The organism is Vibrio sp. ECSMB14106 (assembly GCF_000972265.1).
Taxonomy (GTDB): domain Bacteria; phylum Pseudomonadota; class Gammaproteobacteria; order Enterobacterales; family Vibrionaceae; genus Vibrio; species Vibrio kanaloae.
Genome location: NZ_LAUM01000006.1, coordinates 173,014 through 218,486, shown reverse-complemented (window position 1 = coordinate 218,486; position 45,473 = coordinate 173,014). Strand labels below are relative to the sequence as shown.

40 protein-coding genes and 3 tRNA genes (1 of these 43 running past the window's edge) are annotated in these 45,473 nt (G+C 42.6%); 16 read left to right on the top strand and 27 right to left on the bottom strand.

Annotated elements, in window-relative coordinates:
• Nucleotides 1-80: 80 nt before the first annotated feature.
• From WR49_RS06825 to orn, 4 genes are all read right to left on the bottom strand, one after another.
• Nucleotides 81-156, bottom strand: a tRNA-Gly gene (locus WR49_RS06825).
• A gap of 59 nt (nt 157-215) precedes the next feature.
• A tRNA-Met gene (locus WR49_RS06820) sits at nt 216-292 on the bottom strand.
• A gap of 67 nt (nt 293-359) precedes the next feature.
• A tRNA-Gly gene (locus WR49_RS06815) sits at nt 360-435 on the bottom strand.
• Nucleotides 436-614: 179 nt separating this feature from the next.
• Nucleotides 615-1,160, bottom strand: a complete 546-nt coding sequence (gene orn / locus WR49_RS06810; protein ID WP_017055371.1) for an oligoribonuclease — start codon at nt 1,158-1,160, stop codon at nt 615-617.
• 150 nt (nt 1,161-1,310) lie between these two features.
• On the opposite strand from orn, the gene rsgA reads away from it, so the two are divergent.
• The 5 genes from rsgA to WR49_RS06785 all read left to right on the top strand — a co-directional run bounded on the left by rsgA (nt 1,311) and on the right by WR49_RS06785 (nt 8,311).
• Nucleotides 1,311-2,366 (top strand): small ribosomal subunit biogenesis GTPase RsgA, encoded by a 1,056-nt coding sequence (gene rsgA, locus WR49_RS06805; protein ID WP_046223501.1) that lies wholly within the window; start codon nt 1,311-1,313, stop codon nt 2,364-2,366.
• A gap of 176 nt (nt 2,367-2,542) precedes the next feature.
• Nucleotides 2,543-3,454, top strand: a complete 912-nt coding sequence (gene asd / locus WR49_RS06800; protein WP_046223500.1) for an archaetidylserine decarboxylase — start codon at nt 2,543-2,545, stop codon at nt 3,452-3,454.
• 264 nt (nt 3,455-3,718) lie between these two features.
• A complete protein-coding gene (locus WR49_RS06795; RefSeq protein ID WP_046223499.1) occupies nt 3,719-5,134 on the top strand; it encodes an SLC13 family permease in 1,416 nt (471 codons plus the stop codon).
• 259 nt (nt 5,135-5,393) lie between these two features.
• Nucleotides 5,394-7,274 (top strand): methyl-accepting chemotaxis protein, encoded by a 1,881-nt coding sequence (locus WR49_RS06790; RefSeq protein WP_046223498.1) that lies wholly within the window; start codon nt 5,394-5,396, stop codon nt 7,272-7,274.
• A gap of 149 nt (nt 7,275-7,423) precedes the next feature.
• Nucleotides 7,424-8,311, top strand: a complete 888-nt coding sequence (locus tag WR49_RS06785) for a DMT family transporter (protein WP_046223497.1) — start codon at nt 7,424-7,426, stop codon at nt 8,309-8,311.
• A gap of 89 nt (nt 8,312-8,400) precedes the next feature.
• Here WR49_RS06785 and epmA read toward each other — a convergent pair whose 3' ends face one another.
• On the bottom strand, nt 8,401-9,372 hold the full coding sequence (gene epmA / locus WR49_RS06780) for an elongation factor P--(R)-beta-lysine ligase (RefSeq protein WP_046223496.1): 972 nt from the start codon (nt 9,370-9,372) through the stop codon (nt 8,401-8,403).
• A gap of 500 nt (nt 9,373-9,872) precedes the next feature.
• Here epmA and frdA point away from each other — a divergent pair, with 500 nt between their 5' ends.
• From frdA to frdD, 4 genes are read left to right on the top strand one after another with little or no spacing between them, the layout of a single operon-like run.
• On the top strand, nt 9,873-11,693 hold the full coding sequence (gene frdA, locus WR49_RS06775) for a fumarate reductase (quinol) flavoprotein subunit (RefSeq protein WP_046223495.1): 1,821 nt from the start codon (nt 9,873-9,875) through the stop codon (nt 11,691-11,693).
• Nucleotides 11,693-12,472 (top strand): succinate dehydrogenase/fumarate reductase iron-sulfur subunit, encoded by a 780-nt coding sequence (locus tag WR49_RS06770; protein ID WP_017055379.1) that lies wholly within the window; start codon nt 11,693-11,695, stop codon nt 12,470-12,472. The genes frdA and WR49_RS06770 overlap by 1 nt, the downstream gene beginning before the upstream one ends.
• A 1-nt stretch (nt 12,473) precedes the next feature.
• Entirely contained in the window at nt 12,474-12,857 is a 384-nt protein-coding gene (frdC, locus tag WR49_RS06765; protein ID WP_017055380.1) for a fumarate reductase subunit FrdC, read from the top strand.
• 12 nt (nt 12,858-12,869) lie between these two features.
• Nucleotides 12,870-13,247, top strand: a complete 378-nt coding sequence (gene frdD, locus WR49_RS06760; protein ID WP_017055381.1) for a fumarate reductase subunit FrdD — start codon at nt 12,870-12,872, stop codon at nt 13,245-13,247.
• A 180-nt stretch (nt 13,248-13,427) separates the two neighbouring features.
• On the opposite strand, the gene efp is transcribed toward frdD, so the two are convergent.
• Nucleotides 13,428-13,994 carry an elongation factor P gene (efp, locus tag WR49_RS06755; protein WP_017055382.1) on the bottom strand — a complete coding sequence of 189 codons (567 nt, stop codon included), beginning with the start codon at nt 13,992-13,994 and terminating at the stop codon, nt 13,428-13,430.
• A gap of 33 nt (nt 13,995-14,027) precedes the next feature.
• On the opposite strand from efp, the gene epmB reads away from it, so the two are divergent.
• Complete coding sequence (gene epmB, locus WR49_RS06750; protein ID WP_046223494.1) at nt 14,028-15,050, top strand: EF-P beta-lysylation protein EpmB; 1,023 nt, start codon at nt 14,028-14,030, stop codon at nt 15,048-15,050.
• A 195-nt stretch (nt 15,051-15,245) separates the two neighbouring features.
• Here epmB and WR49_RS06745 read toward each other — a convergent pair whose 3' ends face one another.
• Nucleotides 15,246-15,803 carry a VC2662 family protein gene (locus WR49_RS06745; RefSeq protein WP_017055384.1) on the bottom strand — a complete coding sequence of 186 codons (558 nt, stop codon included), beginning with the start codon at nt 15,801-15,803 and terminating at the stop codon, nt 15,246-15,248.
• An 874-nt stretch (nt 15,804-16,677) separates the two neighbouring features.
• On the opposite strand from WR49_RS06745, the gene rnk reads away from it, so the two are divergent.
• Nucleotides 16,678-17,088, top strand: coding sequence for a nucleoside diphosphate kinase regulator (gene rnk, locus WR49_RS06740; RefSeq protein ID WP_017055385.1), 411 nt, complete (start codon nt 16,678-16,680; stop codon nt 17,086-17,088).
• A gap of 62 nt (nt 17,089-17,150) precedes the next feature.
• Here the strand turns inward: rnk and WR49_RS06735 are convergent, their stop codons facing one another.
• A complete protein-coding gene (locus tag WR49_RS06735; protein WP_046223493.1) occupies nt 17,151-18,719 on the bottom strand; it encodes a sensor domain-containing diguanylate cyclase in 1,569 nt (522 codons plus the stop codon).
• Nucleotides 18,720-18,964: 245 nt separating this feature from the next.
• Entirely contained in the window at nt 18,965-19,981 is a 1,017-nt protein-coding gene (locus WR49_RS06730; protein ID WP_046223492.1) for a sensor domain-containing diguanylate cyclase, read from the bottom strand.
• Nucleotides 19,982-20,291: 310 nt separating this feature from the next.
• On the opposite strand from WR49_RS06730, the gene WR49_RS06725 reads away from it, so the two are divergent.
• Nucleotides 20,292-21,587, top strand: coding sequence for a methyl-accepting chemotaxis protein (locus WR49_RS06725; protein ID WP_046223510.1), 1,296 nt, complete (start codon nt 20,292-20,294; stop codon nt 21,585-21,587).
• A 144-nt stretch (nt 21,588-21,731) separates the two neighbouring features.
• Here the strand turns inward: WR49_RS06725 and gdhA are convergent, their stop codons facing one another.
• The 3 genes from gdhA to WR49_RS06710 all read right to left on the bottom strand — a co-directional run bounded on the left by gdhA (nt 21,732) and on the right by WR49_RS06710 (nt 25,575).
• Nucleotides 21,732-23,084 carry an NADP-specific glutamate dehydrogenase gene (gene gdhA, locus WR49_RS06720; protein ID WP_046223491.1) on the bottom strand — a complete coding sequence of 451 codons (1,353 nt, stop codon included), beginning with the start codon at nt 23,082-23,084 and terminating at the stop codon, nt 21,732-21,734.
• Nucleotides 23,085-23,586: 502 nt separating this feature from the next.
• Complete coding sequence (gene groL / locus WR49_RS06715) at nt 23,587-25,233, bottom strand: chaperonin GroEL (protein WP_046223490.1); 1,647 nt, start codon at nt 25,231-25,233, stop codon at nt 23,587-23,589.
• Between the two features lie 51 nt (nt 25,234-25,284).
• Nucleotides 25,285-25,575 (bottom strand): co-chaperone GroES, encoded by a 291-nt coding sequence (locus WR49_RS06710; RefSeq protein ID WP_010433998.1) that lies wholly within the window; start codon nt 25,573-25,575, stop codon nt 25,285-25,287.
• A gap of 261 nt (nt 25,576-25,836) precedes the next feature.
• Between WR49_RS06710 and WR49_RS06705 the strand changes: the two genes are divergently transcribed.
• Nucleotides 25,837-27,174 carry an MATE family efflux transporter gene (locus WR49_RS06705; RefSeq protein ID WP_046223489.1) on the top strand — a complete coding sequence of 446 codons (1,338 nt, stop codon included), beginning with the start codon at nt 25,837-25,839 and terminating at the stop codon, nt 27,172-27,174.
• A gap of 124 nt (nt 27,175-27,298) precedes the next feature.
• On the opposite strand, the gene gpmM is transcribed toward WR49_RS06705, so the two are convergent.
• Entirely contained in the window at nt 27,299-28,831 is a 1,533-nt protein-coding gene (gene gpmM / locus WR49_RS06700) for a 2,3-bisphosphoglycerate-independent phosphoglycerate mutase (RefSeq protein ID WP_046223488.1), read from the bottom strand.
• Between the two features lie 352 nt (nt 28,832-29,183).
• Between gpmM and wecA the strand changes: the two genes are divergently transcribed.
• Entirely contained in the window at nt 29,184-30,248 is a 1,065-nt protein-coding gene (gene wecA, locus WR49_RS06695) for a UDP-N-acetylglucosamine--undecaprenyl-phosphate N-acetylglucosaminephosphotransferase (RefSeq protein WP_046223487.1), read from the top strand.
• Between the two features lie 365 nt (nt 30,249-30,613).
• Here the strand turns inward: wecA and WR49_RS06690 are convergent, their stop codons facing one another.
• The 3 genes from WR49_RS06690 to WR49_RS06680 all read right to left on the bottom strand — a co-directional run bounded on the left by WR49_RS06690 (nt 30,614) and on the right by WR49_RS06680 (nt 34,685).
• The gene (locus WR49_RS06690; protein WP_046223486.1) at nt 30,614-32,155 is read right to left on the bottom strand and encodes a bifunctional GNAT family N-acetyltransferase/carbon-nitrogen hydrolase family protein; all 1,542 of its coding nucleotides are present in this window, start codon (nt 32,153-32,155) and stop codon (nt 30,614-30,616) included.
• Nucleotides 32,156-32,503: 348 nt separating this feature from the next.
• The gene (locus WR49_RS06685) at nt 32,504-33,508 is read right to left on the bottom strand and encodes an NAD-dependent epimerase (RefSeq protein ID WP_046223485.1); all 1,005 of its coding nucleotides are present in this window, start codon (nt 33,506-33,508) and stop codon (nt 32,504-32,506) included.
• A gap of 10 nt (nt 33,509-33,518) precedes the next feature.
• On the bottom strand, nt 33,519-34,685 hold the full coding sequence (locus WR49_RS06680; RefSeq protein WP_046223484.1) for a nucleotide sugar dehydrogenase: 1,167 nt from the start codon (nt 34,683-34,685) through the stop codon (nt 33,519-33,521).
• 278 nt (nt 34,686-34,963) lie between these two features.
• Between WR49_RS06680 and WR49_RS06675 the strand changes: the two genes are divergently transcribed.
• Both WR49_RS06675 and WR49_RS06670 read left to right on the top strand, forming a co-directional pair.
• Nucleotides 34,964-35,194 carry a TA system antitoxin ParD family protein gene (locus tag WR49_RS06675; RefSeq protein ID WP_021024601.1) on the top strand — a complete coding sequence of 77 codons (231 nt, stop codon included), beginning with the start codon at nt 34,964-34,966 and terminating at the stop codon, nt 35,192-35,194.
• A complete protein-coding gene (locus tag WR49_RS06670; RefSeq protein WP_021024600.1) occupies nt 35,169-35,495 on the top strand; it encodes a type II toxin-antitoxin system RelE/ParE family toxin in 327 nt (108 codons plus the stop codon). Before WR49_RS06675 ends, WR49_RS06670 begins: the two co-directional genes overlap by 26 nt.
• Here the strand turns inward: WR49_RS06670 and WR49_RS06665 are convergent.
• The 11 genes from WR49_RS06665 to WR49_RS06615 all read right to left on the bottom strand — a co-directional run.
• Entirely contained in the window at nt 35,492-36,520 is a 1,029-nt protein-coding gene (locus WR49_RS06665; protein WP_046223483.1) for a transposase, read from the bottom strand. The genes WR49_RS06670 and WR49_RS06665 overlap by 4 nt on opposite strands.
• A gap of 62 nt (nt 36,521-36,582) precedes the next feature.
• Entirely contained in the window at nt 36,583-36,858 is a 276-nt protein-coding gene (tnpA, locus tag WR49_RS06660; RefSeq protein ID WP_046223482.1) for an IS66 family insertion sequence element accessory protein TnpA, read from the bottom strand.
• A gap of 514 nt (nt 36,859-37,372) precedes the next feature.
• The gene (locus WR49_RS06655) at nt 37,373-38,143 is read right to left on the bottom strand and encodes a glycosyltransferase family 2 protein (protein WP_046223481.1); all 771 of its coding nucleotides are present in this window, start codon (nt 38,141-38,143) and stop codon (nt 37,373-37,375) included.
• Between the two features lie 3 nt (nt 38,144-38,146).
• A complete protein-coding gene (locus tag WR49_RS06650; RefSeq protein WP_156155664.1) occupies nt 38,147-39,229 on the bottom strand; it encodes a hypothetical protein in 1,083 nt (360 codons plus the stop codon).
• Nucleotides 39,222-40,253: a glycosyltransferase family 4 protein gene (locus tag WR49_RS06645; protein ID WP_046223479.1), complete on the bottom strand. Its 1,032-nt coding sequence runs from the start codon at nt 40,251-40,253 to the stop codon at nt 39,222-39,224. Before WR49_RS06645 ends, WR49_RS06650 begins: the two co-directional genes overlap by 8 nt.
• The gene (locus WR49_RS06640; RefSeq protein WP_046223478.1) at nt 40,247-41,074 is read right to left on the bottom strand and encodes a glycosyltransferase family 2 protein; all 828 of its coding nucleotides are present in this window, start codon (nt 41,072-41,074) and stop codon (nt 40,247-40,249) included. The genes WR49_RS06645 and WR49_RS06640 overlap by 7 nt, the downstream gene beginning before the upstream one ends.
• Nucleotides 41,064-42,143 carry a glycosyltransferase gene (locus tag WR49_RS06635; protein ID WP_046223477.1) on the bottom strand — a complete coding sequence of 360 codons (1,080 nt, stop codon included), beginning with the start codon at nt 42,141-42,143 and terminating at the stop codon, nt 41,064-41,066. The genes WR49_RS06640 and WR49_RS06635 overlap by 11 nt, the downstream gene beginning before the upstream one ends.
• 171 nt (nt 42,144-42,314) lie before the next feature.
• Complete coding sequence (locus tag WR49_RS06630; RefSeq protein WP_197078524.1) at nt 42,315-42,815, bottom strand: acyltransferase; 501 nt, start codon at nt 42,813-42,815, stop codon at nt 42,315-42,317.
• Nucleotides 42,816-42,958: 143 nt separating this feature from the next.
• Nucleotides 42,959-43,861: a glycosyltransferase gene (locus WR49_RS06625; protein ID WP_052715023.1), complete on the bottom strand. Its 903-nt coding sequence runs from the start codon at nt 43,859-43,861 to the stop codon at nt 42,959-42,961.
• 12 nt (nt 43,862-43,873) lie between these two features.
• On the bottom strand, nt 43,874-44,497 hold the full coding sequence (locus WR49_RS06620; RefSeq protein WP_052715022.1) for an acetyltransferase: 624 nt from the start codon (nt 44,495-44,497) through the stop codon (nt 43,874-43,876).
• Nucleotides 44,494-45,473 carry the 3' portion of a DegT/DnrJ/EryC1/StrS family aminotransferase gene (locus tag WR49_RS06615; protein WP_046223476.1) on the bottom strand. 97 nt of this gene lie beyond the right edge of the window, so 980 of the gene's 1,077 nt are visible here — the last part of the coding sequence; its start codon lies beyond the right edge, outside the window — the gene reads right to left on this strand; it ends in the stop codon at nt 44,494-44,496. The genes WR49_RS06620 and WR49_RS06615 overlap by 4 nt, the downstream gene beginning before the upstream one ends.

The window sequence follows — 45,473 nt, the reverse complement described above, 5'->3', positions numbered from 1 at the left end:
CAAACTGCTCCATCCCGCGTCCGGATGCATCATTTAAGTTGATGACTCTATATTTCCAATATCAATTCTTAGAAAGAAATTGGAGCGATACATCGGGTTCGAACCGATGACCTCAACCTTGGCAAGGTTGCGCTCTACCAACTGAGCTAGTATCGCATAAGCTAACCGTTAATCTTCTCTGCTTACACGCAGCAAATCAACGTCTAACTGTAATGTGGTTGCGGGAGCCGGATTTGAACCGACGACCTTCGGGTTATGAGCCCGACGAGCTACCAAACTGCTCCATCCCGCGTCCGGATGCATTGTTAAGTACAATGGAACTTGACCATCTTCTTCAGTGCAAAGCACAAGAGAGAATTTGGAGCGATACATCGGGTTCGAACCGATGACCTCAACCTTGGCAAGGTTGCGCTCTACCAACTGAGCTAGTATCGCAATCTGAAACGTCTTTCGTCGTTCAGGGCTGCGAATTATAAGAGCATTTTTTTGTGATGCAAGTCCTTAATGCAAAATTACGCAAGTTTTTACTCAACTGCTGTAAAAGCACACAGATTTTCAAAAAAATCAGCTCTTAGGTCCCTGAAAAGTTAGATAAACGTGATCGTTTGATCTGATTAGATATTAATAATCGTTTTTCGATAGTACTGCAACTCAGCGATCGACTCACGAATATCATCTAATGCCAGGTGACTCCCCGACTTAGAAAACCCATCTAACACTTCAGGCTTCCAACGACGAGCAAGTTCTTTCAAGGTACTGACATCAACATAGCGGTAGTGGAAGTACTCTTCCAATTCAGGCATGTGCTTGTATAGGAAACGGCGATCTTGGCCAATGCTGTTGCCACAAATTGGTGACTTACCTTTTGGTACCCACTTCTCAAGAAATTCAATCGTTTGTTGGATTGCATCTTGTTCTGAAACCGTACTTTCTTGAATTCGCTTCACTAGGCCGCTGCCGGTATGAGTCGTTGTGCACCACTCGTCCATCTTGTCCAATTCACTCTGAGGTTGGTGAATAGCCAAAACAGGTCCTTCAGCCAGGATGTTAAGCTCACTATCAGTAACGATAGTCGCAATTTCAATGATTTTATGAGTTTCAGGATCAAGTCCTGTCATCTCTAGATCAACCCAAATAAGGTTCTGATCGCTAAAGGACATAAGGCGTCGCCTATTTGTTTATGTGTAAAAGAGGTACTATACCCAAATAACTATACTCAAACTAGCTTTAGGGCCATCGAAATCATATGGCACCAGCAACACCTTGTTTGAGTCCCCAATCATCAAGTTAGATGTGTTAAGTGAAAAATTGTGGCTAAAAAAAAGAAATTAACCAAAGGTCAAGTACGTCGTGTACGTAGCAACCAGAACAAGCGACTCAAGAAAGAAGATTCTATCCAGTGGGATGAAAACATGCTTGGCGGTACAAAGAGTGGATTAGTTATTACACGCTTTGGTCAGCATGCTGATATCGAAGATCTTGAAACTAACGAAGTTCATCGTTGTAACTTACGCCGTAGTATTGAGACTTTAGTTTCTGGTGACCGAGTTATCTGGCGCGCAGGCTTAGAATCAATGGCCGGAATTTCTGGCGTTGTGGAAGCGGTTGAACCGAGAACTTCAATGCTGACTCGCCCTGATTACTACGATGGCCTAAAGCCGGTTGCTGCCAACGTTGACCAAATGGTTATTGTTTCAGCCGTGCTACCGGAGCTTTCACTTAATATCATTGACCGCTATTTGATTGCTTCAGAAACGGTAAACATTGCCCCGCTTGTGGTTCTCAATAAGGTCGACTTACTCACTGAACAGCAAATTACGGAATACAGTGAAACACTGACAATATATGAGAAAATTGGCTATAAAGTGATGTTTGTAAGTAAAGAGTCTGGCTACGGCATCAAAGAGCTGGAAGCTGAACTAAAAGATCGCATCAACATCTTTGTTGGCCAATCGGGTGTGGGTAAATCAAGCCTAGTAAATGCATTGATGCCAACGCTCGACATTGAAGAAGGCGAAGTCTCTGAGAACTCAGGTCTTGGTCAGCATACCACCACGGCAGCTCGTTTATACCACTTCCCTTCTGGCGGCGACCTAATCGACTCTCCAGGCGTACGTGAATTCGGCCTATGGCACTTAGAACCGGATGAGATCACTGACGCTTTCATTGAATTCAAGCCATACTTAGGCGGTTGTAAGTTCCGTGACTGCAAACACAATGACGACCCTGGATGTATTCTGCGTGAAGCCGTTGAAGATGGCAGAATTAGTCGCTTACGTTTCGCTAGTTACCATCGCATTATTGAAACAATGGCTGACAACAAAGATAACCGTCAGTACTCGCGAAGTAAGAAAGCGGATCTCTAACCGCACTCTGGTGAACAAGCATGTGCTTTTACTGACGATGACAGTGATTACTGACAATGGCCGCGATTTTAAGTAACATCTCGCGCCCTAAACCGTCATAACCTCGTTTGCACTAAAAGCGACTAGCATTGAAAGCGATTAGCATCAAAAACAAACAGCATTGGAAAATTAATACAATGGATAAGATTAAAGTTGGATTGCAGTACTGGATTCCACAACATGGACTGACTCGACTAGTCGGTAAATTAGCGTCGGCTAAAGCGGGCGGCTTAACGACAGCGGTTATCAACTGGTTCATCAAACAATACAAAGTGAACATGGATGAAGCGCTGCATAGCGATCCAAAACACTTTAAAACATTCAATGAATTCTTCGTACGTGAATTAAAAGAAGACATGCGCCCTATTGCCGAAGGTGACTCTGTTATTGTTCACCCTGCCGACGCTTGCGTCAGCCAATTTGGCCCCATTACTGACGGTCAACTGATTCAAGCGAAAGGCCACAACTACTCAGCGCGCGAGCTATTGGGTGGCGATGCAGCGCTGGCGGATGAGTTTAAAGACGGTGAATTCGCAACGCTTTACCTATCACCAAGTGATTACCACCGCGTGCACATGCCATGCGACGGTACATTGCGCCAGATGATCTACGTTCCAGGTGATCTTTTCTCAGTAAATCCGCTAACAGCAGAGAACGTTCCAAATCTATTCGCACGTAACGAGCGTGTGGTTTGTATCTTTGATACCGAGTTTGGCCCAATGGCACAAGTGCTTGTTGGTGCGACCATTGTCGGCAGCATCGAGCAAGTATGGGCTGGCACCATCACACCACCTCGCGGTAACTCTGTCTACAAATGGGATTACCCAGCACAAGGTGACACATCCGTCATCTTGAAGAAAGGCGAAGAGATGGGTCGCTTTAAGCTTGGTTCAACGGTCATCAACCTATTTGCTAAAGACGCCATCAAGTTTGATGAAACGATGCAGAATGGCGTGAAAACCGTTCTGGGCACACCTTTCGCGCACATTGCGGGTCAGGAAGTAGAGGCTGAAACGGCTGATTCAACTGAGAACACAGACCAATCCTAACCTTGTGCATTGACATGTAAATTAAATACAAGTTAACTGCTCAATCTTTTAAAGGCGCGTTATTTCTAGTCAATAACGCGCCTTTTTCATTGCTGTCGATCCTGCTCGTAACAAACCTAGAACTCCCCCGTAAAAGTTTGACCAAAAACAAAACAGTCGTTGAAATCTTGAACAACTTTTCGTTTTTACAACCCACCTCCAAGTACAAAAAAAACAGATAACTTATTCTATTTGAAGATATTTTATTAATAGGGTCTTTGTGTCATGCCTAAACTCAATGTTGGCGTCTTGGTCAAGCTGTTGATTTGTTTTGCGATTCCCTTAGGCGTGTTACTCATGCCGATCGATTCAATCCCAATCGATGACCTCACTCTCATTCAGCATCGCTTGCTGGCAATATTCCTGTTAGCGGCACTGCTTTGGGTTCTAGAACCGGTGCCAGTATTTGCCACTTCGATTTTGATCATTGCACTAGAATTAGTGATGATATCCGACAAAGGCCTACACTTATTTAGAAACCCACCATCAGGACACGATCTCGGTGATTTAATCAAATATACCGACATATTCGGTGCATTTTCATCGCCTATCATTATTCTCTTTATGGGTGGTTTTGCGCTTGCAATCTCTGCCTCAAAATACGAATTAGATAACAACCTAGCTCGGGTTTTACTCAAGCCCTTCGGTACAGAACCGCGCTTCATTATGCTCGGTTTAATGCTGATTACTGCTGTGTTCTCGATGTTTATGTCGAATACTGCAACAACGGTAATGATGCTTGCGCTGCTCGGTCCTATCGTGGCATCTGCACCAAAAGGCGATATGGGTATCAAAGCGCTCGTGTTGTGTATTCCAATTGCTGCTAACACCGGTGGTATCGCGACACCAATCGGTACACCGCCCAATGCCATAGCACTGCAATACCTGACGGGTGAGAACAGTATCGACTTCCTCAGCTGGATGATGATGGGCTTACCCTTTGTGATCATCCAACTCACCATCGCTTGGTTTCTTCTACAAAAACTCTTCCCTTCTAAAGAAAGAAACATGGTGCTCAAGCTCGATGGACAATTTAGAAAGAGCTGGCGAGCGATTGTGGTTTACATCACCTTCGCTGCGACAATCTTATTGTGGATGACCACCAAACTGCACGGCATGAACACTTATGTCGTGTCTATTATTCCACTGGCTGTGTTTACTCTCACTGGCATCATGGGCAAAGAAGAACTCAAGCTAATTAACTGGGATGTGTTGTGGTTGGTTGCAGGTGGTATTGCTATTGGTATCGGCTTAGATAAAACAGGCTTAGCAGCAGCATTAGCGCACGCGATTGATTATGAATCCTTGTCGCCTACAGCAGTGGTGCTCACTCTATCGATTGTGTGTTGGTTAATGGCCAACTTCATGTCAAACACCGCGACGGCCAACTTGCTGATGCCGATAGCCGCTGCAATTGGTGCTTCCATGGAAAGCCTAGTTGCGATTGGTGGCCTACAAGGCTTGCTGGTTGTGGTCGCTTTCTCAGCATCACTGGGGATGATTCTTCCAGTATCGACACCACCAAACTCATTGGCCTACTCCACTGGGCTTATCGAAAGTAAAGACATGGCGAAGATGGGGGTCATCTTAGGGGTCATCGGCTTGCTGCTCGTCTACCTCGCGCTATTTATTATCACCTAGCGCGTTAACTTCTTATCACCGCCCTCCAGATAGCCATCGTTATTTCGTATCTGGAGGGCTTATCAAGTTCTAATCGATAGATAATTGTGATTTCACTTCACTGTTTATTAAAAAAATCACAATTATTTTTAAATTTTTGATTTTAAACACATTTATAACGCTTCATATAACGACACTATACACGTACCAGTAACACATCATTGCAATATCAAGTACGTCACTTTAATTCGCGTTTTGTCTAAAAAGGGAGGAATAGACCTTGAGACATACTATTAAATTTAAAATTCAGATCGCAATCGCGGTTATTATCGCCGTCGTAAGTGGCGCTCAAGCTTGGATATCAGTGAATCAGCTTAATCAAGAGACTGAAATTGCGATCAACCAAGAAATGAAAAATGTGAGTGTCGGCACCACGAATTACATTGCCGATTGGCTCTCCATTCGCAGTGATATGATGCTGGCCAATGAAGCTACTGTTTCCAACAGTAATAACTCTGACCGCGAGTTGTTAATCACCAAACAAGCCGGACAGTTCCTGTCTGTTTATGCAGGATTCAGCGACGGCACTATTGCTTATGGCGACAAAGGGGAAGATTGGCCAGCAGGCTACGATCCTCGCACTCGCCCTTGGTATCAAGATGCCAACGCAACGTCCGATCTCATCATTACCGAACCCTATCAAGATTTCGATGGCAGCATCGTCATCAGTTTTGCTAAAGCATTCAACGGTGAAAAACAGGGTGTCCTTGCGGCAGATTTAACCGTCACTAGCATCATTGATACGGTGCTTAATGTAAAACTCGAGAACGATGGCTTTGCATTTTTAGTCGATGGCAACAACAACATCGTTGCGTACAGTGATGAAGCGCTCAGCCAAAAACCCTTGACCAGTTTGAACCCAGAGTTAACAGCAAACCGAGTTTCGCAACTGATTAAAAACCAAATGATCACCACGCTTACTTGGCCAGGCCAAGGGGATAAAATGGTCTACATTGCTAACGTTCCAAATACCAACTGGTCACTCGGCATTGTTATCGATAAAGCCATGGCATTTTCTGCGGTATCCGATGCCATTCAATTTATCACGCTGACTTCTTTCATTTTGTACATCGTCATTTCAATTGCGAGCACCATAGTCATCAACCGCTTACTCTACCCATTGCAAACATTGTCTGAAGCGCTGACCCAACTCGCTCAAGGCAGAGGCGATCTCACTCAGCGAATTGACATCAAACGCATGGACGAAATTGGCAAACTTGCCGAGCTCGTCAACCAGTTCTTAAGCCAAATGCAAAGCATGCTTAAGGGGGTCATTGAGCACAGCCACGATTTAAACAATCATTCAGAAAAAGCCAATCAACTGGCGACCCAATCTTCAATTCGCGTTGAAAATCAACAAAATGACATCACCCAGATTGCGACCGCGATTCATGAAATGTCGGCCACCGCCGCAGAAGTGGCCAGCCATGCTGAACTAACCGCATCCGCTTCTCAAGCGTCAGCTACCGCTTGTGATGAAGGCCAAGAGGTTATTCAGCAAAACCGTGATGCCATTACTGGCTTGGCAACGCAAGTTGAAGACGCCGCCAATGTTATTCGTGAATTGGAGAGCAACGCTCAGAGCATCAACCAGATCCTATCGACCATTCAAGGCATTGCCGAGCAAACCAACCTGCTGGCATTGAATGCCGCCATTGAAGCCGCCCGTGCGGGTGAACAAGGCCGTGGGTTTGCCGTTGTGGCCGATGAAGTTCGCGTGCTAAGTCAAAGAACGCATGGCTCAACGGAAGAGATCCGCGAGATGATTGATACGCTGCAGAAGAATACCGAACATGCCGTTGACAGCATGACCACCAGCACTCAGTTGGCGGAAAATAGTGTTGGATTCGCAGAGCAAGCCCATGGCAGCCTCACTAAAATCACCCAAGCGATCACTGAAATCAACGACATGGCGCTACAAATTGCCAGTGCCGCAGAAGAACAGCGCGCCGTAAGCGAAGACATCAGCCGCAATACACAAGGGATCAAAGATGCCTCTGACGATCTTGCACAGCAAGCAGAAAGCAGTCGCAATAGCTCAAACGAAATGAGCCATGCTGCACAGTCGATGCGCCAAGATGTGGAGCGCTTTAAAGTGTAAAGCGTAATTGATCACATCAAGCTAAGCCGAACCAAGTTAGGCCGAACTGTAAACGTTCATGGTTCTTTTATTAAGAATCACTTTGTTCTCCGTTCGGTTTGATGCATATTGATGAGCTAATTTATCCCAGACACAAGGATGTTAATGACATGGGATTTGAATGGTTAGCTCTAGCGGCCGCTTTTCTCTGGGCGATTGCGAGCTTAATGTCAGTAAAACCGGCTCAACATTTAGGTTCTTTCGCCTATAGCCGCTGGCGCATGGGTTGCACTGCGGTCATCTTATCGAGCATGGCTTGGTTTACCGGTGGCTGGGCAAGTGTCGAGGCCGACCTAGTGACACCTATGATGCTTTCTGGCCTGATTGGTATCTTCATTGGCGATACCGCCCTATTTGCCTGTTTAAACCGAATGGGGCCACGCCAAGCGGGTTTGCTGTTCTCGTGCCACGCCGTATTCTCCGCCATTCTTGGTTACTTCCTGTTTAGTGAAAGCATGACTTCGATGGAGCTGATTGGCTCGGCGTTGGTGTTTAGTGGTGTGTTAACGGCCATCTTCTTTGGTCGACGAGGTCAATCTCAAAACCAACTCGAAACCATCAAGGGCACAGTGTGGGTTGGTGTCGCTCTAGGCATTACCGCCGCGATTTGCCAAGCGCTGGGTGGCATCATTGCAAAACCTATCATGCAAACAGAGATTGACCCAGTTGCCGCTTCAGCGATTCGAATGATCACCGCCTTTATTGCTCACTCACTATTTCGCTTAACCGGAGCCAAGCATTCGCGAGCACTGAATCCGATGAATGGACAAATATTCGCCATCACCGCGGTTAACGGTTTTTTAGCGATGGCGCTGGGAATGACACTGATCTTGTATGCACTGCAGGAAGGTAATGTTGGCATGGTCGCTCTACTGTCATCAACCACCCCCATCATGTTGTTACCAATACTGTGGCTTTACAGCAAACGGAGGCCGAATGCTTACGCTTGGATCGGTGCCATTGTTGCCGTACTTGGTACTGGTATCCTGGTTAGCTAGTGGCTCAGGAACCCTAGTCAGCTAGTGAAGCGAATTCGAAGCTGAGAGTTAATAGCGAATGACGATTAACTCTCAGTAAAAACCGAAAGCTAAGAACGCGGGAAAGGGAAAGCGGTCACATCATCGATATGGTCATAACCCAAAGCCAGCATGATGAGCCTATCGATACCTAACGCCACACCCGCACAATCGGGTAAGCCCGCTGTTAATGCCTCAATCAAGTGATGATCAATCGGTTGAGGCGCTAAACCCATCTCGATACGCTTGTCATTGTCATCTTCAAAACGTTGCAGTTGTTCTTGTGGTTTGTCTAACTCATGGAAGCCATTGGCTAACTCGATGCCTTTGAAATACACCTCAAAGCGATCCGCCACTCGTGAATCATCAGGGTTGATCTTAGCTAACGCTGCTTGCGATGCCGGGAAATCATAAACAAACGCAGGCACTGTTTGACCAATCTCTTCTTCAACACCCACGCTGAACAGCAATTGCAGTAAGGTATCGCGATCTCCTTCAGGGTCCGCAATATCACTAAGACCCAGTTTCGCTGCGGCTTGCTTTAAAGTCGCCATCGAGTCTTCCAGCGGACACACACCGAGCACATCAATAAAGGCTTGCTGGTAGGTCATTCGATCGGCTGTGCCCGACTTGAGGATTTGCTGCAATAGCAGGTCCATTTCGTCCATCAAATCGTGGTGATCAAACCCCACTCGATACCACTCCAGCATCGTAAATTCAGGGTTGTGGTAACGGCCGTTCTCTTCATTACGAAAAGACTTACAAATTTGGTAAATACAGCCACTGCCCGCCGCTAACAGTCGTTTCATATGAAACTCTGGGCTTGTCATAAAGAACAGTGGCTGACCCTGCGCATAACCTGGCCCTACGAACTCTGTTTTAAAAGTATGTAAATGCACATCCGTCACCGTGGCGTGGCTCATCGCAGGCGTATCCACCTCCATCACATCTCGCTCTGCAAAAAATTGACGGATTTGATTAAGGATATCAGCACGTTGCTTTAACTGCTTAATAGTGGCGGCTGGTTGCCATGTGGAGTGCATTATCGAGTTCCATATTACTGAATGATAGGCAACGAAAATTACCACTTTTCGCCTCTTTTGTAAGCTTCTATCTTTGCCTTATCAAACCAGCACCTTGTTTTGATGAAGCAAGAAAATCACGTACTACAACACATTTATCGATGTTGGCACGATGAGAATATTGATAACGAAAACCATACTCAACAAGCTGTTAACACACGCCTTGTAGGAGGAACGCTATCAATAGTTCATTGCCGTGATTGCAGTCACATAACCTATAAATTCTATGCTTCCATATGCATTACCGACCTAAAAACCCAAATACATCAACTTTTCAAAGACCATCCTCTCTTACACTGAACCTACCACTTAAGGCTTAGGGGTGATAAACGGTTGATGCCGTTTACGTGCTATCGATTAGTAAGAGCTACCAATTAGTAAGAGCTACCAATTAGTCAGTACGATCAATAAGCTTTTTATAATAACAAGCGGAATACTCCGCATCACACTGGAGAATAACTGTGAAGACAATTACCACAGATATCGCAGTCATCGGCGCAGGCGGCGCTGGTCTTCGTACAGCGATTGCTGCGGCTGAAGCTAATCCTGAATTGGAAGTAGCACTGATTTCTAAAGTTTACCCAATGCGTTCGCACACGGTGGCAGCAGAAGGCGGTTCAGCAGCAGTAATTAAAGACGAAGATAGCCTAGATAACCACTTCAACGATACGGTTGGCGGTGGCGACTGGCTATGTGAACAGGATGTTGTTGAATACTTTGTTGAAAACTCGACTCGCGAAATGATCCAAATGGAGCAGTGGGGCTGCCCATGGAGTCGTAAAGAAAACGGTGAAGTAAACGTGCGCCGATTCGGCGGTATGAAGGTAGAGAGAACGTGGTTCGCGGCGGATAAAACCGGCTTCCATATGCTTCATACTCTGTTCCAGACTTCGATGAAGTACGACACAATCAAACGATTTGATGAGTACTTTGTGGTGGATTTGATCGTAGAGGAAGGCGAAATTCAAGGCCTAATCGCGATTCATATGTCTGAAGGTGAGCTTGTTACCATCAAAGCGAAATCCGTTGTTCTTGCAACCGGTGGCGCAGGTCGTGTTTACCACTGCAATACCAACGGCGGCATCGTAACGGGCGACGGTATGGCAATGGCTTATCGCCACGGTGTGCCACTGCGTGATATGGAGTTCGTTCAATACCACCCAACAGGCCTACCTGGCACTGGCATCTTGATGACCGAAGGTTGCCGTGGTGAAGGCGGTATCATCGTCAACAAGAACGGCTACCGTTACCTGCAAGATTACGGCATGGGCCCTGAAACTCCAGTGGGCGAGCCGAAAAACAAATACATGGAACTGGGTCCTCGTGACAAAGTTTCTCAAGCATTCTGGCACGAGCAGCAGAAAGGCAACACCATCAAGCACCCACTTGGTGATGTGGTACACCTTGACCTTCGCCACCTTGGTGAAGAGTACCTACAAGAACGCCTACCGTTTATCTGTGAGCTAGCAAAAGCGTACGTCAACGTTGATCCTGCAAAAGAGCCAATCCCTATTCGCCCGACGGTTCACTACACCATGGGGGGTATTGAAACCAACGGCACTTGTGAAACTCGCATCAAAGGCCTATTCGCCGTGGGTGAATGTGCGTCAGTTGGCCTACACGGTGCAAACCGCCTAGGTTCTAACTCTCTGGCTGAGTTCGTGGTATTTGGCCGCGTTGCCGGTGAACACGCCGTGAAACGCGCTGCGGAATTCAAAGGTTGGAATGAAGAATCTATCGCTAAGCAGGTGAAAGCGGTTGAAGATCGCATCGCTGGTATCTTAAATCAAGAAGGCGATGAGAACTGGGCTGATATCCGTACTGAAATGGGTCACACCATGGAAGCGGGTTGTGGTATCTACCGTCAAGAAGACTTGATGCAAGAAACCATCGACAAAATCACTGAACTGAAAGCGCGCTACAAGAAGATCAGCATTAAAGACAAAGGCAAAGTGTTCAACACGGACCTACTTTACGCTATCGAAGTGGGTTACGGCCTTGAAGTGGCAGAAGCGATGGTTCACTCAGCGATTCTTCGTAAAGAGTCTCGTGGTGCACACCAGCGTTTAGATGACAACTGCACTGAGCGTGACGACGTGAACTTCCTCAAACACACGCTTTCTTTCTACCAAGAAGACTCAGCACCAACCATCGACTACAGCGATGTGAAGATTACTAAGTCTCAACCGAAAGCGCGTTTGTACGGTGAAGCCGCAGAGAAAGCCGCAGCAGCAGAAAAAGCCGCTGAGGCAAACGACAAGCGTGAAGAGGAGCAAGCATAATGTCAGCGAACCGTATCCAAAAAGTAAACATCCTGCGCTACGATCCAGAGAAAGATGCAGAACCTCATATGCAGACTTTCGAAGTGCCTTTTGATGACACTATGTCAGTACTTGATGCGATTGGTTACATCAAAGACTACCAAGATAAAGACCTCTCTTACCGCTGGTCTTGTCGTATGGCGATTTGTGGCTCTTGCGGCATCATGGTTGATGGTGTGCCAAAACTCGCGTGTAAGAGCTTCTTACGTGACTACCCGAACGGCCTAACGATCGAACCACTTGCGAACTTCCCAATCGAGAAAGATTTGATTGTCGACATGACGCCGTTTATCGAGCGCCTTGAAGCGATCAAACCTTACATCATTGGTAACGATCGTAAGCCTGAAGACGGCACTAACATTCAAACGCCAGAACAAATGGCGAAATACAAACAGTTCGCTGGTTGTATCAACTGTGGTCTTTGTTACGCAGCGTGTCCTCAGTTTGGTCTAAACCCTGAGTTCATCGGCCCTGCGGCACTGACTCTTGCTCACCGTTACAACCTCGATAGCCGTGACAATGGTAAAGCTGAACGTATGCAGCTTATCAACGGTGAAAACGGCGCTTGGGGCTGTACGTTCGTCGGCTACTGCTCTGAAGTGTGTCCGAAGAAAGTAGACCCAGCAGCAGCGGTAAACCAAGGCAAAGTTGAGTCTTCAATGGACTTCGTTATCTCGATGTTCAAACCAGACGGCACTTCAGTTAGCAAGAACCAAGTAAAAACAACAGAGGAGGCATAAGATGAGCAATCGTAAGCCTTATGTTCGTGAGATGAAGAGAACGTGGTGGAGCAACCATCCGTTCTACCGCTTCTACATGCTACGTGAAGCAACTGTACTGCCTTTGATTCTGTTCACTCTGTTCCTAACCTTCGGTTTGGGTGCACTAGTGAAAGGCCCTGAAGCGTGGGCTGGTTGGTTGAGCTTTATGGCGAACCCTATCGTTGTCGGTATTAATATCGTGGCACTGCTAGGTAGCTTGATGCACGCTCAAACCTTCTTCAGCATGATGCCTCAAGTAATGCCGATCCGCCTGAAAGGTAAATTGGTGGACAAAAGAATCATCGTACTGACTCAGTGGGCAGCGGTGGCTTTTATTTCTTTAATCGTTCTTGTTGTGGTGTAAGGAGCTTTCGTTATGAACACAAACTACAAAGTAAATCGTGCTCCTAAACGTTCTGACGAGCCAATCTGGTGGGGCTTATTCGGCGCTGGCGGTACGTGGTTCGCGATGATCACACCCATCACGATCTTAGTGCTTGGTATCTTAGTGCCAATGGGCATTATTGACGCTAACGCGATGAGCTACGAACGTGTCTCTGAATTTGCCACCAGCATTATCGGTGCGCTATTCATCATCGGCACGTTAGCACTGCCAATGTGGCACGCCATGCACCGTCTTCATCACGGTATGCACGACCTTAAGTTCCACGTCGGCGTTGCGGGTAAAGTGGGTTGCTACTTCTTCGCAGGCCTAATTAGCGCATTGTCTGTTATTTTCATTTTTATGATTTAAAAGCAGATTCGAAATTCGAGTAAACGAGCCTCGAAGCTCTAAAACTAAAAGCAGAACAAGATTATCTTGTTCTGCTTTTTTGCTATTGGTTACACCTCATATCTCTCTGGCTCGGTTCTCCCCGATCTCCAGATACAAAAAAGGCCGCCTAAGCGACCTTTTTCAGATACTTGAAGTCAATTACTTCACACGACCAACGTATTCGCCAGTACGAGTATCAACTTTAACAACTTCACCGATTGCGATGAATAGAGGTACGCGAACTACCGCGCCAGTTGCTAGAGTTGCAGGCTTACCGCCAGTACCTTGTGTGTCGCCTTTCAGGCCAGGATCGGTTTCAGTTACTGCGATCTCAACAAAGTTTGGTGGAGTTACTGTGATAGGGTTATCATTCCACAACGTTAGAGTACAAACGTCATTTTCAACTAACCATTTTGCTGTCTCGCCCACTGCTTTTACATCAGCCGCGATTTGCTCGAATGTTTCGTTGTTCATGAAGTGGTAGAATTCGCCGTCGCTGTATAGGTAGCCTAGTTCAACGTCGATAACGTCGGCTAGTTCTACGGTATCGCCTGACTTAAATGTTTTCTCTAACACTTTGCCTGACAGCAGTTTACGAAGTTTTACACGGTTAAACGCTTGGCCTTTACCCGGCTTAACGTATTCATTTTCGATAATTGAGCAAGGCTCGTTATCCATCATGAATTTTAAACCGCCTTTGAATTCATTGGTGCTTACTGACGCCATGATTTCCTCTTACACATCTTTGAGTTGATTTCAATGCCGCATATCATAACCCGAAAAGTCGAATCTGTTGAGCAAAACTGGCTCAAACAGCTATCGAATGCGATCTCTGACCCGACAAAACTGCTCGAAGTATTAGAAATAGACCCTGCACCGTGGCAAAAAGGATTCGCGGCGCGTGAGCTGTTTTCGCTTCGAGTGCCCATAAGCTTTGTTGAGCGAATGGAAAAAGGCAACCCACATGATCCTTTACTGCGACAGGTTTTACCGCTCAGCGAAGAGTTTGAGGTTCATCCCGGCTACTCCGCCGATCCATTAGAAGAACAAGACAACGCCATTCCCGGGCTACTGCACAAATACAAAAACCGCGCCCTCATGATTGTAAAAGGTGGCTGTGCGATTAACTGCCGCTACTGCTTTCGCCGTCACTTCCCTTACCAAGATAACAAGGGATCAAAGTCAGCGTGGCAAACCAGCCTCGACTATGTCGCAGAGCACCCAGAGATCAACGAAGTGATCTTATCGGGTGGAGACCCACTGATGGCAAAAGACAGCGAACTCGAATGGCTAGTGCAAGCCATTGAGGCCATTCCACATGTCAAAACGTTGCGTATCCACAGTCGCTTACCTGTGGTGATTCCTGCTCGAATAACTGATGAGTTGTGTCTGCTACTCAAACAAACGCCGCTCAATATCGTCATGGTTAGCCATATTAACCATGCCAATGAGATCAATGCAGAGCTCAAGCAAGCCTTTCACAAACTAAAACAAACTGGTGCGACTCTACTTAATCAAGGTGTGATGTTGAAAGGGGTCAACAACAGTGCTGACTCATTGAAAGCATTAAGCGAAAAGCTATTCGATGCCGGTGTATTGCCTTACTACATGCATGTGCTTGATAAAGTACAGGGCGCGGCGCATTTCCATATCTCGGATGAAGAAGCAAAGCATCACTTTAAAGGCTTAATCTCTGAGGTTTCTGGCTACCTGGTGCCCAAATTGACTCGCGAGATCGGCGGGCGCAGCAGCAAAACCCTACTCGACCTACACATTGAATAGAGTCTTCGTACCTATTCAGATCGTATCGACTCAGAGTCACCGCCCCTATTCGAGCCTTTCGACTCAATGAACTAGAAGGTAGCGAAAACTAAACCTTGGTGACATGAGCTATAAACCGTTATTAAAACAACGCCTAAACCATAGGTTTAGGCGTTAGTCATTAGTTCGATTTTTCAATAACAAACGAAAACTCAATTATTTAGCGAAGTTAATAATTGGGAAACATGGGAAGAAACCGTTGTCAGCACAGTTGATCAAACCAACTTGTACGCCTTCAATCTTGTTTGTTTTATTGAAAATACCCACCTGAACGGTTGATACTTCAGATAAGTTCGCGGCACCTACATCAACCAAAGTGTTACCTTCAGAGTAGTTGACGAAACTTACGTTGGCACCTTTAACATCGTTAGTAATGTTCACGGCACCTAGGTTTACACCTGTTGTGTTACCCGTATTCCAGTTGAAGAAGCCAAGTGAAGCACCTGTCATCTCTTGGTTCACTTTTGATGCGCCGAAAATACCCAGGTTGACACCGGTTGTGGTTTGCGTTTCAGACATACCAACAACGGCAAGATCAAGGCCTTTTAGATCGCTCACTTGTCCGTGAAGAAGCGCAACACGTACACCGCCAACCGCATCGGCGTCTGGTGCGTTAAAACCGTTGATCGTTGAGAACATAACAGGCGAAGAAGCAAATGCTGCTGGTGCCATCACTGCTGCAGAAACAGCAAGTATCGAAAGTAGTTTTTTCATTGGGGAGTCTCCACTGACTTATTATTGCCTAGATTTATTGTTGCTTTGATTTATTGTTGCTTGGATTTATTATTAACCTGATTTATACATTCTAAATCAAGCGTCTATTGTCCTTTATTATACAGTCACCCATGTTAAAACAATGTCATGACTATACTGTTGAATATAGCTTTAAACTCATAAAGCGCAATGAAGCCCCCTATCCCCAGACAACCATACAACCATACAACCGGAAGGTTCTGGTTAACCAGGTCATCATTCTTTGCCACTGTGGACGCTTAATACCCTATAAATTGAGAATCCGATGAGAACCAAACACCATGTTTTTGATTGATATCTCTTATTCTCAACAATTGATTATCTGACCCATGAAGTATCGCACTTCGAGCTTGATTTCAGGGGTATCTAGAGTAGAGTCATCTCCATGGGGAAAGTGTTGACCAAAAAGCTTATCGTGACGGCACTTCTACTTCGAGCCGAATGGTCAGTGATAATTCTCACTTAATACAAAACCGTACAAACACCGATAAGCTCACCACCCAAATACGTTTCAGATAGAGAGTTGTGTCTAAAAACACGACCAACTTTAGGCTACCTTGCGAAAGTGTTTATTTCACAACACACCGACTCAATCTATCGTTACTCAAACATTGGATTAACACTCACTTACTAGACCACAACACGGATGGATTAGAGCAACAACACTGTCATCAAAAAACACTGTCATCCAAAACACGGTCATCCAAGTTGTGGTTTTATCTGTCTAACCTCCTATTTACTTTAATGTTGACTGAGTAATAAGACGTTAGATCAAATACTTAGTTTAATGCTTAGCGCTGTCTAACACGTCAGCGCTATTATTTATGAGGAAAATATGAATACGAAACCGGATATCACACTCTCATCCTTAGATGTCGATAGAATCTATGACCTGATTGAGTCTTTACCACGCAACAGCCCGTCTACAGAGCAACTCGAACAAGAATTGGAGCGTGGGACCATTCTTGAGCCCGATCAACTGCCTGACAACATAGTCACGATGAATTCAACAGTGACATTTTCAATCGATGCAACAAAGAAAGAGTTTTCTTTGACTTTGGTTTACCCAAAAGACGTGGACAGTAGCGGCACAAAAATCTCAATTTTAGCGCCGATAGGGAGTGCTTTGATTGGCCTATCCACCGGCCATTCCATTCAATGGACGAAGCCAGATGGGTCTCAAGTTGATGTCACCATCCTAGATATTACATACCAACCAGAAAGGGCTGGCGAATACCGCCTGTAGCGAAAAAAAATGCTCAAATGAATCCACTTGAGCATTTTAAGAACACCAGTACTCCCTGTCGCTCACGACCCCGGCCGAGAGAAAATCTCAGAGCGGTTTCTGCCATTGTTTTTTACACGATATAAGGCCGTATCCGCTTCTTTTAACGTCGAGCGAATGGATTGTTGCTCGTTGCCCCAAAAAGCAACACCAATAGAAACCGTAACGCTTCCTATACCCGCAAAGTCGTATAGCCCCACCTTTCTACGTAACCGTTCTGCAGATTTAAAAGCATCTTGAACATCGGAATTGAGTAAAAAAATAATAAACTCTTCTCCACCAGTTCGAAACAACAAGTCTTGTTCTCGAGATTGCTCTTTCATCAATTGCGCAAAACGTCTTAATAAATCATCACCAGCATCATGGCCAAAGTTATCATTAACTGATTTAAAAAAGTCGATGTCCAATGCGAGAATAGAAAATGGGATAGCTTGAGATTGTAATCTCTCAATCGCTTTATCTAAGCCTCTTCTGTTTAATAAACCGGTCATCGAATCCGTTAAACTTGCGGTATGAAGCGTGTCAATCGTCTCAAACGCGACCCCAAAGGCTTTGATAAAGCTACTCTTAAGTTGTGATGCTTCAAAATACCAAGAGTGGATTTGCTTTACGTTGTTCACCGTACGTGAATGGCTACCCGCCTCTTTTACGGCCATGGCTAATTGTTTTAACGGTTTGGATATAAAGCTAGAAAAAAACCAAATAAACATTAATGTCAGCCCCCCAACAGGAAGCGTTGTGATGAACACTTCTTTCATTTGTTGATTCACTGTCAGTATCGTACTTTGCTTCGATCTCTGAGCAACCATGCCCCAGCTGGACTGAGAGACAGGAGCAAATCCTGCCAACATTTGAATACCCAAAGAGTTCACAATATCTAGACTGCCACTTTCTCCCTTTGCCACAGTATTGATTGCGCGATTGCTTGTGATGACTTGACCGATCCTTGATTTATTTGGGTGATAAATCAACGTGCCATGTCGGTCCACAACGTAAAGGTACGAGCCATCCGCATAACTATGCTCATTCAACAACTTTCCTAGTATATTCGCCGTTTCTAGATAAATGCTCCCACTGATATACCCGAGATATGTCCCTTGACTCGAAAAAATAGGGTATGACAGACTAATAAGATAATTACCGGCAGGAGATACAAAAGGGTCCGTCACCATAGGTGCTTTAGCTTCTAATGATTGAAGTGCGCTTTCACTCTTCAACTTGCTCCCTTGCACTTTAATGGTTTCAGGAGAAACTGCCGTTATCACACCATCAGAGTTTACAACGACAACGGAGTTAAACATATTTGTTTGATTTTTGAGTCGTTTCGTTTCCTCTACCAACACACCCTTATCATTGGTGAGGTCAGATAAGGCTTTTGCACTGTATTCAAGTTGTGTCATCGCGGAATCAAGAAAAACATCCGTCATTTCTGCCATCTTCTTAGCATAAACTCGATTCGACTCAAGCGTCGTATTAATGATGATATCTCGCTGCACTTGATAAAGTGAGTAAAACGCATTCAACAAAGTAACCATTGCGGAAAATACACACAAGACTAGAATTAACTTTCTTAAATTAACCTTTTCTAACATTGTTTTTATCCATTTCTTGCCACTATATTTTTAGCCACATTAACATTTAAAGTTAATATTCTCAGTCAATTCCTCGCAGAAGTAGAAATATAGATACTAAGCTGCACTTACCACCAATAAGTGTCCGAGCTCATATGTATATATTTTTTTATCATCTCAGAAAAGGAAAATATAAAACCAGTACGCACCTATCACAACAAGACATCATGTTCAAAAACGGGGCTCAGAATGCAGTGTCCTTTTCATCAAAGGTGCAGGATTTTCACTCCATTTTTACCGTTCTTCTTAATTTGATACATAGCCAAATCAGATTGCTGGTAAACGTCATCAAAGTGATGATCACCTTGGTTAAAGAAACACACACCGATACTCATTCCAATGGCGACACCCGTCAGCATTTGATTGCTTTCAGGTACCGCCTTTTGCAACAACTCTTCACAAAAGTGAGTGACTTGATCTGGTTCCATATCGGGAAACAAAATGACAAACTCATCCCCACCAATTCGTCCGATTTGCGCCGGTTCAGAGTATGGTTTAGCTAAATCAGAAGTTAGAGAAGCGACGTCAGAGGCTAGCGTACCTAAACGCTGAGCAATAAAACTCAACACCTGGTCGCCCGCCTGGTGTCCTAATGTGTCATTGACCGCTTTAAAGTTGTCGATATCAATAAAGATCATCGCCGCTTTAACTAACGTATCCGCGCTTTTCATCTCACGAAAACGTTGTTCGATGGCTTGTCTATTGAATAACCCCGTCAACCTATCGATAGAGGCCAAAGTCGCTAACTGTTGTTCAAAGCGTTTTTCTTTGGTGATATCGATGTGCGTACCCATAATTCTAAGCGGTACTCCATTGGTATCAAACTCGACAACACGACCTCTGTCGTACACGTAGCTATCACCACCATCTTTGTGGGTCATTCGGTAAACAACTTCATACAAATCACACCTTCCCGCTAGATGCTCTTCAAAAGCTTTCATCGCCTGCTGATAATCATCAGGGTGTAAGTTATTTTTCCAAGTTTCAAATGTCGCTGTCAGCTCATGCGGTTGGTAGCCGAGCATTTTTCCCCAATCCATATTAAAGATAGTGAGTTGTCCTGAAGAGACATGGTGCTCCCACAAACACAAGCCATTACTGTCGAGTGCGGCATTCAACTTTTCTTGCAGGCGAGCATTATGTCGTTTGAGATCAACATTCTCTTTTTCGAGTTCTGCAATTTTTTTTTCAAATTCGGCAATGATGTTCAAATCGGCTTGCATGATCTTGACAAAATTTGTGGAAGTGGTGTCTTAATATAAAGAAAAAAATCGCGGGGTTCTATGCCTTAGTAACACATTTAATTTTAATGTCTTTTTCTTTCTTGGTCAGACATCACGTTATTGAAGGGGCAACTTTCAAATACGTATGAATGATCTTAGTGCTTTCATTTACCTCGCTCAAACCAAAATCAAAATCAAAATCAAAACCACTCAAGCACACCGATACGCCCCCTTAAACATTCGTTGCAACTGTGTATAATCGCATCAATTTCATTTGATTCGTATATTTCCTATTTAAGTAAGGTCAGTGGTGTTTTTTACTAAGAAGCAAAAGCCAGAGATAAAACCTAGCCATTCCGACAATGTTTATCAGTCTTTAAAAAAGCATGTTGCATGGATCGAGTTTACCCCTGAAGGCGTCATCCAAAATGCCAGTGCGCCCTTTTTAACGCTTGTCGGGTACTCATTAGATGAGGTAAAAGGGCAGCACCACAAAATGCTCTGTACGGATAGCTATATTCGCTCTTCGCTTTATCAAAGCTTTTGGCGAGATCTTGCCAATGGTGTCTCAAAAGAAGGCACGTTCGAGAGAGTAAATAAGCAAGGTGACACGGTTGTTCTAGAAGCGACCTATTTACCGATCAAAAATTCAGATGGTCGTGTCACTGGCGTAGCAAAACTGGCTTCTGATATCACAGAGATCAACGAGCAAAACAAAAAAAATGATGCGTTGTTTTCTGCCTTAGACAAGTCACAAGCGATTATTGAATTTGATCCTGAAGGGACAATACTGACCGCCAACTCAAACTTTTTAAATACGTTGGGTTACAGAGAAAACCAGGTGGTAGGTAAACATCATCGCATGTTCTGTTTTGAGGAATTCTATAATAATCACCCTCACTTCTGGCAAGAATTACAAAAAGGACAGGTAAAGTCGGGGCTTTTTCAACGTCGCAACTCTAACGGAGCAAGCATCTGGATTGAGGCCAGCTACAACCCCATCATGAATGAAGCTGGTCATGTGGTGAAAATAGTCAAACTTGCCAGTAATATCACTGATCGTATTGAACGAAGCCATGCGATTGCTGAAGCTTCAGAGGTGGCCTACTCAACATCACTAGAAACAGCGCAAATAGCACTGGAAGGATCGAAACTGCTTGCCGATTCGGTCGAGGTCTCTTTGACGGTATCCCAAAAAGCGGCCAGTACCTCTCAAAAGGTGCATTCACTCAATGACAGCTCGAAAAGCATTCAAAATATTGTCGCTACAATTCAAGAGATCGCAGCGAGAACGAATTTATTGGCACTCAACGCCGCCATCGAAGCCGCAAGAGCTGGTGAATACGGGAGAGGCTTTGCCGTTGTCGCTGACGAAGTAAGACAACTCGCGTCTCGAACTTCAGACTCGACAAACGAAATAATCAAAGTCGTCGAAGAAAATCAGCAACTCATCAACGAGGTGACCAATATGATGACCGAAATGTCATCCATTACGGAAGAAGGCAATGCCAAGATTACCGAAGTCTCGACCGTCATGGATGAGATCCATAAAGGTGCAGAGAATGTTTCGAGCACGGTGATGAATCTTTCTAATAGCCAGCAATAATCAAAATTTAACGATCGGCATATTCTCGACATTCTAACCCGCGAGATGACACTCTATGGTCAACTCGATGAGGGTTCATGTCGTCAGGTATAAAAACAACAAAGTCAGTGACTAAACACTGACTTTTTACTACGAGTAGAATGTTTAAACAACGCCTTGCTCGATCATTGCATCAGCAACTTTTCTAAACCCCGCAATATTCGCACCGAGTACCAAGTTACCAGGTTGTCCAAACTCTTTACTGGTCTCATTCGCACTGGTGAAAATGTTCTTCATTATGACTTGTAGATGAGAATCTACCTTTTCAAACGTCCATTTTTGCATACTGGCATTTTGCGCCATTTCAAGTTGACTGGTCGCAACACCGCCTGCGTTTGCCGCTTTAGCAGGACCGTACGCAATTTTGGAATCAACAATTGCATTCGCCGCTTCTTGAGTGGTTGGCATATTCGCACCTTCACAGATCAATCGACAACCGTTACTCATAAGCGCTTGCGCATCGGCTAAAGTAAGTTCATTTTGTGTTGCGCACGGAAATGCAGCGTCCGCTTGATAACGCCATATTGCATGGCCATCAAGAGGATAATCATCGACTGGAGTGTAGACCGCTTCAGGATAAGTACTTAAGTACTCTTCTAAGGAGCAGCGCTTCACTTCTTTGAGCTCTTTCAGTAACTTAAGATCGATGCCCTTCTCATGATAGATCGTCCCGCGAGAATCACTGCAAGTTACTGGAAGTGCTCCAATATGATAAAGCTTTTCGATAGCGTAAATCGCAACGTTACCAGCACCAGATACCAGACACCTTTTACCTTTCAGCGTATCTTGACGATCATTAAGCATGTATTCGGCAAAGTAAACGGCGCCATACCCAGTCGCTTCTTTGCGCCCAAGGGAGCCCCCCCAGAGTAAACTTTTACCAGTAAACACACCTTCGTAACGGCCGGTTAAACGCTTGTATTGGCCAAACATATAGCCAATTTCACGAGCACCGACACCGATGTCACCTGCTGGCACATCAGTAACAGGGCCAATATGACGATATAGTTCGTTCATAAAAGATTGACAAAAACGCATGATTTCACCATCAGATTTGTCTTTGGGATCAAAATTAGAGCCACCTTTGCCGCCACCAATAGGTAATCCCGTCAGTGCGTTTTTGAATATTTGCTCAAAACCAAGGAACTTAATGACACTAGCGTTTACTGATGGGTGAAACCTTAGCCCTCCTTTGTATGGGCCTAATGCCGAGTTAAACTCTATGCGATAGCCTTTATTGACTTGCACGTTTCCGGCATCATCAACCCAAGGTACACGAAAAATGATCTGCCTTTCAGGCTCTACAATTCTTTGAATAATCGCTTGTTCTTGATATTGACGATTGCTTTCGATAACCGGTGTAAGAGAAGATAGAACTTCTTCTACCGCTTGATAAAACTCTTTTTGCGCGGGGCTACTATGTTGTAATGAAACAATCGTATTGTGTATATGTTGCATATTATTCATCCTTGCTATGTTTAAAAATGTATATCCATATTATTTCACGGTACTTATTTCTGAGAGCACATCTTTAACAGAGGTAGCTGCACATAAGTGCAACACCTTGAGGTTATTTGAATTTATAGGCTTGGGAGAGTCATTTAATAACCGTTTTCATCACAAGTCAGTCATTTAATTGCGTAACTTCGATGAATGTTTATTATTAGGTATTAGCTTTGTTGGGTAAAGAAGATGTGAGCTTTTCTATACTTAACATCGCTTACGTAATATGTCACGCTCTTATCGAACGTGATTAAGCATATAAGCCAATATAAGATCTTAAGGCTGTATCATCTGGCAATTTGATTTCAAAAACTACTCTCCCCTCATTAACCCCTTAAGAACCTTAGAAATTATGATCTTCCATTGAATACTATAGAAACTCAAAACAAACAAAAGCCCCGTAAGCGCTAGGCCTACGGGGCTTTTCAGACTTTATAGGATTAAGTCAGGGGGATGATTACATCATACCGCCCATGCCACCCATACCGCCCATGCCACCCATATCAGGCATTGCAGGCGCTGCGTCTTGAGGCTTATCTGTGATCATCGCTTCTGTTGTGATCATAAGACCAGCAACTGACGCTGCGAACTGAAGTGCAGAGCGAGTTACCTTAGTTGGGTCTAGGATACCCATTGCAATCATGTCGCCGTATTCGCCAGTCGCCGCGTTGTAACCGTAGTTACCTTCGCCAGCACGAACGTTGTTCGCAACCACAGACTCTTCATCGCCTGCGTTCTTCGTGATTTGACGAATAGGCGCTTCCATTGCACGCAGTGCAACGCGGATACCGACGTTCTGTTCTTCATTGTCACCTTCAAGGCCAACAACTTTAGATGCCGCGCGGATAAGTGCAACACCACCACCAGCAACCACACCTTCTTCAACGGCAGCGCGAGTTGCGTGAAGGGCATCTTCAACGCGGTCTTTCTTCTCTTTCATCTCAACTTCAGTTGCAGCACCCACTTTGATCACTGCAACACCGCCAGCTAGCTTAGCGACACGTTCTTGAAGCTTCTCTTTGTCGTAGTCTGACGTTGCATCTTCGATTTGTTGACGAATTTGAGCAACACGACCTTGAATCATTGTTTCTTCGCCCGCGCCATCAATGATGGTTGAGTTCTCTTTAGTGATAGTAATGCGCTTAGCTTGACCTAGGTCTTCTAGCGTTACTTTCTCAAGGTCTAGGCCGATCTCTTCAGAGATAACCGTACCGCCCGTTAGGATAGCGATATCTTGCAGCATAGACTTACGACGGTCACCGAAGCCAGGCGCTTTAACCGCTGCCACTTTCACGATGCCACGCATGTTGTTCACAACAAGCGTTGCTAGCGCTTCGCCTTCTACATCTTCAGCGATGATAAGAAGTGGACGAGATGCTTTTGCTACTGCTTCTAGAGTCGGAAGCAGTTCACGGATGTTCGACACTTTCTTATCGATAAGAAGAATGAATGGGCTTTCTAGATCAACAGAACCCGCTTCTTGGTTGTTGATGAAGTAAGGAGACAGGTAACCACGGTCGAACTGCATACCTTCTACTACGTCTAGCTCGTCTTGCAGAGCCTGACCTTCTTCAACCGTGATTACGCCATCACGACCTACTTTTTCCATCGCTTCAGCAATGATGTTACCGACTGTTGCGTCAGAGTTTGCAGAGATAGTACCGACTTGAGCAATCGCTTTAGTGTCTGAACATGGCACAGAAAGGTTCTTCAGCTCTTCAACCGCTGCGATAACCGCTTTGTCGATACCGCGCTTAAGATCCATTGGGTTCATGCCAGCAGCAACCGCTTTTAGGCCTTCAGCGATAATAGACTGAGCCAATACTGTTGCTGTTGTTGTGCCGTCGCCCGCCGCGTCATTCGCTTGCGAAGCCACTTCTTTCACCATTTGTGCACCCATGTTTTGGAACTTGTCTTCAAGTTCAATTTCACGAGCCACTGACACACCATCTTTAGTGATAGTTGGTGCGCCAAATGATTTGTCTAGAACAACGTTACGGCCTTTAGGACCCAGCGTTACTTTTACCGCGTCAGCCAGAACGTTTACACCTTCTAGCATTTTAATACGAGCGTCGTTACCAAATTTAACGTCTTTTGCAGCCATCTTAATTTCCTTTCAATTCTTTATTCAGTCAGTTCTGTTTTATGGGTCGGATTACTCAACGATCGCCATGATGTCGTTTTCAGACATGATCAGAACTTCTTTGCCATCGATCTTTTCAGTTTTAGTGCCGTAGCCTTCTGCAAAGATAACGGTGTCGCCAACTTTAACGTCCAACGGTTGTACTGAACCGTTTTCTAGAATGCGGCCTTTGCCAACAGCTAGAATAATACCGCGCGTTGATTTTTCAGCGGCAGAACCAGTTAGAACGATGCCACCAGCAGACTTAGATTCAACTTCTTGGCGCTCAACGATAACTCGGTCGTGTAGAGGACGGATATTCATCGGTCGTATCTCCTGATAATTTCCATTTAATATGATAGTTGCCACGATTGGCATGAGGTTACTCAATATGTTGGGGGCAATGTGGAAGATCCCAAGGGGGAAAAGATAAAAATTGTGATCGAAAGAGCAGATTCGAGATGCAAATGAACGAGTAGCGAAAAAAGAAAAAAGAAGCCTCCCTATCCCGCATCTGTTTATCCGCTCTCTACATTTGATTCATTCTGATTTATCCTACGTTTTTCGTTTCAATCGGCGTTTTACATGCAAGATAAGCACGGGCTTTTAACCGCCCCGATAGCAAACACTCTGCGCACTATGACCATACCGACCATCTTCGGTATGGTGGCGATCTTGATGTTTAACCTAGTCGACACCTTCTTTATCTCGTTGCTTGGCACCCAAGCCTTAGCGGCGGTCAGTTTTACTTTTCCGGTTACCTTTGCCATCAACTGCATCACCATGGGCATTGGTATTGGTTTATCGACGTGTATTGGCCGATTACTTGGCCAAGGCAGCGCGCAAAATGCCGCCCGCTTTACCTGTCATAGCTTACTGCTTGCCTTACTGCTTATCGGCTGCGCTTCAACGCTGGGTATTATTTTCTTAGAACCTATGTTTACCCAGTTAGGGGCAAAGCCAGCGTTATTGCCGCTGATATCGGAATACATGTTGGTCTGGTATCTCGCGATCCCACTACTGGTTATCCCAATGGCAGGCAACAGCGCCATACGAGCCAGCGGCGACACCAAAACGCCAGCCAAAATTATGATGATCGCAGGGCTGATCAATGGCGTCTTAGATCCGCTACTGATTTTTGGTTATGGGCCTTTTCCTGAGCTGGGGATTCAAGGCGCAGCCATTGCCAGCGGTTTTAGTTGGTTTGGGGCCTTGTGTGGCTCACTGTATGTGTTAACCATACGAGAGAAACTGTTGGCTCCCCCTAAACTGGCCAATATCATCAATGACTGGCGACAGACCCTAAAAATAGGCACCCCAGCCGCACTCTCTAATGCCCTAAACCCACTTGCTGGCGCTATCATCATGATGATGTTAGCCAAACAAGGCACTGAAGCCGTGGCCGCTTACGGCGCAGCGCAACGTATTGAATCGATTCTTATCATCGTATTAATGTCTCTCACCTCGGCCCTGACCCCTTTCATGGCGCAGAACTTTGGCGCAAACAACCCTAAACGCAGCTTTGACGGGCTCTTTTTGAGCATGCGTTTTGCCGTATTGTTCCAAGGTTTGGTTTTCTTAATGATGGTACCGCTGAGCATTCCTTTGGCCGCTCTGTTCTCTCAAGAAGAGTCGGTGCGAGGCATATTATGGCATTACCTGCTAGTTGTACCCTTTAGCTATGGGTTCCAAGGTATTGTGATGATGCTGATCAGCGGCATGAACGCGATGCATCAACCACTAAAAGCCTTCCAATGGAGCTTCATGCGCCTGTTTGTGTTTATCTTACCTTTTGCGTGGATAGGCAGCCAAATCGATGGCGTCGAAGGGCTGTTTATTGGCTTAGCCTTGGGGAATATTGTCGGCGGTATTACCGGATACTGCTTTGCGCTTCGAGTAGAGAAAGATTCGAGATGCGGGTAAGTTCTTCGCATCCCGTTTACTCGTATCTCGCATCTATAAAAAAGCCCGCACTTTGAAGTGCGGGCTTTCAAAATCGTTAAAGCTCAACGTGAACCGCTGAGCCAAACCATTACTTAACTACTGACTATTTAACGAGCACGTCACCTGACATTTCAGCTGGGATATCAATACCAGATAAAGAAAGCATGGTTGGTGCTAGGTCAGACAGTTTACCGCCCTCTTTAAACTCAACGTCTTTGTTACCCACGTAGATAAGTGGCACTGGTAAGTTAGTGTGCGCCGTGTGGATGCCGCCCGTTTCTGGGTTTACCATCATTTCCGCGTTACCGTGGTCCGCAGTGATTAGCAGCTGGCCATCGGCTTCTTTGATGGCTGCAACCACTTTACCAAGACATTCGTCTAGCGACTCTACGGCTTTAACCGCTGCATCGTAAACGCCAGTGTGGCCAACCATGTCACAGTTCGGGAAGTTACACACGATAGCGTCGTATTTGCCGCCTTTAATTGCTGCAACCAACTTGTCAGTTAGCTCTGGCGCGCTCATTTCTGGCTGTAGGTCGTAAGTTGCTACCTTTGGAGAAGCCACAAGCTGACGCTCTTCGCCTTCAAACTCGTCTTCTTTACCTCCGTTGAAGAAGAACGTCACGTGCGCGTATTTCTCGGTTTCAGAAATACGTAGCTGCGTTTTGCCTGCTTTCGATAGCCACTCACCGTACGTGTTCTCTAGAGAAGCCGGTGGGAATGCACATAGAAGCGGGATATCGGCAGCGTATTGAGTCAGCATCACAAAGTCGATTGCTGGGAATACGCTACGCTCAAAGCCGTCGAAATTAGGCACGAACGCACGTGTGATTTCACGCGCACGGTCGGCACGGTAGTTCATGAAGATAACCGCATCGCCATCAACGATAGCCGCAGACTCTTCGCCTTCCGCTTTGATTTCCGTTGCTTTAACAAACTCATCGTTTTCTTCACGAGCGTAAGCCGCTTCTAGGCCAGCTACGGCCGTGTCGAATGTGAATTCCGCTTTTGCTTGAGTCAGCAGGTCGTAAGATTCTTGAACGCGATCCCAGTTGTTATCACGGTCCATTGCGTAGTAACGACCAATAAGCGAAGCCACGCGGCCTTTGCCTAGTTTCGCGAATAACGCTTGGAAGCGCGCTAATGTGTTTTCTGCGCTACGTGGCGGCGTATCACGGCCATCTAGGAATGCGTGTAGGTAGATTTTCTCTGCGCCACGTTCAGCGGCCATTTCAACCGCTGCGTAGATGTGGTCTTCATGAGAGTGAACGCCACCTGGCGACATAAGGCCCATGATGTGCACGGCTTTCTCCGCTTTTACCGCTTTATCAATCGCGTTCGCTAGCGTTTCAGTTTGACCAAATTCGCCGTCTGCGATGGATTTCGTAATACGCGTTAAATCTTGGTATACCACGCGGCCCGCACCAATGTTGGTGTGACCCACTTCTGAGTTACCCATTTGACCATCAGGTAGGCCGACATCTAGGCCAGAAGCAGAGATTAGCGTGTTAGGTTGGTTAGCGATAAGACCGTCGATTACTGGTGTATTCGCGTTCGCGATCGCGTTGTCTTGGTTGTCTTCACGGTAACCGTAACCGTCAAGGATCACTAGAGCCATTGGCTTCTTAGCTGACATAGGACTGACCTCGTTCAATTCAAAATAAATCGGTATAGAAACAAATTAGCGTAATTTTACTACAGTTTACAGTCAAAACTGTAGCGGAAGATCAAGAAAGGGCGCAGGTCGGGCAACTGAACATGAAAAAAATCATCATTTTGTATTTAGCGATACCACTTAACCTAACACAAATAACGCGTCTATCGACTTAAACAGCTCTGACCTGTTATACAGGCAATCCCATAACTGAGACAAACACAACCAACGTTATTTATTGCACAAAACATAATCAACCAAGTGTACATGAGAGTCGGTTTCACGTAAAATACACGCATTCAAAAATAATATAAAATACTGGCTAGAGTTCATCATGTTATTAGAGTTGTCATTTGTTGGCTTCTTCTCCTTTTCGTCGCTCTTTTTGATGCGAAAAGTGGCGAAAGCCGTCGGCTTAGTCGATAAGCCGAACGCAAGAAAATTCCATACAGGTGCTATTCCACTTGTTGGTGGAATAGCGATAAGTTTATCAATAGGCCAATTCCTCGTCACCAATCCCAATGTTATCCCTCATAGTGAGATCTTTTTAGCTTCTATCGCCGCGCTTATTGTTATCGGGGCACTCGATGACAAGTTCGATATTAGCTTCAAAATACGGCTTATGGTTCAAGCCATCCTCTCCATTTGCATGATGTACTTTGCCGATATTCGACTCGAACACATAGGCAACTTATTAGGATTCGGAGAGATGCATTTAGGGCTTCTTAGCCCAGTTGTGACGATTTTAGCCGTAATTGGTGCCATTAATGCTTTTAATATGGTGGATGGTATTGACGGATTATTAGGGGGGCTTGCCATTGTAACCCTTGGAGGGATCGCCATTTTGCTCAAAGTAGACAGTCAGCACGGCTTAGCGTATTTATGCGTGGTGTTTATTGTCGCGACCATCCCTTATATCTTAATGAACCTCGGTATTCTTGGGCGAGAACGTAAAGTATTCATGGGCGATGCCGGCAGCATGATGATTGGTTTTACTGTGATTTGGTTACTGCTAGGCGCAAGCCAAAATTCATCAGAATCAATGATGCGACCGATTACCGCATTGTGGTTAATTGCAGTACCACTCATGGACATGGCCGCTATCATGTTCAGACGCATAAGACGCGGCAGTTCTCCATTCAAACCCGACAGAGAACACTTACACCACATCTTCCAACGTCTTGGTTTTACATCCCGCCAAACACTGGCCATTATTTGTTTCATTGCGAGTGGCTTTGCCGGTTTCGGGATCTACGGTGAGTTCCTCAACATTTCTGAATCCACGATGTTTATCTTGTTTATGGCTTGCTTTGCTTCATACGCTGTCGCCATGAGCTATGTATGGCGTATCACCAGTTGGATTAGACGCAGCCGCAACCTTCCTGAAAAAGTGTATTAAATATTTTTCACGAGTAGGACCGCTTGAGGCTACAGGCGCTCGTGACAAGAATACAGGCGCGCGTGACAAGCAAGCTTGGGCTGCGACTATAAACCTTGTGTGGTTATAAAACGCTTACGTCGCTGTCGGTATTCAGTTAAGCGGCTCCAGCCTGTCTGGAGCCGCTTTAGTTTTTAGCCATATCACCTGACCATTCACAACCACTTATTTACAGAAATCTTAGTCTCTTTAACCTTAGCCTCTTTAACCTTAGCCTGCATGAAGCTTGGTCTACATGAAACTTGGTCTACATGAACCTTAGCCTACAGAAAACTTGCCCGACATAAACCTTGGTCCACATAAACTTTAACCAACCCAAACCCACACTATTCAGCCTTGCTTTCCTTCGTAAAGCCCCCGTATAAATCAAGTCGACGGTGGCGTAAGTTAGTGACCGATCCTTCCATATTAAGCTGCTTAAGCTTCGTTAAATCGACATCTGCAAAAATGATCATTTCGGTATTGGCACTGGCTTCTGTCAATGTCGCATCGTGCGGGAAATAAATATCTGAGGGTGAGAACACGGCGGACTGTGCGTATTGAATATCGACATTATCAACGCGAGGTAAGTTGCCAACACTGCCACCAATCGCCACATAACATTCATTCTCGATCGCTCGCGCTTGTGAACAAATACGAACGCGCTGGTAACCATTTTTGGTATCCGTCCAAAACGGTACAAACACAATTTGTGCGCCCTGCTCCGCCATCATTCGGCCCAGCTCCGGGAACTCACTGTCGTAACAAATGAGTATGCCCACTTTACCTGCATCCGTATCAAACACCTGTACCTTGTCGCCACCATCAATCACCCAATCTCTTTGTTCATGAGGCGTGATGTGGATTTTGTACTGAGCATTAATGCTCCCGTCACGCTGCAGTAGGTAAGCGACGTTATACAACTTACCGTCCTCTTCAATAATCGGCATGCTACCGGCGATGATATTGATGTTGTAGGTTACCGCTAATTGAGAAAAGCGAGATTTGATCTCTTCTGTGAAGCCGGCGAGAAAACGGATGGCCTCGACCGAGTTTTGTTCTTTTTTCAGCCCCATCAGTGGCGCGTTAAAAAATTCAGGGAACAGCGCGAAGTCAGCTTGGTAGTTAGCCAGAGAAGAAATGAAGAACTCCGCTTGATCGAGCAAATCTTCTAAATCGTTCATGGCACGCATTTGCCACTGAACAACGCCAATGCGGATCAGGTTTTTCTCTACATCGTGAACCGATTGAATGTCTTCCTCATAGAAGAAATTATCCCACTCCAGCAGCGTGGCGTACCCTTTGGATGCGTCGTCTTCGGGTAGGTAACCGCGCATAATTCGTTTCACATCGAAATCATTCGCTAACTGAAACGACAAAATGGGATCATGAAGTTCACGACGTTTTACTTTATCGATGTATTCCGCCACGCTCAGTTCATTCGCATGTTCGTGGTAATGAGGAATGCGACCGCCCGCTAATATGGCTTTAAAGTTCTTGCTCCGGCACAGTTCTTTACGAGCATTATACAAACGGCGGCCCAAACGGAGCCCTCGGTAATCGGGGTGCACAAAGACATCCAAGCCATACATGGCATCACCTGTCACTTGGTTCTGAATCACGTTGTTTTCCGTGATGATGTCCGTATAAAGGTGAGGGAGAGAAAAGCGATTGTAATTCACCTTAATCGTCAAAGCCGCGCCGATGATCTTGCCGTTATCTTCAATACAAATTTGCCCATCAGGAAACTGATGAATCAGATCCAGGATGGTCAAGCGTGGCCACGCCCCTCCAACATCAGGAAAGACGAGATCCATTAATGCCGCGAGCTCGGTGTAATCCGATGGCTCAATGGTGCGTAAAGAGAGTTGATGCGAGTTGGTATCCATATCCTACTATCCATGTGTCCTTTTTAAACAGTAACAATGAGAATGCCATATTTTGACCGAGACATACACCTGACCGAGAGTAAGATCAGCGCGTCATCCTGTCATTGTGCTCATTGATAAACCGGTTATTGCTGTTGCTGATAAATCCACCATTACTGCCGTTGATTAACTCATTAGCGCTTTCACGGATAAACCGGATCATGACTATTAACGACTGCGCGACACAAACAAAAATGGCCAAGTTCAGGTTATGAACTTGGCCATTTTTAATCTACTCGTCACCGACACCGACAACGTTAATAAGCAATATTATCGATACACTAATCAAGTAGCCTACTGCAACTTATTCTACTTGTTGTAAAACTCACGGTACCACTGGATAAACTCAGCAACGCCTTCTTTTACCGTTACTTTAGGTGTGTAACCTGTTGCGGCAAACAAGTCCTGTGTATCGGCATAAGTTTGGTAAACGTCACCAGGCTGCATCTCGCGGAAGTTTTTCTTCGCTTCAATACCGAGTTCGTCTTCAATCGCCTTTACAAAATCCATCAAGTTGATTGGTGAACCGTGACCAATGTTATACACCGCATAAGGCGCAGAGCTGGTTGCAGGGGAACCCGCTTCTACGGTCCAATCGTTATCACGCGTTGGTACTACATCTGCGATACGCACCACACCTTCAACAATGTCGTTCACGTGCGTGAAATCACGCCACATATCACCGTTATTATTGATATCAATAGTATCGCCATCGAGGATCTTCTTAGTGAAGATAAACGGTGCCATATCTGGGCGGCCCCACGAACCATACACAGTAAAGAAGCGCAGGCCGGTGGTTGGAATGTCGTATAGGTGAGAGTAGCTGTGCGCCATCAGCTCATTCGACTTCTTGGTTGCGGCGTACAGTGAAACCGGGTGATCAACCGAATCTGACGTTGCAAACGGTGTTTTCGCATTCAACCCGTAAACCGAGCTTGAAGAGGCGTACACCAAGTGCTTCACTTTATTGTGACGACACCCTTCAAGAATGTTCAAATGACCGACTAAGTTTGAATCGGCGTAGGCGTGTGGGTTTTCAATTGAATAGCGAACCCCCGCTTGTGCAGCCAAGTGAATCACTTGATCAAACTGCTCGGTTTCAAACAAGCTAGCGACACCATCGCGGTCAGCAATGTCTAACTGAACTAATGTAAAGTTGTTATGTTGAATACGCGCCAAACGCGCCTCTTTCAACGCCACATCGTAGTAGTCATTCAGGTTATCGACACCGACCACCGTGTGGCCTTTCGCCGTTAGCTGCTCTGCGACTGCACTGCCGATAAAACCCGCCGCGCCCGTTACCAAATACTTCATTTTTTATTCCTTAATCTGAACCGAATAGATCACGTGTGTACACTTTGTCTTTTACATCCGCCAGTTCTTGAGCCATGCGGTTTGAGACAATCACATCACAGCTTGATTTAAATTGCTCAAAATCGGTGAGCACTAATGAACGGAAGAACTCTTTTTCTTTAAGTTCAGGTTCAAACACTACAACCTCAATGCCTTTCGCTTTCAAGCGCTTCATAATGCCTTGAATACTGGACGCGCGAAAGTTATCAGAGCCTGACTTCATGACTAAGCGATAAATACCCACACGTTTCGGGTTGCGCTTAATAATAGAGTCAGCAATAAAATCTTTACGTGTGGTATTCGAATCGACAATCGCACCAATAATATTGTTTGGTACATCCGAGTAGTTGGCGCGCAACTGCTTGGTATCTTTTGGTAAGCAGTAACCGCCGTAACCAAACGAAGGGTTATTATAGTGCGAACCAATACGAGGGTCTAAGCAGACGCCATCGATGATTTGACGCGTATCTAGCCCGTGTGACTCGGCGTAGGTGTCTAGCTCGTTAAAGTAAGCAACGCGCAGCGCTAAGTAAGTGTTAGAGAACAGCTTAACCGCTTCGGCTTCGGTTGAATCGGTATACAAAATTTCAACGTCTTTTTTAACCGCGCCTTCTAACAACAAGTTCGCAAAAACTTGAGCACGTTCAGAGCGCTCACCGACCACAATACGAGATGGGTGCAGGTTGTCGTATAACGCTTTGCCTTCACGCAAGAACTCTGGCGAGAACATCAGGTTTTCACATTCTAGCTCTTGTTTAATACGCGCGGTATAACCCACAGGCACAGTTGATTTGATCACCATCACTGCATTTGGGTTAATCGCCATCACATCTTTAATTACCGCCTCAACGGAAGAGGTGTTGAAGTAGTTGGTTTCAACATCGTAGTCCGTTGGTGTAGCGATAATGACGAATTCCGCGTTTTGATACGCCGCTTTTTTATCTAAAGTTGCGGTGAAGTTTAACGGCTTATTTGCCAAGAAATCGGTGATTTCCGTATCCACAATCGGAGACTGCTTGTTATTCAGCATCTCTACTTTTTCAGCGATGATATCCACCGCAACAACGTCATGATGCTGAGCAAGCAGCATCGCATTAGACAGACCAACATAGCCTGTTCCAGCAATAGCAATTTTCATAATTAAGCCAACTGTTTAAAGAGTAATTAATTTTAAATTTTCAAAAAGTACACCTTGTTTCGACCCTAATTTTACATAAGGCGTACAAGGAAACCATTGATTAGAGGTATCACGAGCTAAAGATTACAAACTTTCAGACAGCGTAAGCATCGACCTTTATATTTCACAGCTCAGCGCGTATTTTGACTCGGTGGAATATTATGATCCCGTCCTTGATTGACCAATGCAACAAATTGTCGCATAATTGGGTTAAATATAGACAACTTAGGTAACTCATTATGGCGACCAGTGTAAGACTCGATGAAAACTTCGTGAGCCAAGCCAAGGTGCACGCAGAAGCCGAAAATCGTTCAGTACCAAAACAAATCGAGTATTGGGCCAAAATCGGACAAATCATGATTGATAACCCAGATTTACCCTATGAATTTGTAAAAGAATCTCTACTTGCAAATCAAGAAGTTAAACAAGGCCTGGCAAAGCGTTATGTGCGAAGAACAAAGAAACATTGATATTTACGAATCACGTCGCTTTGAAAAAGCATTAGCTAAACTTCCTGATACCCTATTAACCATCGTGGAAGATGAAATAGAAAAGATTGTTGAGCACCCAGAAATAGGCGAACAGAAGAAAGGGGATCTTTCTCATATGCGTGTTCACAAATTTCAGCTTAACAATCAACTCGCGCTGTTAGGTTATTCATGGGTCGAGAATAAGCTTGAGATCTATCTTCTTCACTTAGACTCGCACGAAAACTTTTACCAGAAGCTCAAGAACAAACGAAAAACAGATTTGAAATTTATCCAATCTTAATTCAAGCGCTGGGTAACATTCATCAAACTTTGTCCTGACACCCAGGCTCGGTTGGTGTGCAATGCGTAGCTTTCCAGCTCTTTAGCCGCCCCAACAGCACAGCGAAATTTGCCACCAAAGCTTTCTGAAAGCTTCAGCCACTCTTCGGCATTCATATTGAGCCGCTCAAGCAGTGTATTGTGACAAGGTGGAATATAACCACGCTTGTTTGGCCTCACCACTTGGCCTAATGCTTCTACTAGGGCTAAATAATCCAACAAAGAGAACTCAATACCACCTATCTTGGAAAATACCGAGGGCTGCATTTCTCGTTCACTCCCTAAAAAGCCCGCCAAACCTTTAGCGGGTAAAGAGGCGACCTCGCCTTTTCCTTTATCGCCTTTGCAGGCCACTGAATGAATGCGTTCATAGATTGAAGTAAATTCAGATTCTTCAAGCGACTGTGTCATGCCAGCGCGAACCGGGTTCAAATCTACATACGCCATGCAGCTTAGCAGGGCTTTTTCATCCAACAAAGCTTGAGACTTAAAACGACCTTCCCAGAACCGGCCTGTACAAGCTTCCTCTTTATTGGCTTCACGAGCCATATATTCATTTAGGTTACGCATAAACCAAGAGATGTCTTGCAGACGCTCACGCCATTCATCAATAAGCTCAAGCGTTTTATTGATTTCAACTTTAGATTTTAAATCACCACCAAGCCAACGGCTCACAAGCAAAGGCGCTTTGTATAAGGCAGTCCAACGCTGAGCGACCGCTTCGTCACTCCAAGATTCCGCCGACGCTGTATTAACATGCAACACCAAATGGTAGTGATTCGACATAATGGCATAGGCACACACATCAATCGCAAACACTTGGCTAAGCAACCTCATTCGCTCGACCAACCAAACTCGACGATGCTCAAAATTTTGCCCTGAATAATGGTCTTCACCACACAAGAACGCACGACGTACACACCGTGAAATACAGTGGTAATACGCTGTATCTTGTAGAGAAACTTGAGTTGAACGTGCTTGAGTCATCCTGAACACCAGTAAACAAAATCTAAATAGATAAAATAAGACTAGTTAGGATTTAAAGCCTGTCAAATACATGGGTGTCCTGTGTTATCTTTGACAAGCAGTGTCATGTTGGCCACTGCAACGTGAGTGGCTTGATACTTTGTGGTCTTTTCAACGACTTCGGCTTTAACAAAGCCAACCGCGTTCGGTTTTTCGATGTGCTTTAATTGTTGGCGCTTAGCATAAAAAGTGGAAAGGCTGAGGCCGTTACGTTCACAGAATAATCGTTGTGATAGTTGGCTGGATTCATATTGCTCGAACAGGGTACGCCACTCTTGGTTAGTGCGTCGTTTAGCCATTTCAAATCTCCTTTGGGTTGGAGGTTTGATCTTATTATTCGGGCTAGACGATTAGAATGCGGTGTTTATGACGCGCTTACGAATAAGGTCCAAAGAGACCCATTAACAGTAGACATTACGTTACGCACTTCAAATACTCCAGGTAGACTAGGTTCGAGAAAGTTTAAAAATAAAACATTTGATAATAAATAACTAATCCCACCTTTAAATATATGGTCTGATAAGTTATATGTAGAAATTGCGAACAATAGAATAAAACATGAGAATACAACCAATATATATAATTGATACAACCTAAACATTCTTGCTAGTATATACCTTTGTAACCTCGAATCCTTATTATAACTTCCAACAATCAAAAATCCGCTAATGACAAAAATGATTTAACCGCAAATGTACTAGGGAAAAATGATAGATAATAGTTATTGGTAAGGATACCCAAGTGAAAAAAGACAAAAATTACAGCTAAGAGCAACCTAATAATATCAAAATTATTTATATTTTTCATGTAAGTCTACTTTTTTAACCGAAATCGAAATAAATAACTAGTTGCTAAGTATCTAAGTATACTTTTAATATGCCATATAAAATGCTTAGAAAATATTTTTCTATTACTATGATTAGCTAAATGAACAATTTTAACGTTAGGGAAATAAACTATAGGAAAGCCAAGCATTTTACTTCTAAAGCATATATCGATATCTTCACAATACATAAAGTAGTTTATATCAAATCCATTCAAGAAACGGTAATGTCCGGCGCGGAATAAAATACACGATCCTGCAGCCCAATCACAATGAGAAGTATCAAATATTTTAGCTTTATCTATATGATAACCACTCTTACCAAGTAAAAAAGATTTTACATAATCTAATGGTGTAGGAAAATTTCTAATATTATTATCGTAATCCATAAACTGACGATCTTTGTATAAGTTTACTGTACTTATCTTAGCATCATTACCAACAGCCAATTCACACCAGTTTTTGATTACATCAGTATCAGTTATGATATCAGGGTTCAAAATCAAGAAAAAATCCTCATCAGACATACCAAGCTTTTCCTTACAATAATCAAAAACCAGATTATTGTTCTCACCAAAACCTTTATTAAAGTTTTCATTAATTACATGAATATTAGTTGATTCAGGTAACGTGCTCAGGATATCACCTTTTACATTATTTTTAATAACTATATGATAGCTACTTGACAATTTCCTTACTGTGTCTAGGGTGTTAATTAAATCAATATGGTTATGTGAAATAATTGAAATAAATAAATTCATATTCTAGTTCTCAACAAAAAGTAGCATGATTGACGCTATGTAGAAAGGCACAACTATATAAAACGAAAAAGAAAAAGAGCAAACAATCAACGGAAATAAGTATAATGAAACATGGCGATTACGTAATACAATGAATAAAATTGCCAAACAAAAAACCAGGGTAGCTATTAACCCACCTTCAATAACAAGTTTACTATAAAGACCATGTAAATAACGCCCTGAATATAGTTCACCATTACCAAAACCAACACCAAAAAGAAGATTGCTCAAGGTTGAATTTTCTATAAAACTAACCACAGCACCAAACTCGTGCAATTTAGTACTACCAGAGCCATCAGAAGCTGAAAAACCAACTACTAAATAGAGAAAATAGGATAGCAATAAAGTAAGGGCAGGTAGAAGAAATCCGAGCTTAAAATATATGTTACGACCTTTGTAAAAAATAATAAATCCAAATCCTAATATAGCGGCAAGTATAGCAGCCCTTGATAAGGTCAAACAAATTAGCACAAAAACCAGAAAATTAATAATACTGTAATCGATTCTATTATAGTATTTAAAGTGGAACACCAACCTTAAAAATAAGCAATTTAACAACAGAATTGCTACGCTATTTGAATCACTAAGTATCCAAGATGTTTTATACTGGTAAAACCAAAATTTACTTCCGTCTTCAGTAAAGATTGAAAGCTCGTTTGGATATACAAACCTTAAAACAGTATCTATACTACAAAACACCAGCATAAATATAGTAAATGATCTAATACTCCTTTCTGCAGAATTAACATTAAAATAACTAGAGTAACTTTCAAATATTAAATATACAGCAAACGATAGAATCAAATAATAAATAGGTTGAAATGATAATGAGTTACTAAAGTAATATGTTTTTATCGTTAGAGATAAAAAAACCAATAATGCGCACAGAATATTAGTATTAACTTTCAGCCTTCGTTTCATAATACAAATTAGTATTAAACACAATATCCATATTGAAACAGGACTAACTGGCGCATATATTAGAAAAAAAGAAGAACCAATAAGAGCATGCGTAACTACTTGATTCTCTTTATTAATATCAGCCATTAACTGACCTATAGAGTTTATCATAATTATCTAGCATATGTGAAAGCATATACATTTCTTCGTATTTCTTGTAAGCGTTTTCTGCGTACTTTCTCCTGTCCTTATGGCATGAGAACAATTTATCAAGCAGATCTGATATGTCATTTAACTTATAAAAAACAACTTCGTCATCGTCAAAAATGGAACGAATGCTCGGTATATCAGTTGATACAATTGGAATTCTCGCTGACGCAGCTTCAATTAGAGAAATAGGCATCCCTTCAGAATGTGAAGTGGAAATATAAATATCAAAATTTGTTAAATATTCCATGACATTATCGACGCGGCCGACAAATTTTATTTTATTCTCAACACCATTTGTGACAGTTAACTGTTGGAGTTGCTTTAACTCAGGCCCGTCTCCAACATAGACAAATTCTAAACGATTTGAAGAATCCTCCTTTAAAGCGCGAATAACCTGATCTAACCCTTTTATTTTAACCGCGTTACAACAAGCTCCAATCACAATTTTATTTTCTGAACTTATAGTTTGCTTTTTAATAACCTCTATCTTCTTAAAACCGTTAGGTATTAATTGACTAGTGAAGCTATTATTTTTATACTTTTCCATCTGATTACTATTTAGAAATACAACAGCATCATGCTTTCTTAAGCTATATTTCCAGATGGAACCGAATAGATTAGAAACCAACAAATTATGACTCATCGCTAAATCATTATATATGTCAGAGTGCAATGTTGTAATTGATTTATTGATGTATTTACTATTTATTGCAACAAATATGTTAGGCCTAAACAAGTGGGCATGAACTATGTCGAATTTCCGGAGCACCTTACCATCACTAAAGAGACTCAATTTAAACACGGGAATATTATTTACATCAACTTTATGCTCTGTTTCATTAAAATATGCAATTTCAAAATTATATTTCTCAGCCAATTCAAATGCAATACTTAAAGCTAGATTTATAGGTGACCTTGGCTCTAATGAAGGCAATAACATCAATACTTTTTTTTTCAACATCTCGGATGTTTTCCTAAAACAAAATATTTAATTAACAAGATAAATGATTCTATATTAAAGTACTTAAAACACAAATGTAAAAAATACACAAACAAATCAACACTAAAGTAATATCTAAGAGATATACCAACATCTATAGCTCGTTCATTCATTCTAAATTGGCTCTTATGCTCAGCTGTATCTTTTGAAAAAGAATGATCGAAGCCTCTAATATAGTTAATTCTATTAGTATTATTGAGTATTTTTAATCTCCTAAACAATGAGGTATCTACTCCATAAAGAGCAAATCGACCATCAAATACTTCATTGTATTTCTCTAAAAAATCCATTTTCAAAATTGAGCTAATAATGATTCCGCTACCTATACCGGTAACTAAGTCATCACACTTAATATCGGCTATTGATTCCCTAGTGAAAATTGGACTTACTATTCCTTTATCATCATATATAATTGGTACTGACAAATAGTGTATAAATTCATCATTGCAAATTTTTTCGACATCAGATAAATACTCAGGAGATAGATTCGAATCATGATCCAATATCATATAATAATCAGAATCACTATTTATAATTGTTTCGTTATATATTTTGCTTAAAGGCAAGTTTTTCAGAGGTTGAAGCAATGTTATAGCATAATTATAATTAACTAGATAATCCGGAAAAGAAACCCTATTAGGCCCATTATTGACAATAGTAATCTTTAGACTCCCATTAAATCTAGATATAATATCAGAATTTATAATTGAAAGAAGAGATGTACAATTATCTAAGGATTCATTGTAGACAACAATTAAAATATGTAAATTTTTAGTATTCATTCAAAATACCCATCCACATATCATTGATTCTGCTCATCTCAGTATCTTGAGCTTTAATTAAACTCGCTTCAGAATAGCTTTGATAAACAACATCGTCATTGGTAATTTTTAGGATGGCCTGTTTGAATTCGTCATTGTTGTAACTTTCTACAATTTCACCCGATATACCATTATCTACAATCCAACTCAATGCTTCGAACGTTTCAAATGCAACAATAGGCAACCCCTGGCTTCTAGCCTCAATTAAAGTTTGACCGAAGCCTTCGTAGTGCGAAGTCATTAAAAATACAGAATAATCGTGCAACACATTTTTCACATCAGAAGCAAACCCCTTAAAACTTACATTATTATGCTTTTTTATTTTCAACTTAAGGGTTTCGACTTCATCTATGTCACCAGCACCGTAAATATCTAAAGAATACCCTTCAGGTAAGGTTTTCATTATATCTAACATACTATCGAAATTTTTTTGTGTCTCTTGAATTCTAGCTATGGTTACTAGTTTTTTGCAGTCTTTGACTACAAACTGTCCAGTAACGAGCTTACATCCTCGAGGAATTACTCTTACTTTATTACTCAAATTAGGATAGTATCTTAAAAGAGCAATTTGGTCATTTGATGTATAGACTGTTATTAAATCGATATATTTTTCTTTTAAAAACAAGGCCAATCTAGCTCGTTTTGTTCTAAATATTGAGTCAACCTTGTTTGCTTGTACAATTATCACTTTAGAGCGCTTAAGCACACTATTAGGTATAAATAGCAGATCAAAAGGATTGAACAAAAACACTATACTTTCTTTACCTTGCAAGCAGTTTTTAATTGAACTATATAATTCAACCTTTCTTAAGTTATTGTTTATCTTGCTATCAAGAGAAAACATAGTTTCCCTCAATTTATAATAACTTACTAAACTGTTATCAGAACTAACTTCATCGCCACAAATTCCATGATAAATTTCAGCTGTTTTATATTCTTTACTAACTGCTATATTTTGTATTGAGCGAATAAAATTTTCAATACCTCCAACACCTGTAGATTTATTAATGTGGTATGAAATGACAACCATAACAAAATAACCCTCAAAGAGTTTTATACATAATTTGATGAAAAATAGACTCTATATTAGCCTATTATAGGTGAACTGGTTTCCTAACTCCCTAGATAGTTCTAGCTCGCAAGATATAAATAATTCAAGTTAAAAAAATTTAAGAGAAATTATACGATGACTATAGAAAATCTAGATCTTTATCCATGCTTTCTGAGAAAAGCAATACTTTTTAATTTCTTTTGCGGGGACTCCTGCTGCCATTCTGTAAGCCTTTACATTTTTAGTAACAACAGAGCCTGCTGCTATAACCGAATAATCACCAATACTAACCCCTGCAGTAACAACACAATTAGCTCCAATCCACACTTTACGGCCAATTTCGGTCTTAGAACCAACTTCATTAATCAAATAATCGTTTGACAATGGTTGTGATATATCGTGATTCGACGATGAAATAAATGTGTTAGCAGCTATTAATGTTCCTGAACCTATACACACACCTCCTCGGCCTTGAATTTGTGTACGGTTCCCTATATGCACATCATCTCCTATTTCTATTACGCCACCATGAGCATAAACTAAAGCATAACTAGAAAAGGTGCAGTTGTTACCGATGAATATTTTTTGGTTTTTGTCCCAAGAATCTGAATGCAGTACTGAGAATTTTTTAAAAATGTTATGACTACCCAACGTAATATTACATAAGCCTGATATTTTTGCATTATAATAATAATAGTTTATGCATTTCCCACTCATCAATAAGGGATTTATTATGGAATATCGTATCAACGAAATTATTCTATTTATTCGATGGAAAAATCTTGACAACTTCCTCATCTTATTAACCTTTTTAAAATTTTCATATAAAACTCTAAAACCTCTTTATTCAGAGTTGGGTATTTCATCAAATTCCTTAATGCGCCAATTAATATTCTGACTTTATAACTAAAGCTCAATTTATAGTATTCAATAAAGAAAAGCTTTATGTAAAGTGAATTTAATATAAACATTAACTTCTTGTTTTTATTTTTTGAATGCGAAGCAGATTCATTTAAAACCCTATATACTGCCATCTCTTCTTTTAAATAAGTAATATCTCCTTTACCTGACAAATACAACCACAATGGTAAATCTCCAAGGCGCCACTCCTTTGACTCTTCTTCCACCAAAATTGTAAATTCAATTAAATCTTCACGTCTGAAGCAAGCAGTCAAGGTACCAACAGTATTAGACTTCAGTAAACTACTTACTGTACTTATTGGATAACTATCACCAAGTGCTCTCTTTTTCTCAATATTATTACGGAGCTCTAAGTAGTTAGTGTGAACAAGTGAAACGGAACCATCATTTTCCAAAATTTCCACTTGCTTATTTAGTTTTTCATTATTTATCCAATAGTCGTCGCCTTCACAAAAAGCTAAATACTTACCACTAGCATAAGATGAAGCATAATATAATGGTCTAAAACCACCTTTAGAGTATTGGTTTTCTTTTTGCCTTATAACTTTTATTATGGAAGGGTACTTCTCTTTGTATTTATTCAGTATAATAGTGGTATTGTCTGTTGATGCATCATCATGGATAATTATCTCAAAACGATAATTACTTCTTTGTTCGACTAAACTTTTTAAAGTCTTTTCTAAAAAACAATCTTGATTATATGTAACACAAACTATGCTTGCATAGACAATATCTTCGTAGTTCCAACTACTCTTTATAGACTTTTCATCAATCATTAAAAATTTTCGCTAGTTTTTTGAAAGTACTTTAGCTGGCACACCTACTGCAGTACTGTAATCTTTAATATCTGAAGTAACCACAGCTCCAGCGCCTATTATGCAATGCTTGCCAATTTTAACTCTTGGTAGAATAGTCGCATTAGCTCCAATTTGGGTAGAGTCACCAACCTCACAGTCACCGAGCAACGTAGCATTCGGTGAAATCTCTACATAGTCGCCTATTTTTACCCCATGACTGATCAAAACTGATTTATTTACTAATGTTGAACGCCCAATAGTTGCATCAATAGTAATAGTTGCTCCTTGCAAAACTACAGCAGTATCATGAATGTTATTAAAGTGACCAATAGTACATGAGTTAGAAATATAACCAACTTCATGCATATTTAGCTCTTTAATTTTGTCCGATACTATTTTCCTGTGAGGGTTTCCAACGCAGACTATTATGCCACTATCTAATACTTTTAAGTCAGCATACGAGCGTAACAGTAAGAAGTTATTTTCTACAACGTTACAAACTTCGGTTGATACGTTATCAAAAAGAATAATTTTGCAATTTATGCTATCCAACATGATTGAATTAGCAACTTCTTTGGCACAACCTCCGGCCCCAAACAGTATGATATCATTCATATTACACTCTTTATTTTACTGATAACTTTAGTTATGTCACTCTTTTCAAGATGAGCATGCATTGGCAAGCACAGCACTCTCTCAGCAGCCATGTGACTATTTTTTGTACCGTAATGTTTTGAATCAAAGAATATCGTGTCTAGTGATGGTTCAAAATAATGCCGACTTTGGATATTATTTTTATCGAGGGTTTCTTTAACTAGTTTGAGCTTTTTACTATCAGGAAGTAAAATAGGCATATAAGCTCCATTCTTAGTAGACTCCTCATGCCACAAAGGTAAATCTACAATAGATTTTAGACCCTCTCGATATAAGTCAAATAACTCTGCACGGTAGTTTAATATATTGTCTATTTCAAGCAAATTAACTAACCCTACTGCTGCTTGGTATTCATTTAGTTTTGCATTAATCCCAACTCTCACGACTCCTTTACCAGGACTAATACCAAAGTTTATGATTTCTCGCGCTTTCTTTAAATCTTCCGGATTTTTAAAGACTATCGCACCACCTTCAATTGTATGAAAAACTTTCGTCGCATGAAAACTCAGTGTACTAGCATCGCCAAAGTTTAAAATAGATGTTCCAGCCAATTTTACACCAAAAGCATGCGCTGCATCATATATTACTTTCACTTCTTTATTATTACTTATTGAATCTATTTCTTTAACATTACAAGGGTTTCCGTAAACATGAGTAGCTACTAAAGTATCACTTTTGCAACCACTATCTAAAGCCTTCAATATTGAGCCTGTACATATATTTAAAGTCTCTGAATTAATATCACTAAAAGATACATCATCACCTTGCCATTTAAATGCACTTGTGGTGGCAACAAAAGAGAATGGAGTGGTCAATATTGATTTGCTTCCTATAGCACGCCCGGCTACTTGCAACGCTGTAGTACCGTTGTTTGTCAAGAGAAGATTTGACACACCCAAAAACTCTTCTAATCTCTCAGTTAGTTCCTGTTGTATCG

Coding starts and splice junctions, on each gene's coding strand:
- orn (WP_017055371.1), bottom strand. CDS start 1,160: ATGTCCTTTAGCGATCAGAACCTTATTTGGGTTGATCTAGAGATGACA.
- frdD (WP_017055381.1), top strand. CDS start 12,870: ATGAACACAAACTACAAAGTAAATCGTGCTCCTAAACGTTCTGACGAG.
- WR49_RS06625 (WP_052715023.1), bottom strand. CDS start 43,861: ATGATTGATGAAAAGTCTATAAAGAGTAGTTGGAACTACGAAGATATT.
- WR49_RS06650 (WP_156155664.1), bottom strand. CDS start 39,229: ATGGCTGATATTAATAAAGAGAATCAAGTAGTTACGCATGCTCTTATT.
- epmA (WP_046223496.1), bottom strand. CDS start 9,372: ATGCACTCCACATGGCAACCAGCCGCCACTATTAAGCAGTTAAAGCAA.
- epmB (WP_046223494.1), top strand. CDS start 14,028: ATGCCGCATATCATAACCCGAAAAGTCGAATCTGTTGAGCAAAACTGG.
- WR49_RS06795 (WP_046223499.1), top strand. CDS start 3,719: ATGCCTAAACTCAATGTTGGCGTCTTGGTCAAGCTGTTGATTTGTTTT.
- WR49_RS06785 (WP_046223497.1), top strand. CDS start 7,424: ATGGGATTTGAATGGTTAGCTCTAGCGGCCGCTTTTCTCTGGGCGATT.
- WR49_RS06675 (WP_021024601.1), top strand. CDS start 34,964: ATGGCGACCAGTGTAAGACTCGATGAAAACTTCGTGAGCCAAGCCAAG.
- efp (WP_017055382.1), bottom strand. CDS start 13,994: ATGGCGTCAGTAAGCACCAATGAATTCAAAGGCGGTTTAAAATTCATG.
- frdC (WP_017055380.1), top strand. CDS start 12,474: ATGAGCAATCGTAAGCCTTATGTTCGTGAGATGAAGAGAACGTGGTGG.
- WR49_RS06770 (WP_017055379.1), top strand. CDS start 11,693: ATGTCAGCGAACCGTATCCAAAAAGTAAACATCCTGCGCTACGATCCA.
- WR49_RS06640 (WP_046223478.1), bottom strand. CDS start 41,074: ATGAATACTAAAAATTTACATATTTTAATTGTTGTCTACAATGAATCC.
- WR49_RS06635 (WP_046223477.1), bottom strand. CDS start 42,143: ATGGTTGTCATTTCATACCACATTAATAAATCTACAGGTGTTGGAGGT.
- WR49_RS06620 (WP_052715022.1), bottom strand. CDS start 44,497: ATGAATGATATCATACTGTTTGGGGCCGGAGGTTGTGCCAAAGAAGTT.
- WR49_RS06655 (WP_046223481.1), bottom strand. CDS start 38,143: ATGAATTTATTTATTTCAATTATTTCACATAACCATATTGATTTAATT.
- WR49_RS06730 (WP_046223492.1), bottom strand. CDS start 19,981: ATGCAAGCCGATTTGAACATCATTGCCGAATTTGAAAAAAAAATTGCA.
- WR49_RS06670 (WP_021024600.1), top strand. CDS start 35,169: ATGTGCGAAGAACAAAGAAACATTGATATTTACGAATCACGTCGCTTT.
- gpmM (WP_046223488.1), bottom strand. CDS start 28,831: ATGTCAGCTAAGAAGCCAATGGCTCTAGTGATCCTTGACGGTTACGGT.
- tnpA (WP_046223482.1), bottom strand. CDS start 36,858: ATGGCTAAACGACGCACTAACCAAGAGTGGCGTACCCTGTTCGAGCAA.
- WR49_RS06685 (WP_046223485.1), bottom strand. CDS start 33,508: ATGAAGTATTTGGTAACGGGCGCGGCGGGTTTTATCGGCAGTGCAGTC.
- WR49_RS06690 (WP_046223486.1), bottom strand. CDS start 32,155: ATGGATACCAACTCGCATCAACTCTCTTTACGCACCATTGAGCCATCG.
- WR49_RS06735 (WP_046223493.1), bottom strand. CDS start 18,719: ATGTTAGAAAAGGTTAATTTAAGAAAGTTAATTCTAGTCTTGTGTGTA.
- WR49_RS06645 (WP_046223479.1), bottom strand. CDS start 40,253: ATGTTGAAAAAAAAAGTATTGATGTTATTGCCTTCATTAGAGCCAAGG.
- gdhA (WP_046223491.1), bottom strand. CDS start 23,084: ATGCAACATATACACAATACGATTGTTTCATTACAACATAGTAGCCCC.
- WR49_RS06705 (WP_046223489.1), top strand. CDS start 25,837: ATGCAAGATAAGCACGGGCTTTTAACCGCCCCGATAGCAAACACTCTG.
- asd (WP_046223500.1), top strand. CDS start 2,543: ATGGATAAGATTAAAGTTGGATTGCAGTACTGGATTCCACAACATGGA.
- WR49_RS06710 (WP_010433998.1), bottom strand. CDS start 25,575: ATGAATATCCGTCCTCTACACGACCGAGTTATCGTTGAGCGCCAAGAA.
- WR49_RS06665 (WP_046223483.1), bottom strand. CDS start 36,520: ATGACTCAAGCACGTTCAACTCAAGTTTCTCTACAAGATACAGCGTAT.
- WR49_RS06680 (WP_046223484.1), bottom strand. CDS start 34,685: ATGAAAATTGCTATTGCTGGAACAGGCTATGTTGGTCTGTCTAATGCG.
- rnk (WP_017055385.1), top strand. CDS start 16,678: ATGAATACGAAACCGGATATCACACTCTCATCCTTAGATGTCGATAGA.
- wecA (WP_046223487.1), top strand. CDS start 29,184: ATGTTATTAGAGTTGTCATTTGTTGGCTTCTTCTCCTTTTCGTCGCTC.
- groL (WP_046223490.1), bottom strand. CDS start 25,233: ATGGCTGCAAAAGACGTTAAATTTGGTAACGACGCTCGTATTAAAATG.
- WR49_RS06745 (WP_017055384.1), bottom strand. CDS start 15,803: ATGAAAAAACTACTTTCGATACTTGCTGTTTCTGCAGCAGTGATGGCA.